This window comes from Glutamicibacter sp. AOP38-B1-38 (assembly GCF_052377485.1).
In the GTDB taxonomy this organism is placed as follows: domain Bacteria; phylum Actinomycetota; class Actinomycetes; order Actinomycetales; family Micrococcaceae; genus Glutamicibacter.
The window spans coordinates 112,518-170,188 of record NZ_JBQSWU010000003.1 but is presented as its reverse complement, the minus strand read 5'-3'; the positions used below and the strand labels follow the sequence as shown (position 1 = coordinate 170,188).

At 60.5% G+C, this 57,671-nt stretch carries 47 protein-coding genes (1 of these 47 only partly in view); 26 read left to right on the top strand and 21 right to left on the bottom strand.

Annotated elements, in window-relative coordinates; genetic code table 11:
* From ACT3TP_RS02995 to ACT3TP_RS02985, 3 genes are all read left to right on the top strand, one after another.
* A protein-coding gene (locus tag ACT3TP_RS02995; RefSeq protein WP_444615678.1) for a thioredoxin domain-containing protein crosses the window boundary here: on the top strand, positions 1 to 617 show its end. It extends 1,492 nt beyond the left edge of the window; only the last 617 of its 2,109 coding nucleotides appear in the window; the start codon falls outside the window, past its left edge; its stop codon occupies positions 615 to 617.
* 98 nt (positions 618 to 715) lie between these two features.
* Entirely contained in the window at positions 716 to 1,477 is a 762-nt protein-coding gene (locus ACT3TP_RS02990) for an isoprenyl transferase (RefSeq protein ID WP_096287719.1), read from the top strand.
* Positions 1,478 to 1,734: 257 nt separating this feature from the next.
* On the top strand, positions 1,735 to 3,048 hold the full coding sequence (locus ACT3TP_RS02985) for a PhoH family protein (RefSeq protein ID WP_444619276.1): 1,314 nt from the start codon (positions 1,735 to 1,737) through the stop codon (positions 3,046 to 3,048).
* Here the strand turns inward: ACT3TP_RS02985 and ACT3TP_RS02980 are convergent.
* Positions 3,045 to 3,839, bottom strand: a complete 795-nt coding sequence (locus ACT3TP_RS02980) for a hypothetical protein (RefSeq protein ID WP_096287715.1) — start codon at positions 3,837 to 3,839, stop codon at positions 3,045 to 3,047. The genes ACT3TP_RS02985 and ACT3TP_RS02980 overlap by 4 nt on opposite strands.
* An 84-nt stretch (positions 3,840 to 3,923) precedes the next feature.
* On the opposite strand from ACT3TP_RS02980, the gene ACT3TP_RS02975 reads away from it, so the two are divergent.
* Entirely contained in the window at positions 3,924 to 4,418 is a 495-nt protein-coding gene (locus ACT3TP_RS02975; protein WP_176484236.1) for a prepilin peptidase, read from the top strand.
* Between the two features lie 4 nt (positions 4,419 to 4,422).
* Positions 4,423 to 4,890 carry an NUDIX hydrolase gene (locus tag ACT3TP_RS02970; protein WP_444619274.1) on the top strand — a complete coding sequence of 156 codons (468 nt, stop codon included), beginning with the start codon at positions 4,423 to 4,425 and terminating at the stop codon, positions 4,888 to 4,890.
* 171 nt (positions 4,891 to 5,061) lie between these two features.
* On the opposite strand, the gene ACT3TP_RS02965 is transcribed toward ACT3TP_RS02970, so the two are convergent.
* Both ACT3TP_RS02965 and ACT3TP_RS02960 read right to left on the bottom strand, forming a co-directional pair.
* Entirely contained in the window at positions 5,062 to 6,759 is a 1,698-nt protein-coding gene (locus tag ACT3TP_RS02965) for an MDR family MFS transporter (protein WP_444619272.1), read from the bottom strand.
* A 49-nt stretch (positions 6,760 to 6,808) separates the two neighbouring features.
* Positions 6,809 to 7,405 carry a TetR/AcrR family transcriptional regulator gene (locus tag ACT3TP_RS02960; protein WP_444619270.1) on the bottom strand — a complete coding sequence of 199 codons (597 nt, stop codon included), beginning with the start codon at positions 7,403 to 7,405 and terminating at the stop codon, positions 6,809 to 6,811.
* A 170-nt stretch (positions 7,406 to 7,575) separates the two neighbouring features.
* Between ACT3TP_RS02960 and ACT3TP_RS02955 the strand changes: the two genes are divergently transcribed.
* Positions 7,576 to 8,142 carry a GNAT family N-acetyltransferase gene (locus ACT3TP_RS02955; RefSeq protein ID WP_444619268.1) on the top strand — a complete coding sequence of 189 codons (567 nt, stop codon included), beginning with the start codon at positions 7,576 to 7,578 and terminating at the stop codon, positions 8,140 to 8,142.
* Between the two features lie 98 nt (positions 8,143 to 8,240).
* Here the strand turns inward: ACT3TP_RS02955 and ACT3TP_RS02950 are convergent, their stop codons facing one another.
* Complete coding sequence (locus tag ACT3TP_RS02950) at positions 8,241 to 9,653, bottom strand: class II fumarate hydratase (RefSeq protein WP_444619266.1); 1,413 nt, start codon at positions 9,651 to 9,653, stop codon at positions 8,241 to 8,243.
* Between the two features lie 641 nt (positions 9,654 to 10,294).
* Here ACT3TP_RS02950 and ACT3TP_RS02945 point away from each other — a divergent pair.
* Positions 10,295 to 11,128: an S-layer homology domain-containing protein gene (locus ACT3TP_RS02945; RefSeq protein ID WP_444619264.1), complete on the top strand. Its 834-nt coding sequence runs from the start codon at positions 10,295 to 10,297 to the stop codon at positions 11,126 to 11,128.
* A gap of 256 nt (positions 11,129 to 11,384) precedes the next feature.
* Here ACT3TP_RS02945 and ACT3TP_RS02940 read toward each other — a convergent pair whose 3' ends face one another.
* Both ACT3TP_RS02940 and ACT3TP_RS02935 read right to left on the bottom strand, forming a co-directional pair.
* Complete coding sequence (locus ACT3TP_RS02940; RefSeq protein ID WP_444619262.1) at positions 11,385 to 12,014, bottom strand: carbonic anhydrase; 630 nt, start codon at positions 12,012 to 12,014, stop codon at positions 11,385 to 11,387.
* A gap of 63 nt (positions 12,015 to 12,077) precedes the next feature.
* Positions 12,078 to 12,725 (bottom strand): DUF4245 domain-containing protein, encoded by a 648-nt coding sequence (locus tag ACT3TP_RS02935; protein ID WP_444619260.1) that lies wholly within the window; start codon positions 12,723 to 12,725, stop codon positions 12,078 to 12,080.
* A gap of 154 nt (positions 12,726 to 12,879) precedes the next feature.
* Here ACT3TP_RS02935 and glpX point away from each other — a divergent pair, with 154 nt between their 5' ends.
* Positions 12,880 to 13,914, top strand: a complete 1,035-nt coding sequence (gene glpX / locus ACT3TP_RS02930; protein WP_096287697.1) for a class II fructose-bisphosphatase — start codon at positions 12,880 to 12,882, stop codon at positions 13,912 to 13,914.
* A 77-nt stretch (positions 13,915 to 13,991) separates the two neighbouring features.
* Here the strand turns inward: glpX and manA are convergent, their stop codons facing one another.
* From manA to ACT3TP_RS02910, 4 genes are all read right to left on the bottom strand, one after another.
* A complete protein-coding gene (manA, locus tag ACT3TP_RS02925; protein WP_444619258.1) occupies positions 13,992 to 15,200 on the bottom strand; it encodes a mannose-6-phosphate isomerase, class I in 1,209 nt (402 codons plus the stop codon).
* 85 nt (positions 15,201 to 15,285) lie between these two features.
* Entirely contained in the window at positions 15,286 to 16,908 is a 1,623-nt protein-coding gene (locus tag ACT3TP_RS02920) for an LCP family protein (protein WP_444619256.1), read from the bottom strand.
* A 17-nt stretch (positions 16,909 to 16,925) separates the two neighbouring features.
* On the bottom strand, positions 16,926 to 17,459 hold the full coding sequence (gene purE, locus ACT3TP_RS02915) for a 5-(carboxyamino)imidazole ribonucleotide mutase (protein ID WP_096287691.1): 534 nt from the start codon (positions 17,457 to 17,459) through the stop codon (positions 16,926 to 16,928).
* Between the two features lie 55 nt (positions 17,460 to 17,514).
* Positions 17,515 to 18,675 (bottom strand): 5-(carboxyamino)imidazole ribonucleotide synthase, encoded by a 1,161-nt coding sequence (locus ACT3TP_RS02910; protein WP_444619254.1) that lies wholly within the window; start codon positions 18,673 to 18,675, stop codon positions 17,515 to 17,517.
* Between the two features lie 240 nt (positions 18,676 to 18,915).
* On the opposite strand from ACT3TP_RS02910, the gene ACT3TP_RS02905 reads away from it, so the two are divergent.
* Entirely contained in the window at positions 18,916 to 19,473 is a 558-nt protein-coding gene (locus ACT3TP_RS02905; protein WP_096287687.1) for a GtrA family protein, read from the top strand.
* Here ACT3TP_RS02905 and ACT3TP_RS02900 read toward each other — a convergent pair whose 3' ends face one another.
* A complete protein-coding gene (locus tag ACT3TP_RS02900) occupies positions 19,474 to 20,199 on the bottom strand; it encodes a TIGR03089 family protein (RefSeq protein WP_096287685.1) in 726 nt (241 codons plus the stop codon).
* 282 nt (positions 20,200 to 20,481) lie between these two features.
* On the opposite strand from ACT3TP_RS02900, the gene ACT3TP_RS02895 reads away from it, so the two are divergent.
* The 3 genes from ACT3TP_RS02895 to ACT3TP_RS02885 are packed head-to-tail and all read left to right on the top strand — an operon-like array spanning position 20,482 to position 26,803.
* Positions 20,482 to 21,003, top strand: coding sequence for a WhiB family transcriptional regulator (locus tag ACT3TP_RS02895; protein ID WP_096287805.1), 522 nt, complete (start codon positions 20,482 to 20,484; stop codon positions 21,001 to 21,003).
* Positions 20,907 to 24,476, top strand: a complete 3,570-nt coding sequence (locus ACT3TP_RS02890) for a glycosyltransferase (protein ID WP_444619252.1) — start codon at positions 20,907 to 20,909, stop codon at positions 24,474 to 24,476. The genes ACT3TP_RS02895 and ACT3TP_RS02890 overlap by 97 nt, the downstream gene beginning before the upstream one ends.
* Positions 24,476 to 26,803, top strand: coding sequence for a DUF5719 family protein (locus ACT3TP_RS02885; protein WP_444619250.1), 2,328 nt, complete (start codon positions 24,476 to 24,478; stop codon positions 26,801 to 26,803). The genes ACT3TP_RS02890 and ACT3TP_RS02885 overlap by 1 nt, the downstream gene beginning before the upstream one ends.
* Before the next feature lie 5 nt (positions 26,804 to 26,808).
* Here the strand turns inward: ACT3TP_RS02885 and ACT3TP_RS02880 are convergent, their stop codons facing one another.
* The gene (locus ACT3TP_RS02880) at positions 26,809 to 27,267 is read right to left on the bottom strand and encodes a metallopeptidase family protein (RefSeq protein ID WP_444619248.1); all 459 of its coding nucleotides are present in this window, start codon (positions 27,265 to 27,267) and stop codon (positions 26,809 to 26,811) included.
* A gap of 89 nt (positions 27,268 to 27,356) precedes the next feature.
* Here ACT3TP_RS02880 and ACT3TP_RS02875 point away from each other — a divergent pair, with 89 nt between their 5' ends.
* Both ACT3TP_RS02875 and ACT3TP_RS02870 read left to right on the top strand, forming a co-directional pair.
* On the top strand, positions 27,357 to 27,725 hold the full coding sequence (locus tag ACT3TP_RS02875) for a DUF3499 domain-containing protein (RefSeq protein WP_096287677.1): 369 nt from the start codon (positions 27,357 to 27,359) through the stop codon (positions 27,723 to 27,725).
* Between the two features lie 264 nt (positions 27,726 to 27,989).
* The gene (locus ACT3TP_RS02870; RefSeq protein ID WP_444619246.1) at positions 27,990 to 29,540 is read left to right on the top strand and encodes a TIGR01906 family membrane protein; all 1,551 of its coding nucleotides are present in this window, start codon (positions 27,990 to 27,992) and stop codon (positions 29,538 to 29,540) included.
* Positions 29,541 to 29,628: 88 nt separating this feature from the next.
* Here ACT3TP_RS02870 and ACT3TP_RS02865 read toward each other — a convergent pair whose 3' ends face one another.
* Together ACT3TP_RS02865 and ACT3TP_RS02860 are read right to left on the bottom strand one after the other, a co-directional pair.
* Complete coding sequence (locus ACT3TP_RS02865; protein WP_444619244.1) at positions 29,629 to 31,470, bottom strand: AMP-dependent synthetase/ligase; 1,842 nt, start codon at positions 31,468 to 31,470, stop codon at positions 29,629 to 29,631.
* A gap of 70 nt (positions 31,471 to 31,540) precedes the next feature.
* Positions 31,541 to 33,151, bottom strand: a complete 1,611-nt coding sequence (locus ACT3TP_RS02860) for a dolichyl-phosphate-mannose--protein mannosyltransferase (RefSeq protein WP_444619242.1) — start codon at positions 33,149 to 33,151, stop codon at positions 31,541 to 31,543.
* Positions 33,152 to 33,218: 67 nt separating this feature from the next.
* On the opposite strand from ACT3TP_RS02860, the gene rsmI reads away from it, so the two are divergent.
* The gene (gene rsmI, locus ACT3TP_RS02855; RefSeq protein WP_444619240.1) at positions 33,219 to 34,079 is read left to right on the top strand and encodes a 16S rRNA (cytidine(1402)-2'-O)-methyltransferase; all 861 of its coding nucleotides are present in this window, start codon (positions 33,219 to 33,221) and stop codon (positions 34,077 to 34,079) included.
* A gap of 138 nt (positions 34,080 to 34,217) precedes the next feature.
* Positions 34,218 to 35,705, top strand: coding sequence for an NAD-dependent succinate-semialdehyde dehydrogenase (locus ACT3TP_RS02850; RefSeq protein ID WP_444619238.1), 1,488 nt, complete (start codon positions 34,218 to 34,220; stop codon positions 35,703 to 35,705).
* A 98-nt stretch (positions 35,706 to 35,803) separates the two neighbouring features.
* Here ACT3TP_RS02850 and ACT3TP_RS02845 read toward each other — a convergent pair whose 3' ends face one another.
* The 3 genes from ACT3TP_RS02845 to ACT3TP_RS02835 are packed head-to-tail and all read right to left on the bottom strand — an operon-like array spanning position 35,804 to position 40,434.
* On the bottom strand, positions 35,804 to 38,212 hold the full coding sequence (locus ACT3TP_RS02845; protein WP_444619236.1) for a transglutaminase family protein: 2,409 nt from the start codon (positions 38,210 to 38,212) through the stop codon (positions 35,804 to 35,806).
* Entirely contained in the window at positions 38,209 to 39,531 is a 1,323-nt protein-coding gene (locus ACT3TP_RS02840; RefSeq protein WP_444619234.1) for a DUF58 domain-containing protein, read from the bottom strand. Before ACT3TP_RS02840 ends, ACT3TP_RS02845 begins: the two co-directional genes overlap by 4 nt.
* Positions 39,532 to 39,543: 12 nt before the next feature.
* Complete coding sequence (locus tag ACT3TP_RS02835; RefSeq protein ID WP_258134085.1) at positions 39,544 to 40,434, bottom strand: AAA family ATPase; 891 nt, start codon at positions 40,432 to 40,434, stop codon at positions 39,544 to 39,546.
* Positions 40,435 to 40,709: 275 nt separating this feature from the next.
* Here ACT3TP_RS02835 and ACT3TP_RS02830 point away from each other — a divergent pair, with 275 nt between their 5' ends.
* From ACT3TP_RS02830 to ACT3TP_RS02790, 9 genes are all read left to right on the top strand, one after another.
* On the top strand, positions 40,710 to 41,657 hold the full coding sequence (locus ACT3TP_RS02830) for a TatD family hydrolase (protein WP_444619231.1): 948 nt from the start codon (positions 40,710 to 40,712) through the stop codon (positions 41,655 to 41,657).
* Positions 41,658 to 41,928: 271 nt separating this feature from the next.
* A complete protein-coding gene (locus ACT3TP_RS02825) occupies positions 41,929 to 43,104 on the top strand; it encodes a resuscitation-promoting factor (protein WP_181148602.1) in 1,176 nt (391 codons plus the stop codon).
* Between the two features lie 99 nt (positions 43,105 to 43,203).
* Entirely contained in the window at positions 43,204 to 44,085 is an 882-nt protein-coding gene (gene rsmA, locus ACT3TP_RS02820) for a 16S rRNA (adenine(1518)-N(6)/adenine(1519)-N(6))-dimethyltransferase RsmA (RefSeq protein ID WP_444619229.1), read from the top strand.
* 2 nt (positions 44,086 to 44,087) lie between these two features.
* Entirely contained in the window at positions 44,088 to 45,020 is a 933-nt protein-coding gene (locus ACT3TP_RS02815) for a 4-(cytidine 5'-diphospho)-2-C-methyl-D-erythritol kinase (protein ID WP_105553881.1), read from the top strand.
* 101 nt (positions 45,021 to 45,121) lie between these two features.
* The gene (locus ACT3TP_RS02810; RefSeq protein ID WP_444619227.1) at positions 45,122 to 46,492 is read left to right on the top strand and encodes an NAD(P)/FAD-dependent oxidoreductase; all 1,371 of its coding nucleotides are present in this window, start codon (positions 45,122 to 45,124) and stop codon (positions 46,490 to 46,492) included.
* Positions 46,493 to 46,696: 204 nt separating this feature from the next.
* Positions 46,697 to 47,869, top strand: coding sequence for a GAF domain-containing protein (locus ACT3TP_RS02805; RefSeq protein ID WP_444619225.1), 1,173 nt, complete (start codon positions 46,697 to 46,699; stop codon positions 47,867 to 47,869).
* A gap of 116 nt (positions 47,870 to 47,985) precedes the next feature.
* Entirely contained in the window at positions 47,986 to 49,782 is a 1,797-nt protein-coding gene (locus tag ACT3TP_RS02800; RefSeq protein ID WP_444619223.1) for an NAD(P)-binding domain-containing protein, read from the top strand.
* Positions 49,783 to 50,997: 1,215 nt separating this feature from the next.
* Positions 50,998 to 51,225, top strand: coding sequence for a heavy-metal-associated domain-containing protein (locus ACT3TP_RS02795; RefSeq protein WP_444619221.1), 228 nt, complete (start codon positions 50,998 to 51,000; stop codon positions 51,223 to 51,225).
* Between the two features lie 70 nt (positions 51,226 to 51,295).
* Complete coding sequence (locus tag ACT3TP_RS02790) at positions 51,296 to 53,587, top strand: heavy metal translocating P-type ATPase (RefSeq protein WP_444619218.1); 2,292 nt, start codon at positions 51,296 to 51,298, stop codon at positions 53,585 to 53,587.
* Between the two features lie 126 nt (positions 53,588 to 53,713).
* Here the strand turns inward: ACT3TP_RS02790 and ACT3TP_RS02785 are convergent, their stop codons facing one another.
* The 3 genes from ACT3TP_RS02785 to ACT3TP_RS02775 are packed head-to-tail and all read right to left on the bottom strand — an operon-like array spanning position 53,714 to position 55,700.
* Positions 53,714 to 54,061: a DsrE family protein gene (locus ACT3TP_RS02785; RefSeq protein WP_444619216.1), complete on the bottom strand. Its 348-nt coding sequence runs from the start codon at positions 54,059 to 54,061 to the stop codon at positions 53,714 to 53,716.
* Positions 54,058 to 54,930 carry a cytochrome c biogenesis CcdA family protein gene (locus tag ACT3TP_RS02780; protein ID WP_444619214.1) on the bottom strand — a complete coding sequence of 291 codons (873 nt, stop codon included), beginning with the start codon at positions 54,928 to 54,930 and terminating at the stop codon, positions 54,058 to 54,060. Before ACT3TP_RS02780 ends, ACT3TP_RS02785 begins: the two co-directional genes overlap by 4 nt.
* Positions 54,930 to 55,700, bottom strand: a complete 771-nt coding sequence (locus tag ACT3TP_RS02775) for a thioredoxin domain-containing protein (RefSeq protein ID WP_444619212.1) — start codon at positions 55,698 to 55,700, stop codon at positions 54,930 to 54,932. Before ACT3TP_RS02775 ends, ACT3TP_RS02780 begins: the two co-directional genes overlap by 1 nt.
* A 718-nt stretch (positions 55,701 to 56,418) precedes the next feature.
* Between ACT3TP_RS02775 and ACT3TP_RS02770 the strand changes: the two genes are divergently transcribed.
* Positions 56,419 to 56,829: a BlaI/MecI/CopY family transcriptional regulator gene (locus ACT3TP_RS02770; protein ID WP_176484231.1), complete on the top strand. Its 411-nt coding sequence runs from the start codon at positions 56,419 to 56,421 to the stop codon at positions 56,827 to 56,829.
* Positions 56,830 to 56,902: 73 nt separating this feature from the next.
* On the opposite strand, the gene ACT3TP_RS02765 is transcribed toward ACT3TP_RS02770, so the two are convergent.
* Positions 56,903 to 57,160 carry a metal-sensitive transcriptional regulator gene (locus ACT3TP_RS02765; protein ID WP_444619210.1) on the bottom strand — a complete coding sequence of 86 codons (258 nt, stop codon included), beginning with the start codon at positions 57,158 to 57,160 and terminating at the stop codon, positions 56,903 to 56,905.
* Positions 57,161 to 57,671: the final 511 nt, after the last annotated feature.

Here is a 57,671-nt window from a genome sequence, read left to right as displayed (position 1 = left end):
AGGACTATGCTGCCCTCGCCCTGGGGTTTCTGGCGCTGGGCCAAAGCCCTAAGCGTGCCACATGGCAAGAGCGCGCCGGGGTGCTGCTTGAGCGTGCTGCGAGCTTCCTCGATCCCGAAACCGGGATCCCACGAGATACCGTCAGCCTAGATGCACGGCTGAGCAAGCAGCGCGCAAATATCGCACCGGTCACGGTACTCGATGATGCCATCCCCGCCGCCGGGGCGCTCTACGCCAAGGCCATGGCGCGCCAGGCGCTGCAGAGCATGGCGGACGGGAGCTTCGATGCGCTGGGCGCCGACCGGCTTGAGCAGGCAGGCAAGCTCAGTGCGCACGCTTCGGCGCTCGCCGGCGAAGCGCCCACCCAGGTGGCAACCGCGCTAGAGGTGCAAGCGGTGCTCGACGCGACGGTGCATTATGTGAATTTCACCGGAGGCAGCAACGCGGAACGCGTGAGATTACGGGCGCTTTGCAAGGGACTGGGGATCGAAGCCAGGAGCGCCGGCGAAGCGTCCAAGGACGTGCAGAGCCTGCAAATCCAGCCCTGCAGGCTCCAATTGTGCAACCTTCCGGTGACCGGAGTAGACGCATTCTTGCGGATGCTGCGTGGTCAATAACCCTTGAGCCGGCCCGGTTGGATGCACCGGGCACGCGGCGAAACACGATAGATTTAGTTAGAAGAATTCTTTGATTGTGTGCGAAAGCGAGGAACCAGGTGCGATTTCCCTCTCTGGTGTACCGTTTCTACGAACGGCGCCTAGCGAAGTCGTTGCCCAGTGACAAGCTTCCGCACCACATTGGGGTGATGGTTGACGGTAATCGCCGGTGGGCAAAGCTTGCCGGAAGCCCGACCCTTGCCGGCCATCAGGCCGGAGCAGACAAGATCCTTGAATTCCTTGAATGGTGCGAGGACCTGGGAATCAAGGTCGTCACCCTCTACATGCTCTCCACCGACAATCTGAACCGCGAACCCAGCGAACTGCGCGACCTGCTCAAGGTCATCGGCAACACCCTGGATCGGCTGGGGGAGACTAACCAGGTCAAGGTGCAGCAAGTCGGTGCGCTGGATCTGTTGCCCGAAGAACTTGCCACGAAGCTATCGGCCCTGGAAACGATCACGGCACACCGCACCGGGGTGCACGTGAATGTCGCTATCGGCTATGGCGGCCGGCGGGAAATTATCGACGCGATCAAGTCATTGCTGCACGATGCAGCGGAGCACGGACGTTCGCTGGAATCGGTAAGCGAGTCGCTATGCATCGATGAGCTGGAGTCATACCTGTACACCAAGGGGCAGCCGGATCCCGACCTGGTGATACGCACCAGCGGTGAACAACGGCTCAGCGGATTCTTGACCTGGCAGAGTGCCTACTCCGAGTTTTATTTCTGCGAAGCGTTGTGGCCGGACTTCAGGCGCGTCGATTTCCTCCGCGCACTACGCGACTTCGCAGACCGCCAGCGCCGGTTCGGCGCTTAATAGCCCAGTGAAATGCCAAGTATCTAGCGTTCAAAAAAATGATACTTGCGCTTAACCTACTGGAGCCCTTTGCGGTCTATGGTGAGAATATGGCGGGATGACACAGTCCCGGCTGACCGAAAGGTTCCTCACTAGATGACCAGATGCGGCGTTTCCCCGGAGCAATTCGTGGGTCACCCTCGGCATCCGGTGGCGGAACTTCCCACTGAAGCGTGGGGAGATTCCCCCACGCCGGATTCGAGAATGGGTGCGCTGCTATGACCCGAACTACCGACTCGGTTGTCCGAACTTACGTCATCGACACCTCGGTGTTGCTGTCGGACCCGAAAGCGATGTTCCACTTCGAGGAACACCATGTGGTGATCCCGTTGACAGTCATTACCGAGCTGGAACACAAGCGCAAGGACCCTGACCTGGGCTTCTTCGCCCGCCAAGCGTTGCGCCTGCTCGACGAGCTGATCGCCAGCCATGGCGGCTTGGCGGATGCGGTTCCGGTTTCCGATGCCGGAGGTACCTTGCGCATCGAGCTGAATAACATCGCCTCCGAGGTGCTTCCCTTGGGGATGCGCTCGGCAGACAACGACACCCGCATCCTGGCGGTAGCCAAGCACCTGCTCGACCAAGGCCAGGACGTGGCCTTGGTGACCAAGGACCTGCCGATGCGCATCAAGGCTTCGGCCATCGGCATCCACGCCGAGGTGTACCGCAACGAGCTGATCGCTTCCTCCGAATGGAGCGGGGTGGAATCACTGGAGCTCGATGAATCGAAGATGGCAAGGCTCTACGACACCGAGCGGCTCACCGATTTTCCCGAGGCGAAAGATTCTCCGGTGAACACCGGCTACGTGATTACCTCGCCGCGTGGCAGCGCGCTGGCCCGCAAGGTCTCGGCCGACACGGTCAAGCTGGTGCGCGGGGACCAGCAGGCCTTCGGGCTGCATGGGCGCAGCGCCGAACAACGCATCGCCCTGGATTTGTTGATGGATCCGAATGTCGGAATCGTTTCGATGGGCGGCAGCGCAGGCACCGGCAAGTCCGCGCTGGCCTTGTGCGCGGGGATGGAAGCGGTGCTCGAACGCCGGGAACACCGCAAGATCACCGTGTTTCGACCGCTCTATGCGGTGGGCGGCCAGGAACTTGGCTATCTGCCGGGCTCCGAGGGAGAGAAGATGGGGCCGTGGGCTCAGGCGGTCTTCGATACCCTGGGCTCCATCGTGTCCAAGAACGTGATCGACGAGGTTCTCGAGCGGGGGATGCTCGAAGTCTTGCCGCTGACCCACATCCGCGGGCGTTCGCTGCATGACTCCTTTGTGATCGTGGACGAGGCGCAGTCCTTGGAGCGCAACGTGCTGCTTACGGTGCTCTCGCGTATCGGACAGAACTCGAAGGTGGTGCTCACCCACGACGTGGCCCAGCGCGACAACCTTCACGTGGGACGCCATGACGGTGTCGCCGCGGTGGTCGAGCAGCTCAAGGGGCATGCGCTCTTCGGGCACGTGACGCTGATGCGTTCGGAGCGCTCGGCGATCGCGGCGCTGGTCACCGAGATGCTCGAGGGGCCGCTGGTCTAGCGCTGTGCGCGCACCGTCCACGGGATGTGTGCGCGCACATCAGTCATGGTGGGTGTGGCTACGGTGAACAGCGAGTCGATGTAGTACTCGTTCTTCGCCAACACCGCGATGCGCAGCGGCGGTTCGCTCCCATCCAGCAGCCGGCGCTCGACGCAGATTCCGGTATCCAAATCCAAGACAAGCAGCGCAGCAGTTCCGGCTGGGACCAAGGTAAATGAGTCGCTACTGGGCTGGTAGCTGTGGCCTGCGGTGAGCACCGCGGAGAGTTGCGCGCGACCGTGCTCGCTGCGTGTGGGAGCCAGCTCGTGGATGTATGTGGGATGTTCGAAGGCGAGGTCCAATGATGCCGGCTCGGTACCGGCCAGCTCAAAGGGGTCGAGCATGCTCGCCAAGAAATCCAAGGGCAAGAGGTCCTGGTAGCCGTCGATGTCCGGCCGCCGGGCGATCAGGTGGTCATTGGTGTAGACCGGATAGGTGAGCGAGGCCGGAAGCTTCCAGGAGGACTCGGTCGCGGCCACGTAGTCGCGGCCCCGGTCCGCGGTGAACAATTCGCGCTGGTAGCGCAAGGTATCGGATTCGTCGCTGATGGCGATAGCCTCACGGCCGCGCAGGATCATGCCCAGCGTGCCCGATAGCGAGTGCTGGGCGAAGGCCGGCGGGACATCGAGTTCCAGCCGCAGCGAGGTGCTCAGCCAGGGAGCCGAGCGGGCCAGTGCACGGAAGCGCCGGCGCGCCGCGGAATCGGGTGCCGGATGTTCGGGGAACAACTGCGGTGCTGCTGGCTGGGTCATAATTCAAGTGTAGAAGCGCTCAAGTTATTCACAACCCCACAAGCACCACTAGAGTCCAAGTCCCTGCCCGCTTATGCTCTAACCATGATCGGTATTTGGCAGGAATCGGTGGGTGCGGCGTTGCTGCTCATGCTGTTCTGCGCCTGCTTTCTGGGCTTCGGGGTGTCGCTGGCGGTGGCCGATGTGAAAAGCCACCGGTTGCCGAACCGCTGGCTGCTGCGTTGGGCCGCGGCCAGTGCGCTGCTCTTGCTGGGGCTCAGCGCGGTGCGGGCAGCCTACATGCCTTTGCTCTGGGCGCTGCTCGGCGCCGTCATTCTGGGCGGGGCCTACTTGGTGCTCGCGCTGGTCTCGCGCGGGTCAATGGGCATGGGCGACGTGAAGTTGGCCGCGGTGCTCGGCTTGAACCTCGGCTACTTCTCGCTGCCCGCGTTATTCGTGGGCAGCGTATTTGCCTTTGTGCTCGCCAGCCTGGTGGTGCTGGCGGGAATTATCGCGCGGAAGCTCACTGCCAAGTCGGCGGTGGCCTTCGGCCCGTTCATGATCCTCGGTGCGGCCCTGGCCCTGCTTATGACACGATAGGCCCATGGCAACTCCGGAATTCATCACCGAACTGCGTACCCATATCGGCCATGACATGCTCTGGCTCAGCGGGGTGAAGGTCGTCGTGCTGGACGGAACTAAGGTCTTGCTGGTTCGCCGGGCGGATAACGGGCTGTGGACCCTGCCGGCAGGTATTATCGAACCCGGCGAGGAAGCCTCGCACACCGCGGTGCGCGAGGTCCACGAAGAGACCGGCATCGACTGCGAGCTGACCCACTTGCTGGGCATCGGTGTCACCGCGCCGGCAACCTATCCGAATGGTGACCACGCCCAGTATCTGGATGTGGTCTTCCGGGCGAGCCACGTCGGCGGCACGGCGCAAATAAATGATGATGAAAACGTGGAGGTCGGCTACTTTGAACTCGATGACCGCCCACGGCTGCCGCCGCTGCATGAGCGGGCCATCGACTGGGCGCTGAATCCGCGTCCCGGAGGGTATTTCGCGGTCTAGAGCACGGTGTAGTGTGCGATTTCCTGGGAGCGCATAAGTCGTTTGCCTGCCCATCGCTTAGTAAAAAGAAGACTTTGGAAAACGACAACGCCCCGCACCTGCGATTCCTCATCGCCCAGCAGGCTGGGGAAAGGAATCGCAGGTGCGGGGCGGCACCTAGCACGAGGCTAGCTACACCCTAGGGCGTTCGTCGCTTTTCGGTCCGGTAGCTGCATCCTGCTCCGGCTCACCTTGCGGAGGGTGATTCATCAACCTTGCCTGTCGTTCTGCGTCTTCAAGTAGCTTGGCTTCCTCGCCACCAATCGCCTCGCCACGTGCCACCATGCCAGCGGTGTCCGAGAGTGGAACCTGCTTGAGCAGCAATGCCAAGACGAAGGCGATGAGAATGAAGGGGATCAAGTACCAGAACACCGGTGCCAACGAATCGGCATAGGCGGTCACGATCCCATCGCGCATTCCTTCGGGCAGCTTGGCCAGGGTCTGCGGGTCCAGCGTCGCGGTCGCATTGCCGGCGTCCGCGGCGCTCGCCCCGGATGCGGTGAACACCTCGGTGAGCTTTTCGGAGAGGCGATTGGTGAACATGGCACCGAAGATCGCCACACCCAAAGAGGCGCCGACTTCACGGAAGTAGTTGTTTGTCGAGGTGGCGGTGCCGACCATAATCGGGTCCACCGCATTCTGCACCACAAGCACAACCACCTGCATGATCAGGCCAAGACCGGCGCCGAAGACGAACAGGTATACGCAGATCAGCCACAACGGGGTGCTGGCGCTCAGCGAGGTGAACGCGAGCATGGCCAGCGCGGTAACGAGCGCACCGGCGATCGGATAGCCCTTGTACTTACCGGACTTCGAGATGGCGATACCGGACCAAATACTAGTACCCATCATGCCGACCATCATCGGGACCATGAGCAAGCCGGAGACTGCGGCGGAGGTTCCCGAAGACATCTGCAGGAAGGTTGGAACGAAGGCAATCGCCGCGAACATGCCCAGGCCCAGGGTGAATCCGATGGCGGTGGCGTTGACGAAGATCCGGTTCTTGAATAGTGAGAGCGGAATGATTGGGTCTTCTGCACGGGCTTCGACTATCACGAACAGCAAGGCGGCTGCCAGCATGCCAAGGCCCCAGCCCCAGGTTTCCAGGGCAGCCCAGCCATGGTTCTTCGATCCGCCGAAGTCGGTGAAGAAGATCAAGCAGGTGGTGGCGGTCGAGAGCAGCAGCACGCCCAGGATGTCGATTTTTTTGCTGGCCTTCTTACTCGGCAACTTCAGTGCGAACCAGGCGATCAGGAACGCACCAATGCCAATCGGGATATTGATGTAGAAAGCCCACTGCCAAGTCAGATGATCTACGAAGAATCCGCCAAGCAGCGGACCTGCGACGGCCGAGATGCCGAAGATCGCGCCCAGCGGACCCATGTATTTGCCGCGTTCGGAGGCCGGGACGATATCCGCGATGATGGCCTGCGAAAGGATCATCAGCCCGCCGCCGCCCAGGCCCTGCATGGCGCGGAAGAAGACGAACATCCAGAAGGTGCCGGCAAACGCGGCACCCACCGAGGCCAGCGTGAACAGCGCGATGGCGATCAAAAACAGGTTGCGCCGGCCGAGCACGTCACCGAATTTGCCGTAGATCGGCATCACGATGGTGGTGGCCAGCAGGTAGGCGGTGGTGATCCAGGCCTGGTGCTCGACGCCGCCGAGCTGCCCCACGATGGTTGGCATGGCGGTGGAAACAATGGTCTGGTCGAGGGAGGAGAGCATCATTCCGGCGATCAGCGCGGAGAAGATGATCCAGATACGCCGTTGCGTCAGGAGCAGCGGCGCCGGTTCCGGGTTTTTCCGGGACTCGGTGGTCGTTGACATGCGTGGGTCCTTGCGAGGTATATGGCTGGTTGGTGTGTCTGGCGTCCGGTTAAGAACGAGTCAAGGGCTGGCAATACAATTCCCGAGCCATACCGATGACTATGAGGAATTCTTCTGCCAGCGTTCGTTCGCTGTCCGACTCCAAGAAGCGGTCGATGGCTTTGAAGGTGGCGAACTGCAACGAATGAACAAGTAGTGCAAGACCTGGATGATCCGCATCGACGCCTTCACGTTGGGCGATGAGCTTCATGAAATCGGCTTGACGCTCGGGGCCAACCTGCATCATGCGTTCGAGCAATTCGGGTTCGCGGTGCACGGCGGCAAAGAAACCCTGAGTACTGTGGATAGCTTGTTCGTCGCGGTCTAGCTGTTCAATGATCAGGGCGACGAGATCCGCCTGCAAAGTGGGGGAGAGTCCAATGATCCCCGTCGGCCGGGCGGCAAGAAAACGATCTAAGGCACCCTCAGGAACCCCGTCATCGGCGTGCCCGAAGACCGCATCGATTTTTGTTGCGAAGTAGTTGAAAAAGGTGCGACGCGAGATGCCCACTGCTGCGCAGAGTTGATCCACGGTGAACCCGGCAAAGCCATGTTCGGCGGTGAGCTCGCGTGCATGCTGGGTGATCGACAGACGCGTTTTTTGCATGCGTGCGCTGAGACCGGCAGGTGCTGCGGCCGGTTTAGAATCCTTCGTTGCACTTTTGTTCACAAGATGCAGTTTTGCACTCAAGTCGACCTCAGTGCAACTTAAGTAATTGGGAACACTAGACTGGCAACGGTGGCAGCAGACAGCCAGCGCGTATTAAGCTCGGGTTTATGACATTGCTACAGTTGCTCGAACCGAGCGCTCAATTGCACGAATCATGGCTTGCGAGCAACCGGGAGTGGAATGGCGAGGACCAGCAGGGCGCCTCGGTATTCTTTGCCGAAAAGTTTGATTGGAATTTGGAGAAGCCCGAGGATTTTGCCAGATGGGTGACACTGCTAAGCGAACTGAGCGACGACTCAATCCTCCCGCCGCAAGGTTTCGTCAACCAGAGCACGCTCTGGCTGGAGCGAGATGGCCAATACCTCGGTGCGGTCAGCCTGCGCCATGAATTGATCAACGAAGCACTCAAGCAGGTCGGCGGGCATATAGGCTACGGTCTGCGCCCCAGTGCACGCGGAGCCGGACTAGCTAAACGGGCGCTGGCCGAAATGCTCGATATTTCTCGCCGACGTGGCCTCAAAGAGGTGCTACTTACCTGCGCTGACTCGAATATTGCTTCGGTGCGGACCATCGAGGCCTGCGGCGGGATCCTAGAACGGGTATGCCCGGTAGAGGAGATCGCCGAACCCTTCGGACTTCACGAGCCGCAACGCCGTTACTGGATCAAGCTCTAAGCTCATTTCCTCGAAGAGCGCACTCAGGCGGCCACCAGATGTTCTGGTGGCCGCCTGAGCGATGCGCTAGATCGCCACGAAGTCCGTGGCGCTGGCTCTTAGTATTTGCCCGTCATCGTGGAAACATCCAGCAACTCATCAAGCTGAGCTTCGGTGACTTCGCCACGCTCCACGAAACCCAGCGCCACGGTTGCTTCGCGGACCGTCAGGCCCTCAGCGACCGCTTTCTTGGCGATCTTCGCAGCATTTTCGTAGCCGATGAGCTTGTTCAGCGGCGTTGCGATCGAGGGGGAGGCCTCGGCGAGGAAACGCGCACGTTCCACATTCGCGGTAATTCCATCGATCATCTTCTCGGCCATCACCGTCGAGACGTTGGCCAGCAAGCGAATGGACTCAAGCAGGTTCGAAGCCATCACCGGGATGCCGACGTTGAGCTCGAAGGCGCCGTTGGTGCCGGCCCAAGCGATCGCGGTGTCATTGCCGATGACCTGCGCTGCAACCTGAATGGCCGCCTCGGAGATCACCGGGTTGACCTTGCCTGGCATGATCGAGGAGCCGGGCTGCAGATCTGGAATCGCGATCTCGCCCAAGCCCGTGTTCGGACCCGAGCCCATCCAACGCAGGTCGTTGGCGATCTTGATGATCGAGATCGCAATGGTGCGCAAGGCGGCAGAACCCTCGACCAGGCCATCGCGGTTTGCTTGGGCCTCGAAGTGGTTGCGCGCCTCGGTAATCGGCAGGCCGGTGTCTTCACGCAGGAATTCCAGGACGCGCTGCGGGAAGCCATCTGGGGTATTGATGCCGGTGCCCACCGCGGTGCCGCCCAGCGGGACCTCTGCCACGCGCGGCAGGGCGGCCTCGACGCGTTCGATGCCGTAGCGGATCTGTGCCGCGTATCCGCCGAACTCCTGGCCCAGGGTGACCGGGGTGGCGTCCATCAGGTGGGTGCGCCCGGACTTCACGACGTCCTTGAACTCGGACTTCTTTGCCTCCAGCGAAGTGGCAAGCGTTGCCAAGGCCGGAAGCAGTTCGTTGACCAGCGCGTTGGTGGCCGCTACGTGCACCGAAGTGGGGAAGACATCATTGGAAGACTGCGAGGCATTGACGTGGTCGTTCGGGTGGACTTCCGTTTCGCTTCCCGACTCCTTCAGCGCGCGTGTCGCCAATTCGGCCAGCACCTCGTTGGTGTTCATATTCGAGCTGGTGCCGGAACCGGTCTGGAAGACGTCGATCGGGAAGTGCGCATCAAATTTTCCGGTGGCGACCTGGTCCGCGGCCGCTACGATTGCGTTTGCGCGTTCGGTGTCCAGCACCTGCAAGGCTTCATTGGCGCGTGCGGCGGCCTTCTTGACCTGCGCGAGCGCCTTGATGTGGGCAGACTCCAGCGTCTTGCCCGAGATCGGGAAGTTCTCTACAGCACGCTGGGTCTGGGCGCGGTACAGGGCCTGGGCCGGGACTCGGACCTCGCCCATGGTGTCATGTTCAATTCGGAATTCTTCGCTGTTGCTCATGAGGCTCACCATACGCCTGGAACGTGTGCCGGAACAGGGATCTGCCTCAAAGATCACAGTCATCAGTGAGGTTAACGAAAACCGGGAATAAGCTCGGGATTAAATGAAGTGACCCGCGGAAAATCCGCGGGTCACTTCGATTATTTCAGGCCCATATTGGAGACAAGCTGCGCTTCTCCATCGAGATCAACGTCTGTGAGTCCCAGAACCCAAACGCAGTCCGCGTTGGTACTGTGATCTTCGTATTCAGCGATTCAAACCGCCTGGTCGCCAACCTTTGATCAATAGAAATCACAATCCGTTACGTATGCTTTACGGTCCTTTGCTGCAGCTTCACAAGCCTCGGAATCCTGCTGAAATGGCCTAGCATTTATCTGATTACATACATCGATTTGACTCAACCGTTTCGGTGTAATTCCATGTAAACGTCTACGATTCAGATCCAGAGCAGCCTCTCCCACTCCAAGGAGTTCCCATTGAGCCCCGCAATATCCCGTCGATCACTACTCATTGGTGCGACAGTACTACCGCTTACCGCACTGGCCGCAAAACCTGCGACGGCCGCAACTTCCGACAGAACAGCAGGGTTCGGTGCCCTGGTCAAGCAAGTCGGTATGGACGCAGACACGTGGTGGCCAGCTATGGAGTATTCAGCAAAGATCTACGAGAACGGCATCGCTGTGACCCGCCGGGGGCTCACCATGTCACGGAAGTCAAAGCTCGGCCTGGCCAAACTATGGCATCCAGGGTTGGGATTCCCTACCGAAGACGTTCGCGTGCTTGAGAACGGTTCCTATGGTCAGGAGTTCCAAGGAGTCACAACTTGGTGGGAAGGAGGGGATTTCCTGGGATCGCAGACGACTCACCCATCATCTGAGTGGGAGACCAAGTCATTCAAGGATGTGCCGGAAACCCACGATTTCTACCGGGAGATCGAGATCCTTTCCAAATGGGGCGTGACCGAAGGGTGGCCTGATGGCACTTTCCGCCCGCAGGCCCCGATCCTGCGGGATGCGTTCGCTGCCTTCTGTTACCGTATGAAGGGTCGCCCGGCCTACACGCCGCCGGCAACATCGCCCTTCAAGGACGTACCCACGAATAATATCTTCTACAAGGAGATCTGCTGGGCCGAGTCGCAGGGGATCGTTAACGGCTGGTCGAATGGCACCTACAAGCCGTTCGAGCCAATCAAGCGTGATGCCATTGCCGCGATGCTGTATCGGATGGCACCCTCTTCGGCTTATTCGTTCACCCCGCCGGAGTCCCTCGGGTTCGTGGACGTTCCGAAGTCCACCATCTTCTATCGGGAGATCGAGTGGATGCGCTCTACCGGCATCTCGACCGGGTGGGAGAAAGACACCTTCGTCTGGGACATTCGCGACTGGACACGGGAGTACCGGCCACTAAACACGGCTACTCGGGCGGAGGCAGCCGCGTTCTTCGTGAGGTGGAACGATTGCTTCGGGAACCTGTAGACGACCGGCCCGCAAGACGCTAGTCCGGCACAGTGTAAGTAGAAGCGGCCGGCGCCCGCAATAGCTGGACTACCTCGGCAGCATGAATGAACCACGCAGCACTCTCTCTGACCGAAGAATGGGTGTGAATCCTCCCCGGGGTGCTAGCTACAGTTGAGAGGTCGGCCAGCAGCCGCCCCGCCGATATAACCTTCGGCTGGCTGCCATCAAGCCGACTAATCTAAGTGACCCGCGGAAAATCCGAGGGTCACTTCGATTATTTCAGGCCCATATTGGAGACCAGCTGCGCTTCGCCTTCGGCTAGCTTGTAGGCAACGCCGGCCACTGCGGTACGTCCTTCGGCGATTGCGGTTTCGATGATGCTTGACAGGTCAACCAACCTGGCGGTGGTCTGCTTGACGTGCTCGACGACGGTGCCGTTGACATCGGTAATGTTGGCGCTTTCGGCGGCGAAGACCGAAGGGATGATGTGTTCGACTAGGTCGCGCACGAAGCCCTTGGGCATAATGCCCGATTCCTTGGCCTTGATCGCGCTGGTCACGGCACCGCAGCTGTCATGTCCGAGAATCACGATCAGCGGGATGTTGAGGATGTCCACGGCGAATTCCAGCGAGCCGAGGCTTGCCGGGTCCAGCACGTGGCCGGCGGTGCGCACGACGAAAACGTCGCCCAGCCCCACGTCGAAGATGATCTCCGCAGCCAGGCGGGAGTCGGAGCAGCCGAAAATGACGGCGAAAGGTTCTTGTCCCTTCACCAGGGACTGGCGTCGGGCACCGTCCTGATTGGGGTGCTCTGTGGCGCCTTGGATGAATCGGCTGTTGCCCTCGGTGAGCTTCTTCCAAGCTTCTTGAGGGGTCAACGGCGACTGGTTGTGTTCAGAATCCATAACTGGAATTCTACGCTTGAGGTCCAGAGTTAGGTCGCACTGATGTCCACGGTGAAGCGAAAATTACGAGATCTGAGCCTCGGCCGCCTGCACAATTGCCATAATTTCTTCTTCGCCGGTGTCGCTGGAGACGATCAGCGTGGACTCTTCGCGTTCCGAAATCATGTAGGTGGTCTCGTCCTTAACTCGGACCTCCCACATCGAGCCGTCGACTATGCGTTCGTCGGTGGGGGCAGCATTATCGGTGACCAGCGCAATCCATGTGGGATTCGCGTCGGCAGTCTGGCGAACGTAGACAAAGTTCGTTTCGCTCATCACCAGTCCGAACTCCCAGTAAGAGATGTCTTGCACCTGGTTGCTCTTCCAGCGGGCGAAATTCGCGTAATCCTCGCCGGAAACCTGCGGGGCGAATACCTCGAATTCTGCAATGCCGGAAGCGTCGCTAGCCACCTTTTGCAGGTCAACCGCGTGCTGGAAATTTTCTTCCTTGGTGCCAGGGTTCAGCAGCAGCAACGGAATGAGCACCGCGACGGTGAAGCCAATGGACAGGACCATGCCCTTGAATGTCTGGTTGGCGCGCTTCGACTGCTTCTCGGTGAGTACCGGGGTGAACGGAAGATCCTCAAAGGTTGCCTTGGGGTCGTTCAGGTCGCGGCGGACCGGCTGCGCGCCGGTCTGGGCGTCATTCTGGGGAGTGTTCTCTGGCTGCACGAGTCCATTCTCCCCGATGTTCCTGTGCAAATCGAACCGAGGTGCCCAAACACACGTTGTCTGCGCTCCGGCGCGCACGACATGAATTACATGCTGAAAATCGATGGGGATATGATGGAGTTGTTTGCATAGGCGCAATGACTACGACTCAGTGATGGGATCTTTCGTGACCGAAAACAACAATTATGCCCACCTTTCTCCCCGACTGTCGGTAACCGACTCGGAGCCGGACCGCAACCTCGCCTTGGAGCTGGTGCGTGCCACGGAAGCGGCAGCCATTGCTTCATCCCCTTGGGTTGGCTTCGGTGACAAGAACGCAGCCGACGGCGCCGCAGTGGACGCCATGCGCGGCCTGCTCTCCTCCGTGAACTTCAACGGCGTGGTAGTCATCGGCGAAGGCGAAAAAGATGAAGCCCCGATGCTTTTCAACGGTGAACAGGTCGGCAATGGCTCGGGAGCCGAATGCGACGTCGCGGTAGACCCGATCGACGGCACTCGCCTGACCGCTCTGGGCCTGAACAACGCCCTGTCCGTGCTGGCCGTGGCCGACCGAGGCTCGATGTTCGACCCTTCGGCAGTGTTCTACATGGAGAAGCTGGTGACCGGCCCGGAGGCCGCGGACCTCGTTGACCTGCGTTTGCCGGTGAAGCAGAATCTGCACCTGATCGCCAAGGCCAAGGGCAAGAAGATCAGCCAGATCACCGTGACCCTGCTCGACCGCCCGCGTCACGCCGGGCTGATCGAGGAGATCCGTGCCGCTGGCGCCCGCACCAAGCTGCTGATGGACGGCGACGTCGCCGGGGCCATCGCGGCCACCCGCGAGGGCACCGGCGTGGACGCACTGATGGGCATCGGCGGCACTCCAGAGGGCATCGTCACCGCATGCGCCATCAAAGCCATGGGCGGGGTGATCCAGGGCCGGTTGTGGCCAACCGATGACGACGAGAAGCAGAAGGCCATCGACGCTGGCCACGAGCTGGGCCGCGTGCTGACCACCAACGACCTGGTCACCAGCGATAACTGCTACTTCGCAGCCACCGGCATCACCGATGGCGATTTGCTGCGCGGCGTTCGCTACAAGAACGGGCGCATCCACACCCAGTCGATCGTGACGCGTGCCAAGTCCGGCACCATCCGCTTCGTCGATGGTGAGCACCAGCAGGACAAGTGGGAAGCGTACACCCGCTAAAAATCATTAAACGAGTCGAGCCGCAGATTTCCCGAAGGGGCGATCTGCGGCTCGACTCGTTTATGGGCTAGTTGGCGCTATTTGTCCTGTGCGCTGGCGGCAAAGAGCGTGGCCGCGCCCTGGGCCGCGGACACCGCGGTCACCGGCAACTCATGGGCGGCAATGAACACCGACCCGCCACGGGAGATCTGGAGGGTCTGGGATGAGGTTTCCAGGCTGAACGCACCTGCCGTGCACAGCACCAGCGCGGCGCCGTGCAATTGCAGCTCGGTGCGAATCTGCGGTTCCGCGGTTTCCACAACCTGGAGCTGGAATTCGTCGAAGGCCGGCTGGAAGAGCTGGGAGTGCTCCGAGAGCGCAGTGCCCTGCAAGAGCGGCGCCGCGGAAGGCTCGGCGATGGTCACCTCGAGCAGTTCGGGGACATCGATGTGCTTGCTGGTCAGCCCGCCGCGCAGCACGTTGTCCGAGTTGGCCATCACCTCGATGCCAAGCCCGCGCAAGTAGGCGTGGACATTTCCGGCACCCAGGCTAATCGCTTCGCCGGGCTTCAAGAACACCAGATTCAGCAGCAAGGCGACTAATACGCCGGGGTCCGCAGGATAGATCTCGTTGATCCGCACCAGCTCGGCGAACTGCGCGTTTTCCTGCATGACCGGATCGGCGGTAATGGTCCCGCAGAGCGTAAGCACCAGATCACTGATACCGGTGCCCGAGGTGAGCACGAGATTCAGTGCCCTTCCCAGCGGGTCGGAGGACTGCAAAGCCGCGATCAGGTTTTCGGTGAGGACCGTCTCCGTGGTGGATAGCCGGGGCAGGAAGAGCCGCAAATCCGCGATGATCTCCTCCGGTACGCGAAATCCGGAGAGCGCCACGAAGTCGGTGAGCGCATAGAGCATCTCGGGCTTGTGGTTGTCGTCCTTGTAGTTGCGTTCGGCCGCGTCGCGGGGGACGCCGGAGGCATCTTCCTTGGCGAAACGTTCCCGCGCCTGCTCCAGGGTCGGGTGCACCTGGATCGACAGGGGCTGAGCGGCGGAGAGCACCTTGAATAAGAATGGCAGGCGGCCATAGCGCTCATTGACCTGCTCGCCGAGCGTATTCACCGGATCCGCCGCAATGACTTCGTGCAGCGGCTGACCGGTGTCGACGAGCATGCTCGGGCATCCGGGATGGGCGCCGAGCCACATCTCGGCCTGGGGGCTGAGCCGTGCCGGCTGGCCGAGCAACTCGGTAATATCCCGCTTCGAACCCCAGTGATAGTCCCGAATGGAATTTTTCAACTCAAACACGTTTTGCACCCTTCAACTTTCACAAACGATAGTGGTTTCAAAACGGTCGGGGGGTCTTAACCGCGGGTGAAACCTGGAATGCTGGTTAAGGCACCGAGCATTCGTCGTTGTTTGCGGCGATCTGCGCCAGGCGAGTCGTTTGGCCAATCATCTCAAGTTCCACCAGGTACTGCTCGTCGATCGGGCTGCCGTCGCGCTGCGTGAAGACTTCTTGTTCACCGTTGGACAGCTTCGGAGCGTCGTTGATGCTAGTGGATTCTTCCTCGGCGCTTTCGGATGGTTCGGCTGAACCGCCGGCCTCGGTGGTGTCCTTTGACTTGGCAGGTTCCTCGGATTTCTTGGATTCCTTGGGCTTCTCCGGAGCGTTCTGCTTTTCAATGATCTTAGTGATGCGATCATCGATCTTGCCGAAGTCAGGGTAGGTGGAGAACGAACGCTCGAAGTCCGGCGCTCCCAGGGTCAAGCGGCTGAACGGAGTGCCCGATACCTTGTCCGCCACGGACACGAAGGAGCTGAGCTGGCTGGCGGGAATGTTCGTCTCGACCAGCTGCTCTCCGGCCTGCATGATGCTGCTGAAGTTGCTCAGAATGGTCTGCGGGGTGAACTGCTTGATGATTGCCTGCTGCAGGCATTGCTGCCGCTTGATGCGGTGGTAGTCATCGGTGAAGTCACGCGAACGCGCGAACCAGAGCGCGTCCTTGCCGTTGAAGGTTTGCTCGCCCGGGGCGAACCAATGGGTATTGACCAGCGAGCCTTCCCACTTCTTGCCGTTGTGCGGGACCCAACCGCCAGAATTGATGGTGACGCCACCGAGGGCGTCAACGAAGTTTTCGAAGCCTGCCATGTCGACCATGACATAGCCTTGGACCTCGAGCCCGGTGGTCCCGGTCAAGGCATCCATGGCGGCCTGCGCGCCGACGTTCTTCACCGAATCCGGGAACCGATCCGCGTGGTTATCTACCGCGTCGCGGTAGATCGCGTTGAACAGGCACTCGTCCCCGCAGCTGTACCCGTCGGGGTAGACCTCGGCCATGGGCGTACCCTCGGCGAAGCGGGCATTCTGGAAGTTACGCGGCACCGAGATCATCAGTGACTTGCCGGTTTTGGCATCCACCGAAAGCAGAGCGATGGAGTCGGTACGCACGCCATCTCGGTTCGAGCCGGAGTCGGCGCCGAAAACCGCGATGTTGTAGCGTCCATCCACCGGGTCAAAGGCAGGACCCGCATCGAAGACCTTGACGATGGTCTCGCGTCCGGTGTTCAGGATCGAGGCACCGTAGACGAAGATGCCGCTGGTTGCGATGACCGCAGCCAAGGTGAAAATGGAGACGATTGCGCGCATTCCGGGTGCCAGCATTCGGGGCCGGATGATGAACAGCGTATTCAGGAACATGATCAGCCAGCCGACGGCCAGCACCGAAAGCACGATGATCAAGAACAACTGGAAGTTCGGGTGCGCTACCCAACCCAGGATGATCGAACGGTCAATGAAGTAGATGACTGCGAGCCCAATGAGCGCGGCCCAGCAGAGCATGGTGATCGTGACCGCGATGCGTCCCAGCTTGCGGTTACCCGCAATCAGCTGAGCGCTACCCGGGAAAATAATGGTCAAGACGACCAGTATCAGGGCGCGTTTGCTCCGGGCCGGAGAGGAAATCGTCTCCGGGTTCCTGAGCGGACTTGGAGCGCGGTGGCTGGCAGAACCCATGTACTTTGTGACTTTCCTTAGGAAGAGAAGTTCTCGTTTGCTACTTCGGCACGCAACGCGGCGCCCTTGGCATATGCAGAATCGCGCAGCGAATCTGCGAAGGCTAGCAACTTAACCTGTAACGACTTGGCAAGCTCGTCGGTTCCCGATGCCAGCATACGCACAGCTAACAGGCCGGCATTGCGGGCACCGCCAATGGAGACGGTAGCCACTGGCACGCCGGCAGGCATCTGCACGATCGACAAGAGGGAATCCATTCCATCGAGCTTGGCTAATGGTACCGGAACACCCACCACCGGAAGCGGCGTCACCGAGGCGAGCATGCCCGGCAGATGCGCGGCGCCACCGGCGCCGGCGATGATCACGCGCAGGCCACGGGTGTGGGCGCGCTGGCCGTACTCGATCATTTCGGTGGGCATACGGTGCGCCGAAACGACGTCGGCCTCGAAGGGGATGCCGAATTCGGTAAGCGCCTCGGCGGCCAGCCGCATAACCGGCCAGTCGGAGTCCGAACCCATGACGAGTCCGACAAGTGGTGCTGTTTCAGTCATTAGAATCTATGTCCTTGAAGATCGTGGCCCAAAATGAGCGGGTCTTGCTGAAAGCCTAGGCGGTCTGGGTGATGCCATCACGGATTAAGCCCGCGACCCGGTCGGCGCGTTCACGTAGTTCTTCTACGCGTTGGCCTTCCTCGGCCACCACATTAACGTGTCCGATCTTGCGTCCGGGGCGCACCGATTTTCCGTAGGCGTGTACCTTGACTTCCGGCGCGGCAGCCAACGCGGCCTGGAATGCGGAGAACAGATCCTGGTTGGCCCCGCCGAGGAAATTCTTCATCACGGTCACTCCAAGTTCGCGGGTTTCACCCAGCGGCAAGTCCAAGACTGCACGAAGGTGCTGTTCGAACTGGCTGGTGACCGAACCGTTCATGGTCCAGTGCCCGGTGTTGTGCGGGCGCATGGCAAGTTCGTTGATGACGAAACCGGCACCCCGTCCCGGGGTTTCGAAAAGCTCAGCTGCCATGACGCCGGTGACACCGAACTCTTCGGCGATGCGCATGGCAGCATTTGATGCGGTAGCCGCGGTTTCCGCCGAGATGTCTTGGGCCGGTGCAATTACCTCGTCGCAGACGCCGGCGACCTGGATGGTGTGCACTACCGGCCAGGCTTTCGTCTCGCCGGAAGGAGTGCGCGCGACCATGGCCGAAAGCTCGCGGGTGAAATCCACTTTGTCCTCGGCCAGCAGGGCTCCGTTGGCAAACCATTCTTCGGCTTCTCGGGCCTGCTCAGCGTTCTCCAGCATGCGTACGCCCTTGCCGTCGTAGCCGCCGCGCGGGGTTTTGAGCACGATCGGCCATCCGGTCTGCTCACCGAAGGCAATCAGTTCGGCTACGTTCTCCACCTTGGCCCACGCCGGGTTTGGAAGTCCGAGCTTCTCAATCGCGGCACGCATCACCAGCTTGTCTTGCGCGTGGATCAGGGCCTCTGGGCGAGGCTGGACATTGATTCCCTCATTGATGAGTGTGGTGAGGAACTCATTGGGGACATGCTCGTGATCGAAGGTCACCACGTCCTTACCCTGGGCGAAGGCGCGCAGGGTCGCTAGGTCCTTGTAGTCGCCAATGGGCGCATCGGGCACACAACGTGCCGCCGATACGTCCGGGCCTTCGGCGAGAACATGCAGTTCAAATCCGAGGTTCAGGGCCTCTGGGGCCATCATTCGGGCTAGTTGCCCGCCGCCAATCACACCAATTTTAGGGAAGCTCACCCCTCTAGGTTATCGAAATTGTTCCGGCTTCCCGTCCTCGCGGTGACTGATTACTCACCAAATCCGGGGAATTGTCAGGAAAAGCGGATAAAATAGCAAGATGTGCCCTCATGCCATTGCGTATTCGGGGCAACACTAAACCGATAACCGAGGGAACTGAACTTCCCGGGATTCTGACGATCTTTAGGTCTAGATGATTCGAAATTGGATCAGCAAGAGCGCAGATACGTCTGGAGGAAAATGTTCGAGCGCATCTCACGAAAACTAGCTGGACTCATTTCGCTGCTCTGGCGCGAAGTGGCGAAGTTCGGCGTTGTCGGTGGTATTGCGTTCATCATCGACTCCGGCATCTATGTGTGGTTGCTGCATGGACCGATGAGCGATTCGCAGGTCAAGGCCAAGATCATCGCCGGCATCGTCGCGACCTTGTTCTCGTGGGTGGCCAATCGCTTTTGGACCTTCCGCCATCGCCGCCAGGCAAATGTCGCTCGTGAACTGGTGATGTTCCTGATCATGAACGCTATCGGCCTGGGTATCGCCGCCGCCTGCGTTTGGTTCACCAAGTACGTGTTGAACCTGACCGACCCGACCAGCGTATTTATTGCCGGCTCCGTGGTTGGCCTGGTGCTGGGCACCATCTTCCGTTTCTTCGCCTACCGTTTCTGGGTCTTCGGCGCCGAGATGGATCAGGAAGAAAAGTTTGCCCACGACCATGAGCTTTTGGTCCATCACGACAAAGGTGCCGGCGCCCAGGCCGTTTCCCCGGACACCGGCACTATCCCCACTGGGAAGAGCTAATCAGCCAGTTAGGTAGTCGTGGCTGATTTTTTCGCCCTCGCGAAGCCGGTCGCTCACCTCCATGGCTTCATCGATCAATACGATCGTGTCGCCGGCCTTCCACTGCGCCACCGCGTAAGGCAATAGATCAAGAACCGGGATATCTGCGCGCACCAAGATGGTGCCGCGGGCCGGTGCCTCGGCGGCAAATAATTGTGCGCTAGACAGCTCTTGGCCGCCGGGGGTGATGAGGCTGATGCGTGAGCCGGATACCGCTGATGGGTAGAACTGGTCCCCGTAGGTGCGCACATTGGCGTTGTAGTCTTCGGCGACCGGGCCTAGATCGGCGCCGAAGGACAGCGCCATGGCTGCGGGGTTGACCGCCAGGATTTCCGCTGCGCCGGGAATGCGCTCATCCGTTGGGTTGCTGGTGATCCAAAGTTGCGCCTCGGCCGCCTGGTCATGTTCGGCGGAAACCAAGGTGGCTCCGTGATGCAGGGAGGCAAGCGCCAGGACCAGGGATTTCCAGTGCGCACTGAGATCCAAGACCACTACCGATGCTTCGTCGAGGTCGAAAGTTTCGCCCAGAAGGTTTGCGCTCTTGGCGACCCAATTGTCAAAGACCCTGCCCGACAGCTCGATCCTCTCACCGGAAGTCGAGTACCAGGTGAGCCATGGAGTGGCCGAGGCACGGCGCGGTGCGAGCAGACCTTCGGCAAAGGCTCCCTTAGCGGAGTTGAACGGCATTTTCCACCTTAAATAATTTACTGAGAATTTACCGACAATTCGCGGAAGTTGCGACTCGCCGGATTCATTGGTGTCTTTCGCGGCGTGTTGTGCCGAGAGTTTCCTGAGAACTCTCCATAGAATATCCTCCCCGCTTGACTATGACCGAGTTACACGGCTGTAATTAGATGGTGAGTTCGGCTCGTCCATCGTTTCACTATTTCGATGGAATAAATAGAGACGTATGGATCGGGAGCAAGGATGGCTCGATCTTCTCAAACCAATCGAAAGGCCAACATCAACATGACGAAGCTGGAGCAGGGGTACTCCGATTTTTCGACATCGGCTGTAGCGTCCGCCCAATACGGGGTTGAGGGTGCACCATCGGACTGGTTTGTCGATCCACAAGCTGGTGACTCCGCACGCGTTGCGGTTGCCGCTGATCTGGAGAACGCCGCAGAAGACTTCCTACGGGAGCATGCGCCAGCGGAAACCGAAGGCGGATCGACCGCAGGGTCGTGGGCTCCGGAGCTGGATGAAGACGAACAGGTTCGCGAAAGCATCAAGGCCGTTTGGCTCGGCGTCGGCGGGGAAGTCGACGAAGGCGAGCTCGGTTGGCAGGCCCGCGCATTGTGCGCGCAGACCGACCCCGAAGCATTTTTCCCAGAAAAGGGCGGTTCGACCCGCGACGCTAAGCGTGTCTGCGGTGCCTGTGTTGTACGTTCAGAATGTTTGGAATACGCGCTGAGCAACGACGAGCGCTTCGGCATCTGGGGAGGGCTCTCCGAGCGCGAACGCCGCCGACTACGGAAACGAGCAATCTAATTCGACCGCCAATTCATGTCACCGCCATCGTTGCCGCGCACGATGGCGCTGACTTTTTACCCCGAACTTTAGCCGCACTGCGAAACCAGTCCCGGCCGATTGAACGGTACCTCGGGGTCGATGCGTCATCCCAAGACGCTTCCCGCCAGGTATTAAAAGCAAATCTTCCTTCCAACGCGACCCTGCTCTCGGCCCCGGCGGGGTCGTTGGGACTTTCGGTTCAAGAAGCGGTGGATTCCCTGCCCGAAGCTCGTGCAGATCGCGACGAGTGGCTGTGGATCATCCACGACGATTCGATGCCGGCTCCCGACGCGCTAGAACAACTGACGCGTACGGTCGAAGCCTCCGAGTCCGTGACCATTGCAGGTTGCAAGATCCTGGACATTGACAATCCTCGCCGCTTGGCCGAAGTCGGGCTCAGCGTGGACCGCAAGGCGCAGCGCCTGACGATGATCGATATCGACGAAGTCGACCAGGGTCAGTACGACGGCCGAAGCGACTACTTCGCCGTATCCTCGGCAGGAATGTTCATCCGCCGCGACGTCTTTGAAGAATTAGGCGGTTTCGATCCGGCGCTGCCAGGCCGCGGCGACGACGTGGATCTATGCTGGCGCAACCGATTAGCCGGACACCGTGTGGTGGTCGTTCCCTCCGCGAAGGTCTACCATCAGGTCGACGTGGTCGACTCGCTGGCTGGACCGGGCGAAGCACGACGCTCTGAGGTCTTTCAGCGGCTGAAGTTCGCACCGACCTTGGGACTCCCATTTCTTTGGCTAGGCCTCCTTTTGGGCGGCATCGGGCACTTCCTTTTGGCTCTTTTAGCCAAGGATCCGGGCCATGGGTTCAGCCATTTGGGCTCGACCCTGCGCGGCTTGTTCTCGCCGGTGAAGTTGGTGTCCTCGCGCCGTGGGATCAAGCAAATCCGCAAGGTGCCGCGCGGCCAGGTACGCAAGCTGATGACTTCGAATAGCGCCGTGCGCGAGTACCGGCGAAACTTGTCAAACGGCACGGATGACTCGCAGGTCTACGGCGATGGCTCCGGCGCCGAGGGCATGGTGGAGCCAAGCGGCGAGAACTTCTCGGACTTTGTCCGAATTGCTCGGCCGCCGCGGACCACTGCGGTGCTGTCGCTGATTCTCGCATTGCTCATCACGACCGCGGCCTCGCTGATCGCCTGGCGTTCGCTGATCGGTGCCAACGCCCTGAGCGGCGGTTCCATGCGTCCGCTGTCGCGCACGCTGAATGAGATCGGAGCCAACGCCACCTCGTGGTGGCAGAACGCGGGCACCGGCTTCAGCGCTGCTCCAGATAACACAGACATCATGTACTGGCTCCTTTCGGTGCTCAGCTTCAACCACGCGAACCAGGCTTCGGTGATCTTGTTCCTGGCGGCCATGCCGTTGGCGGCGCTCACCGCTTGGTGGGGCGTGGGCGTAGTGAGCCGTTCGCGTGCGGTACGTTTCTTCGCCGCGGTGATCTGGGCTTTGCAGCCTGCCCTTATTTCGGCCCTGGCCAGCGGCCGGGTGGGCTCGGTACTTATCCACGTCCTACTGCCGTTGTTCTTCCTGGCCATGCTTCGTGCGCTCAACGCGCACGTGCGCCCGGAGGGCAAACCGGCACCAAGCGCGCAGTCCAAAAAGACTTCGGCCTGGACCGCTTCGGCCTGCGCGGCACTGATCCTGTGGGTAATTTCTACCGGCTCAATGCCTTTCTTCTTGGCACTTGTGGTGCTGATCTACGTTTTGGCGCTTTCGGCTCCGCGCCGGGCGCGCACGCTGTGGTGGGTTCCGCTTCCTGCAGTGGTGTGGAACTTGCCCTTGCTTTTCGAAGCACTGGGCAACCCACGGCTGCTGTTTACCGAACCTGGTGCACCGCTGGCATTCAACCCGGCGCCGCTGTGGCAGATGCTTTTGGGCTTCCCCGAGGCCTTTGACGCAATGCTCACCCCGCTTGGTTGGGGAATACTGCCTGCCGGACCGTGGGCATTGGTCGCAGGGGCTCTTGTGGGCGCACCTGTGGTGATTTTGGCGGTACTCGGCGCACTCGGGTCATCCTTTAGCCTGGACTCCACCATGCGTCGAAATTCCCGCAAACTCGTCTGGGCCGCAGCCCTGTCCTTGGTGGCCGGCTGGGGAATCGGTTTCATTTCGGTCTCCCTGGACTCGTCCAGGACGGTCAGCGCATACACCGCGCCATTTGTTTCCTTCGCGGTCTTCGCGATGCTCGCCGCCGCCGCCAACGCGCTGGCAGCATTACGCCATGAGGAGCAGCCACGCACACTTCGCCTTCCGGCGAATCGGGCAGTTTTGAGCCTGATGGCAACGCTGAGCGTGATTAGCGTGTTGGCCGCCGGTTCGGTGGCACTCGGCGCGCAACTGAATTCGCAGAATCCAGATGGCGCCATGACCGCGCTGAACGCCGCCCAGCGGGTGTCGCCCTCGCAGGAACGGACGATTCCGGCCACCGCGGCGGACGCCGGCCGCGCGGAATCCGCAGAGCGCACCTTGGTGCTGACCCCACGGGCTTCGGGCGAGATCGACAGCCAGCTGCTGACCGGGGCCGGCGAAACGCTTGACGCCATCAGCCGTTCTTCGCAGGTGTCGCAACTGAGCGGATCGCTGCTGAATCCGGCACGAAACGAGGCTTCGGCCACGGGAAGCGTGCAGCGGGAAGCCGTGGCAATGCTTTTGTCTGAATCAGCACTCGACTCCCGCGAAGCCTTGCGAGACCTGGGTGTTGGGTTTGTAGTGCTCAACGAGACCGGTGAATCAGTCTCGGCCACCGTGCGTGTGCTGGATGCTGCGACCGGCCTGGCCTCCGTGGGGCAGACCGACAACGGATGGCTGTGGCGCGTCAATTATGAAAGCTCCACGCCAAATGCGGGCGCAGGATTTGCGCGCTTGATCGACAAGTCGGACCGGGTGCAGGTACTGGCCACCAATCGCGGGCGAATTCAGGATACTGAGATACCCGCAGCCGACGGACCGCGCACTCTTGTGTTGGCGACCGCGCAGGATCCAAAACTGCGTGCCACTATCGATGGCGCGCCGTTGCGTGCGGTAGCTTACCCCCGGGATTCGGATACCCGCTGGGCGCAGGCCTATGAAGTGCCGGCCGAAGGCGGCAAGCTGACGCTGACCCACTTCGAACCATTGGCATTGCCCACGCTGATCCTCGGTAGCGTCGTATTGCTTATCGCGGTATTGCTAGCGATCCCGGTACCCAGTACCCGTCGCCTCGCTAGCTACCGAAATAGCGAATATCGTTTCCGCGCAGTCGAGGAATCGGACGACGGGCAAGACGAAGTGGCCAGCGAGCCGGCAGAACCAGCTTTCGAACCGGAACCCGAGACGAGCTCAACACCGTTGAGCCGTCGAGAGGCTCGCGAACGGACGCACGAGATCCGTGACACCTTGGCCCCGAAGCTCGGTGACCGTATTTCGGACACCGACACCGAGCAGGAGAAAAAGTAGTGAGTGATGAGAAGAAGCCCGCTTCGGATGACGCAAAAAACGAGCATGCCGGTCACCCCGCGCACGCTGCGGAACCACGCAAGGATCAAGGATCACCGGTAGCCGGCAATGCCTCCGCGGATGGCAGCGACGAGCCAGCCGCGGACGATGCAAAAAACGAGCATGCCGGTCACCCCGCGCACGCTGCGGAACCACCTAAGGATCAAGGATCACCGGTAGCCGGCAATGCGTCCGCGGACGGCAGTGGCAAGCCCGCTGCCAAACCGGTCACAGCGGACACCGGCTCCTCTGCCGAGCCGGCTAAGCCAGCGCCGCAACCGGTGGCTGCGACGAAGCCGGAATCGGCTCCGACTGTGCGGCCTTCGGCAAGCGAGCGGCCAATAAAGAGCAAGTCCGAATTGCGTGCCGAGGCCAAAGCCGAGAAGGAAGCCAAGGCAGAGGCCAAGGCAACGGCGAAGGCTACTGCGAAAGCCGAGGCGAAAGCAGCGGCCGAGGCCAAAGCCACCGCAAAGGCCGAAGCCAAGGACCGGGCAAAGGCCCAGCCGCTAGCTAAGCCGGAGCCAAAGCGTCAGGCGGAGCCGGAGGCCAAGGCTGAGCTGGAAGCCAAGGACGAGAAGATGGCTGCAGCCCTAGCACAGCCGGTTATCGCAGGCGCCGCGGAAAACAGCGAGGCCTCGGCGCCCGCAGATCCGATTGCGAGTCGACGCCGACGCAAACTAGACGACGCAAATAAGGCGGCACGTAAGGATCAGGAAGCTGCTCCGGTGCGTCGTCGTGCGGGCGCCGTGCTGCTCAGCCTGGTGGCCATCATTGCCGCCGGTGGCGTGGTCGCCGCGGCTTCGGTGCTTGCACCGCAACCGTCCAATACGGCGCTCCCCGCGGCGGTGACCAGTCTTCCGGCCGGCGATGCCCAGTCCGTCTGTGCCGGAACTCCGCAACTTCTCAAGGGCGTGGACGGTACCGATCCACAGTTCGCCGCCGGTGCAAAACAAATCTCAAGCAATATTCGCACAGCCCTGGTCTCAGACTTGGGTAAACGAATTCCCGGTGCCACACTCCGGGACCTGGGCAGTTCAGATCCGGCCCAGCTCAGCGAACGCATTCCGGATGCTGAAGCGGCGCAGTCTCTGGGTGCGGATGACGAGGGGTTGACCGGTCGTGTTGGAAAGGTAAACACCACCAACGGCCGAGACAAGGCGCAAGTCTTCTCCCTGCAACCCTTGGGCGAACTACCTTCCTGGGGTAGCGCCATGCGCAGTTTCTTGGCCAAGGATGGAGATCTCGCGGGACTGGCCGCGGCGACCTGCCAGGCTCCAGCCTCCGGCTGGCGCTTCACCGGGCTGATGACGAATACCGGTGCGACCAGCGTGCTTCACCTGTCGAACCCGACCCACACCACCGCCCAGGTCTCTATCGATCTGCGCGGTCCGGAGGGTCTGATCGACACCTCAACGCTGCAGAATGTCGTGCTTGCGCCGGGATCCTCGCGAGCGTTGGTGCTTGGCGGCTACGCCCAGAATTTGGATTCGGTGTCCGCCGATATCACCAGTCTCGGCGGAAAGATCACCGCATCAGTTCAACAGGCAGCGTTGCGCGGCCTGACACCTTCCGGGGTAGACCTAGTGGCTGCAAATGCTTCGGCAGCCAATACGCAGGTGATTCCGGGCGTTTGGCTTGGCAACAAGAATGACCGAAACGAACTAAGCAAAGATGACAAGAAACTGGTGCCGCAGCTTCATGTTTCGGCCACAGGTGCGCAGGGGGCAGGTTTCAAGGTGAAGATCTTGGGTGCCGAGGGCGAAGTCAAGGCGGATCTTGGCTCGAACCTCGCGGTAGCCTCCGACGCAACTAGCGTCATCGACCTCAACGGTCTCGAAGCGGGCGCTTACACCGTAGTCGTGGAAGCTGATGCTCCGGTGACCAGCAGTGTGCGCATGGTGCGCGGCGCGGATCCCAAGGATTCCTCGGACAACGCCTGGGCCGCCAGCTCCATGCCACTGGCGGGAAAGCAGGTTGCGCCTATTTCAGCGAACGGCACCGGTGAATTCAGCATTGCCGCGCCATCGGCCGATGCCTCTGTCGAAGCAGTTGTGGTCGACAAGGATGGGAAGCTTTCAAAGCCGACCAAACTCGAGGTGAAGACCGGGCAGAACATGGTGTTCAAACCGAAGGAAATCACCGAAGAAGCCCAAGCCGTGATCTTCTCTGCAGATGCAAACGCCTATATTGGCCAGTTGATCTTCGGGTCGGATCGTTCGCTGGCCTGGGCTGCCATGCCTCAAGCCAATGTCGGACGTGACGGTATCGTCGTCAACGTCGGCGGCTAGCAGGACTAAAAATCCGGGTTTTCCGGGAAATATTCGGGATCAACTTCGTGGGGCGAAAGCATCCACAAATTAGCGACCTCGTGCACCACACACTGGTGTACGAGGTCGACTAATTCCGTGTGGCTATGACTAGCTTGCTCCAAAGGCAGCCGATAAATGGAAATCCGGGCACGGCGCTTAGCCGTTGCCGGTCGAGCAGAGGACAGCGGCATGCGGTCTCCGGCGGCCGCGGCCTGAGTCATGACCTTGTCGCCGGGTACCGGGACGATGCGAAAATCGATGATCGCGAGTTTTTGGCCCCAGCGTTCGCCTAATCGTTGGGCGCTGGCCATCACCGCGTCATCAAAGCGTTCCGGTCGCGTGCGGAAGGCGGGCAGGTGCATTGGCATCAACGGACCACGCCGTCCGCGTCCATGACGGTTGCGGCGCGAGCGCTGCGGCGGACTCTGGGGATTATGCTCCATGGCTCCACAGTAAACGTTTGCGCGAGCGAACGTGGCCGTTCGGGCTAGATTACCGGGCTAGGACGTCTAGCACGAGTAGACTTGAAGCCGTGGAAAGTCTTCGTCTTTGCTCTCGCCCCGCGTGCCGTGAATCGGCCCGTGCAACCCTCACCTACAACTACGCCGATTCGACCGCCGTACTCGGGCCATTGGCGCAGTACCCCGAGCCGCATTGCTATGACCTGTGCGCACGGCACGCCAACCGGCTCACGGTGCCCAGCGGGTGGAACCTGCTGCGCGGCGCCCTGCCAGAGGTCATTGAAAACGAAGATGAATTGCACGCACTGATGAATGCCGTGCGTGAAGAGCGTAAACCCAAGCACTCTGTCGAAACACCTGCACCCCGTGAGGTGCGCGGCACCCGTTTCGATTCTCGTCCACGGTTGGCAGTGCTTCCGCCGGAGGCCGAAGAAATCTAAGAATTGCCACCGAGGTTATTTAGCTTCGCGTGGGATCTAGCCTCCCGCTGCACCGTGGGGTGCGCCGCAGTAGACAATTCCGCATTCCTACTAATCGGATGGGAATGGCTGGCTTTACCGTTTCCCGCACCACGGTCCTAATTTAGGTGTGGTAATGCGCGGATTGGCGCGGTCGGCTGGATAAGCTGAAACCGCGGGGCCTGTTGTGCAGGTTTCGTCTATTTATGATGGTCAGAGATCGCGCGATTTGCAGGAGGACTCCTCATGGCTGAGGCGGCGAAGAACACCCCCGGTGGTAAGGGCCCAGAAGGCCCGGACACGCCCATCGCGGCCACCAATGCTGAATCGAACGAGTCGGTCACCAAGGCCACGCTCAGCCAGCGAGCCGACGAATTGTCGGCACGCCTTGAAGAGCATAAAAAACAAGCCAAAGCTCAGCAGGACGCTCGTGCTGCAAAGGCGGCGGCCGCTGCGAAAGCAGCGTTCTTGAACCCATCAGGGGCCAAAGCAGCAGCATCCAAGCCTGCCGAGGCGAAGCCGGCAGCTTCTGAAACTTCAGATACCAAGCCCGCAGCGAATCCAACCACGGTGCAGCCGGCCACGACGCCTGCGACGGCCAAACCAGCAGCTACCAAACCCGTCGCGAATCCTGCGCCAGCCAAACCTGCGGCGACTAAGCCGGCAGCAGCCAAACCAACAGCAGCCAAGCCGGCAACAGCAGCCAAGCCGGCAGCAGCAGCCAAATCGGCCGCAGCTAAGCCAGCAGTGAGCAAGCCAGCTACGAGTGCAGCCAAGCCGAAAACCGACGAGCCGGTAGAGGACATCATTCGAGCGATTAAACTTCCGCATGAACTCGACGCGGAACAGCAGCAGCCGAAGGCCTCCACAAAAGCCGAGGTACCTGCCAAATCTGATGCGCCGCTCAACGAAGCCAAACAGACGGTGCCACCGGTCAGCGCTGCACCAAATAAAGACAACCCAGAGACTACGTCCGCCGCAGTTGCCCAGGCGCGTTCGCGTGTCTTTGGGAACTACGCTCCGGAGTCGGAGCCATCCGAGGCAGCGGTCAAACGCCGTGTGGCTCGCGAACGCGCATTAAATTCCAAGCCGCCGCTGGCCCGCACCGCACAGGTGCTGCTTGCACTCATCTTCCCGGTATTGACGCTGATCGCCGCGATTCGTCTGGTCGCCACCCCAGCGTTCTTGGCGCTGGCCTACGCCCGGCCAGGGTTCCCCAGCGACCAGTTCGGCTTCACCGATCCGGAACGCCTAACCTATGGCAGCTACGGGGTGGACTACCTGAATAACTTCGCTGGCCCGGAATTTTTATCTGGATTGAAACTTCCGACTGGCTCCAGTATGTTCACCGCCCAAGAGGTGCAGCACATGCTTGACGTGAAAAACCTGATCGGTTTGGGCTATGTCATCGGGGCCGTGCTAGCGGTATTGGCCATAATCTTCATCGTCTACCTGGCCAACCGTTACTCCGGCGGAGTGCGCCGAGCGCTCTTCTCCGGGGCAATCTTGACCCTGGTGCTAATTGCCGGAATCGCGGTCATCGCCATTACCGGGTGGAACACGTTCTTCTCCGGTTTCCACCAGTTGTTCTTCGCCGAAGGCACCTGGACTTTCAACCTCAGCGACACCCTGATCCGTCTATACCCCGAGCAGTTCTGGGTCGATTCCGCGCTTGCCATCGGGGTGTTGGTGGTTGCCACCGCGCTTGTTGCGCTCATTACCTGCTGGCCAACCGGGCGTCGCCGCGAAAGCTCACGTTTGCGCCAAGAAGCGCGAGTTTACGGCTTGAACAGCTAAGGAACTACTCGGGGCAAAGCGTCCTGGAACACTTAAACCTCGGGAACCGGGCAGTACGGATCCCGAGGTTTAATTGTTAAAAGGCCTGTCAGCGACGGTATAGCTCTTGGGCTTCGGAGGCAAAATCATCCAGGACTTGCTGGCGCTTAAGCTTTAGCGAGCTGGTCAAATGTCCGGAAGCCTCGGTGAACTCGGCAGGAAGAACCACAAATTTGCGAATCGATTCTGCCTGGGAGACAGTCTGGTTTGCGGCGTCAATATAACTTTGCACCTCGGAGCGCACCTTGTCGTGCAGCGCCGCCTCGCCAAGCGTCAGCTGGCCCACATCGCGGGCCTTGGACCACAATGCCAGCTCTTCGGCATCTAGGGTGACCAAAGCCGCGATAAACGGTTTGTTCTCACCGACCACAACGCATTGGTCCACTATCCGGCCGGCCCGGACCATTTCCTCCAACGGACCGGGGGAGACGTTTTTGCCCCCGGCGGTGACGATAAGTTCCTTCTTGCGCCCGGTGACCAATAGATGACCGGCGTCATCAAGGCGACCGGTATCTCCGGATTTGAAGTACCCGTCTTCGGTGAATGCCCCGGCACTGGCTTCGTCGTTGTGGTGGTATCCGGCGAATACACCGATGCCTTTGACAAGGATTTCTCCGTCATCAGCGATCCTGACGCTGGTGCCGGGAAGCGGGCGGCCCACGGTCCCCACGCGATTGTTATGCGCCTGATTCACCGTGGCGGGTGCAGTGGTTTCGGTAAGTCCGTAGCCTTCGACCAGCTGGATGCCGGCGCCACGGAAGAAATGCGCCAGATCCTGGTTAAGCGCGCTGGCCCCGGAGATCGCGTAACCGCACTGGCCACCGAAGACCGCGCGGAGTTTGGGATAAAGTACCTTATCGAAAAATAGGTGGCGGGCTCGTAACGCCAGTGGCATCCGCACCTTTTCGCCGCGGGATTTCGCATCCCGGATCTTGGAGACCGCAATGGCGGTCAGCTCGGCGCTGTGGAACAGCTCGGCCTTGCCGGACTGCTCCGCCCTATTCAGTGCTGTGGTGCGGATCTTTTCAAAAACGCGAGGGACGGCCAGCAGAAACCCCGGCTTGACGGCGTTCAGGTCCTCCATCAACGTTGCCGTCGAATTGCTATGGGCAATGATGGCGCCACCGTGAATGCAGACTTGTTGGACCGCACGGGCCAAGACGTGCGCCAGGGGCAGGAACATCAACGTGCGGCGGCGTTCACCGAGCACCTCGGCCATGTGCTCGGCGAGGTTGTAGGCGACCATGGCGAAGTTCGCGTGGGTGATGTTGCAGCCCTTGGGCCGTCCGGTAGTGCCCGAGGTATAGACGAGGGTGGCCGTGGTTTCCAAGTTCAGGCTCGCGCAGGCGATGCTGATTTCCTGTTCGGCGATCTGTGCTTCGCCGACAAGAATTTGCTGCAGGCCTGCAGCGGGAATCGCTTCCGGATCCGAGGTATGTGCTCCCTCAAAAAGGTGGATGGCGACGGATTCTCCGAGCTGGGCTGCGGCCCGGCGAACGTTGGCGCGTAGCTCGTGGTCCTCGGCGAAGACGACTCGTGCGCCGGAATCGCGCAAGATCCATTCGATTTGGTAGGGGCTTGAGGTCTCATAAATAGGTATTGAAATTCCGCCGGCGAACCAGATGGCTTCTTCCGCCAGCGCCCACTCATAACGAGTACGAGAGATGATGGCGACCCGGTCGCCGGGTCGCAGCCCGTCAATGATCAGCCGGGAGGCTAGCCGCTTTACATCACGGAGGAAATCCTGGGCGCTGACGTCTCGCCACCCGGAGGGTCGTTGGACCATGAACAAGGTGTCGTTTGGCGAGCAGGCAACCCGGTCCAGCAGCAGTGTGGTTGCGTTTACCTGGGGATCGAGGTCGTGCAGGAGCTCGACGTGCAGTTCGTGCATGGAATTCCTTTGAAATCGTTCGGGGTCAGGTGGAGCAGCCCATGGTGCAGTGGCTCCTGCGCACGGGAGTTTATCCCCAGCTAGGGATCCACACGTGCATGCGATAGTACTCATCCGAGGTCAGTTCTCCGGACCATACGGACCAGAAAAATGCCGAGACCACGAGGAGCAGCGCTACGAAGAGAGCCACGATCACGACCCGTGATCGGTAGGCCGCATCAGAGCGCGGTTCGCGGGGGATGAACCTGCCAATCATATAGGTCAATGCGAGAACCATGAACGGGACCAAGGGCAGCGTGTAGAAGAAGAACATGGTGCGCTCGGGGTACATCAGCCAAGGAAGGAACCCTGCAGCAACGCTTGAAAGCAGTGCTCCGGCGCGCCAATCGCGCGCTCCAAGCCACCAGAACACCAGCAAGATCATGCTCAACGTGCAGGCCCACCACATCACTGGGTTCGGCATGTCCATGATCACTTCGGTGCAGCGATCCAGCGTGCAACCGTTCTGCCCGTTGTCGTAGCCTTCGAAGTACATCAGCACCGGGCGTCCGGAGAAGAGCCAGGTCCATGGGGACGAAGCCCAGCCGTGTTCCGAATCCAGCCCGGTGTGGAAGTTGTAGCTCGCCTGGTGATAGTGCCACAAGCTGCGCAAGGTCTCAGGCAGCCAGGAGACTCCCTCGCCGGGATTGTCTACGGCCCACTGCCGGTAGCGTCCGCCGGCGGTGCTCAGCCAGCCGGTCCATGTGGCAAGGTAGGTCAGGAACACCACCGGAATCATGGTGAAAAACGAATAGATGCCGTCGCGCACGAACGCGGCCGACTGCCAGCGCTGGATTCCAACGGTGCGCCGTGCGCCGAAGTCCCAGAGCACCGCCATCAGGCAGAACACCGCAACGAAGGTCAGCGCAGACCATTTGATGCCAACCGCGCAGCCGAGCATGATCGCTGCGGTGAGCCGCCAGGGACGCCACCAGAGTACGGGGCCGAAAATGAGCAGGAACTCGTTGGGTCTGTTCCCGGCGGGCACCGAAAGTTTTCTGGCGAGTTGAGTTCGTCCGTGGATCCGATCCTTGAGCAGCGCATAGAAGGCGGCCAAGACGAAGAACATCAAGAAGATATCCAGCAGCGCGGTGCGCGACATGACGATTGAATGACCGTCGATGGCGATCAAAAGGCCGGCGATACCCGCCAGCAGATGCGACCCGAAGAGCAGGCGGGCGCACAGCGTGGTCAGCAGAACCGCGAGCGTACCGAACAGGGCTGTAGCAAAACGCCAGCCGAAACCGTCGAATTCGCCAAAGAGCATCATCCCGAAAGCGATGAGCCATTTGCCCAGCGGCGGGTGCACCACGAAGGAGGCGGTGTCCTTCAGCTGCGGATCGCCGGCAACGAATTGGTCGTTTGATTCGTCGACCCATTCCATCTCGTAGCCGAAGTGCAAGAGCGAATAGGCGTCTTTGACGTAGTAGGTCTCGTCAAAGATCAACATATTCGGATGCGCCAGGTGCACAAAGCGCAGCAGGCCACCGATAACGGTCACTACCAGCGGAACAATCCACATCAATGCACCAGAGGGTGCCGCAACCGGCAATAACCTTTGTTTGAGGTTCTCAAAGGTGAAGGCAACGCGCGCGGAACGCACGTGCCCGGTATCTGGGGTCTTTGCTGCAGTGGTGCTCATCGTTGTTCATGCTACCGGCGTAACCCTGAGAATGTGTGCTTTTGGTACTTCGCGTAGGCTAAAGGGTGTGCAGAACTCAGATAATGAGGGCGTAATCGTCCTGGGCGCCACCCCAATTGGCAACTTGTCCGATGCTTCGCCGCGGCTCCGCGAAATCATCGAAAGCGCCGACGTGATCGCCGCCGAGGACACCCGCAACTTCCATCACCTAGCTCATGCCTTGGGAATTAAACCCGCCGGGCGGGTGATGAGCCTGCATGAACACAATGAGGCCCATAAGCTCGGCGAAGTGATCGAACTGGCTCGCGAAGGAGCCACCGTGCTGGTCGTCTCGGATGCCGGAATGCCTGCGGTCTCTGACCCGGGCTACCCCTTGGTGGCAGCCGCGATGGAAGCAGGCATCCGGGTCACCGCGGTGCCTGGACCTTCGGCGGTGCTGACCGCCCTGGCGCTATCGGGACTGCCCACCGGACGTTTCACCTTCGAGGGATTCTTGCCGCGCAAGGCTGGTGAACGGCGCAAGCGACTGGGCGCGCTACTGCACGAAGAGCGCACCATGGTGTTCTTCGAAGCCCCGCACCGGGTCGCTGACTTCTTGGCCTCGGCGATCGAAGCCTTCGGCGCACAGCGCCAGGCGGCGGTGGCCCGAGAGCTGACCAAGAAATTCGAAGAGGTCCGCCGCGATGAGCTCGGTGCGCTCAAGGCATGGGCAGATGAAGGTCTCCGCGGTGAGATTGTCGTGGTGATCTCCGGTGCTTCGGCCCCGGACACGGCCTCCATTGAGGATCTGCTTCCCAAGGTCTCCACGCTGGTTGCGGACGGGATGCGCATGAAACAGGCGGTGGCCGAGGTCGCCGAAGCCGCCGGGGCGAAGAAGCGGGACCTGTACGAAGCGGTTCTGGCGGAACGTCACGAAGCGAAAAAATAGCCGAAATCGCTTAGGCTGAATGCACAATGAAACAACGAGTTTGTAGTGCACCAGGCGATTTACAGTCGTTCGAAACCAGCACTAGCGTTGTGATCAACGAAGATTCCTTTCATTTACGACTTTCAGGAGAACCGCGTTATGTCGATTACCGCTGAACGCGAAGCAGAACTGCTCGCCAAAGTACCCACCGGACTGCTTATCAATGGTGAATGGCGAGATGCCTCAGATGGTGGCACCTTCGACGTACTTGACCCAGCCACCGGTGAAAAGCTGGCAACGCTGGCCAGCGCCACCAGCGAAGACGCGATGGCGGCCTTGGATGCAGCCGACGCGGTCCAGGCCGAATGGGCGCTGACCGCTCCACGCGAACGCGCCGAAATCCTGCGCCGCGGCTTTGACTTGGTCACCGCGCGCGCCGACGATTTTGCGTTGCTGATGAGCCTGGAAATGGGCAAGCCACTGGCCGAGGCCCGCGGCGAAGTTACCTATGGTGCCGAGTTCTTGCGTTGGTTCTCCGAAGAGACCGTGCGCCACTACGGCCGCTACGTCACTACCCCGGAGGGCAAGAACAAGGTTCTGGTCCACCACAAGCCGGTGGGTCCGTGCCTGCTGATCACCCCATGGAACTTCCCGCTGGCGATGGCCACCCGCAAGGTCGGCCCGGCAATCGCCGCGGGTTGCACCATGGTGCTCAAGCCCGCGAAGCTCACCCCGCTGACTTCCCAGCTATTCGCCGCCACCATGATGGAAGCCGGACTGCCGGCAGGCGTGCTGAACGTGGTTTCGGGATCCTCGGCATCGAAGATCTCCGGCCCGCTGATGCAAGATGACCGTCTGCGCAAGGTCTCCTTCACCGGTTCCACCCCGGTCGGCAAGCAGCTGATGAAGGATGCCGCAGACAAGGTGCTGCGCACCTCGATGGAATTGGGCGGCAACGCACCATTCCTCGTCTTCGAAGACGCTGACCTGGACGCAGCCGTCGAAGGCGCCATGGCCGCGAAGATGCGCAATATGGGCGAAGCCTGCACCGCAGCGAACCGCTTCCTGGTACATGAAGATGTGGCCGAGGAGTTCATCGCGAAGTTCTCGGAAGCGATGAAGGCGCTGAAGACCGGACGCGGAACCGACCCATCGTCCACCGTTGGCCCGTTGGTCGAGGAGAAGGCTCGCGAGGAGGTCCACGCGCTGGTGACCGACGCCGTTGCACAGGGCGCCACGGCAGTCACCGGCGGTGCTCCGGTAGCGGGTCCAGGCTACTTCTACCAGCCCACCGTGTTGGCTAACGTTGCCAACGACGCGAAGATCCTTACCCAGGAGATCTTCGGCCCGGTCGCCCCGGTGACCACCTTCAAGGATGAGGCGCACGCGATTCGCCTTGCCAATGCCAGCGAGTACGGACTGGCTTCCTACATCTACTCTCGTGACTTCAACCGGATGTTCCGCGTTTCCGAGCAGATCGAGTTCGGTCTGGTCGGCTTCAATGCCGGGGTCATCTCCAACGCTGCCGCACCCTTCGGTGGCGTGAAGCAGTCGGGTCTGGGCCGTGAAGGCGGCGCCGAGGGGCTCGGGGAATACACCACCGTGCAGTACATCGGCATTGCCGACCCATACGCACCGGTTAGGTAATTTCGGTAGTCCACGGCCGCTAGCATTTGGCGGACGGTAGCTGCCCGTGAAGCCCAACGCCTTTCAGGTGTTGGGCTTCAGGCAGTTAATCCCGCAGATTAGTGTGCGTTGGTGAACCGATTTGCCTCGCGCAGTTGCCGCTCGCGCAGGGAAGCCGGGAAGCAGAAGCAGAGCACGCGTTGCGTGCCGTGCAGCTCGCGGCGCAGCTGGGCAGCGAGCTGTTCCAGCGCGGCTACCAGGTCGGCGCCTTGTTCCCCATCCGGGTGGCGATGAGCGTAGAAGCTTGCCTGAATTCCTTCACGAAGCCTCGTCAAGGGCGCTGCAAGCTGCTGGTGGTTCTCGGTCAAGCGCAGAGTGTAGTCGCTGACCGATTCCTGTTCACCGGCGGGGCTGCCGATGTCCGCACCCAACGCACGCAGCTCATCCCATAATGCCTGGGCGCTCCCGGCACCGCCGGCAAGAACTTGTTCGATTCTGCGCCGACGCAATCGAGCGCGCTGCCAGGGGAGAACCGCCAGTAGCAAGGCGAGCACCAAGACTCCAAGCACGATCATCCAGCCATAGTCTTCGGCCTGCACGGTATTTTGTTGCGGCACGTTGGCGGTTGCGCTTTCCTCGGCCTCCGGGTCATCGAGTTCCGGGGCACCGGAAGGATTCAGTTCCTCGGGCACCTCTTGCGGCGTTTCGTTGGACGTTGCCCCCGGGGCGTAGTCAGGTGCCTGACCTTGGCCGGGGGTCGGTTCAAAAGGAACCCAGCCGATCCCCGGGAGGAACAATTCGGGCCAGGCATGGGCTTGTTGGCCGGTTACCTCATATTCGGTGAATTCAACTTCCGGAGGCACATTGCGCCCGATCCCGTTGCCTTCGGCAAGGTCAGCAGCATTAAACGTCTCACCGGTTGGCTCGCCGGGGGCATAGCCGACCACGATGCGCGAAGGGATCCCGGACGCTCGTGCCAGCAGGGTCATCGTGGAAGCGAAATGTACGCAGTAACCTTGACGGCGATCCAGGAACGCCTTAATTACCTGCCGGTTAGCTCCGTCATAGCCTTCGCGGAGCGGCGTGCGTTCGGAATATCCGAAAGCAGCCGAACGCAGGAAATCCTGAATGGCGACGGCCTTATCGAAGTCGTTCGCCGGGGGGCCCTGCGCGCCGTAGGCTTCGGCGAGCGTCTGGCGCAGCAATTGGTCGAATTCGCCGTCGAGGTCCTCGGGCATAGAAAGATTTACATTCGCTATTTCATTCGTCAGCTCGCCGCCAAAGTAACCAAGATTGCGCGCCATCTCCGCGCTCAAATTCATTTGCGTGTGTCCCACGGTGACTTGGCCTGTTTCGGCCATGGCATCCCCGCTGAGCCGAGCCACGGAGGTCTGCTTGGTCCAGTTCCAGGAACCATTGATGCCGGTGATATAAAAACTGCGGTCTGGCAGCGGCAGACTAGGGCTGCTGACCTGCCCATCCCAAGTCAATTGGGTGAGCTCGGGGGTTCCGTTGAAAATGTCGGCATCGGTGTCCATCGCGGTGTCCCCAAAATACGCGGATTGGAGCAAATCTTCGCTCGGTTCCCAGCGGGTGGCGCTCAGATCTTCGATAATCGAGGTACGCAGATATACCGGTTCAGCAGAACTGGTGAGATAGCTAAAAGCGACGCTTCCATTGTTCGCTCTCAGATCTCGGCCCAGATTGAGCAGCGGGTCAACGTTGCTGGCTAAGAGGTCGCCGGAAGGCCGAGTGCCTTCGGGGAGCATGCCATTGCGAAAGCCCGGCATGAACAGGCCGCTGAGAATCATCGCGAGGGCGCAGGCGGCAGCGGTGACGGCGAGGATTCCCACCTGTCGTCTCGCTGGTAATCCCGCGCCTGTAGGTTCGGAACGGAAAATATAGGGGAGCAGTGCGAAATAACCAAGTATTGCCAGCGTCATCAGCACGAGATAGCCGATGCCCGCCCCTTCTTGTTTGAACAGCGACGCGATCACCGGGGCGAAGCACAATGGCATGATCACCAGTGGCGCTAGGCGCTTGAATGATGCGAGAACCTCGACCACGAGGCTCAGCACCACCGCGAGCAAAAGCAGAACGAACTCGACATATCGTGAGTAGGCCACCGGGGGCACCTGGGTGGAGAACTGTATGGCGGCCTCGGAGGCTAGCGCACCGAACCAATCGATGAGCCTCATGGAGGGGGGATTGGCGCGCATCGTTTGGTGCCCCAGGACCGCGCCAACCGCCACAAGCAAGGCAACAGGCAATGCAGCCCAGTGCCAGCCACGGATGCCGCGCAATACCCCGGCGCTGCCATGGATGAAGACCACTGGCCAGATCAAGGCTCCGAACCACGCCCCGCCTTGGACGACTCCGCTGAGCGAGGCGAAACCAGCGAGCAGGGCAAGGCTCAGAGCTGCAGCCGCTAGCAATCGCGCGTACAGGTGATGCGTCCTGGGTTTTTTGGGCCCAGCGCCCGACGCGCTGGAGTTCGGAGCTGGCCGCTGGGTCACTGCGGCGCTCATGGCCGTGACCACAACTCGTTGATGTTGGTGTTTGCCGCCAAGAAATGCACTTTCCACCCAGTCTCGGCCAGGTGTTGCTGCACCTCGTGGTAGCGCTCCGGATGGGAGACCAGCAGGAACAGTTCGACATGGCGCACCGAACGCGCCAGAGTTGCCAGCCACGCGGCCTGATTGGTTCGGAGCTCACCGAGGATCATGATGACCGGTTCGTCGCGAAAGCCCAGCAGCAGCTTGCGCAATCCCTCTCCGAGAATTTCAGGTCCCTCGGCGGCGTTAGTTGGTGCGCGCAGCGACATCTCGGCGCTCGCGGCATGAAAGTCTTCAAATCCGGCCTGGGCGGAAGCCCCAGACAGCGAGACGCTGCCGGCCTTGAGCAACTGTTCTCCCGAAAGTTCTCTAAAGAGCAATTGATAACCGTTGGCGGCGTAGCGTTGGCCGATACTGCAGGCCAGGGAGAGCGCCATTTCAAAACGTCGGCTGCTTTGGATCGGAGGGCCGTCGCCCTGCGGGATCCCCAGACGCAGGTCCGCGCCGTTAATATGCCAGTGCTCATAGGTGCGGTCAAAGACCAACAATGCCTGGGCAGTAGCAACATGGTTTTCTTGACGCACCATGAGCTTGCCCTGCCGTGCGGTGGCTTTCCAGTGAACCTGTCGGATCGAGTCGCCTTGTTGGTAATCACGGGTGGCCACGTCATAGTAGTCGGCGGTGGTGCTTCGGGAGAACCGTGCATCACCGGTCAGCATCTTGTCTCCGAGCGAAGCGAAGCGTTCCAGCGGGTGAATTTCGGCGCAAACGGGGACGGGCAAGGCATCTCCCGAATCGACCATGCCGTCCACTAGGCCTAAGGGGTCAGAAAGAATTTGCTTTGCCGGGCCCACCAAATGGATTCCGCGGGTGCGGAAGATGAGCTCGTACACGGTCTCTCCGGGACCGGTGAATTCGGGGCCCGGCCCAAACTCGGGTGGAAGCGATTCCTTGACCTTCGCATTCTCCGCACAGGACAGCTGCAACCTGGTGATGTCACCGACCACCGGATTTGCGGTGAGCAGTTTGCGGGTCAGTTTGGATTTATTGCGTAGCCGCAATACCAGCAACCAACTGACCAAGGCCACTGTCAGCAGTCCGATGCCCAAAGCCATCATCTCGTGGCGGCCCAGGATGTAGGCCAGGAAAATCAGCAGGGCTCCGCTGCACAAGGTTGCCCAGCCGCGCACGGTGAACAGGTCAAGTTGGAACCGGCGTAGCGTTGCGGGCGTCGAATCCGTGCGTGTCCACGACAGAGCATCGCGCGAGTCGAACCGCTGCATTTTTTCCATGGCGTGCCTTGCCTATCCGACTGGTGTGGCGGAAACAAGCTCCTGGATCAAAGCAGCGGGTTCCACGCCTTCGGATAATGCCCTGCGGGTCAGGATCAGCCGGTGCGAGAGCAGCATCTCGGCTACTCCACGCACATCTTCGGGCAATACATGATCCCGTCCGTTAATAGCCGCATGGGATTTTGCGGCGCGGACCCATTGCACGAGCGCACGAGGCGAAGCGCCCAACGAGATATGCGGATGGTCGCGGGTGGCCCGACCCAAATCAACGACGTAGCCACTCAACCGATCGGTAACGGTCACCTGCCTCACTTGTTCGATCATTTGCCGCAGTTGTTCGAGCTCAAGCACTGAGCGCAGCGAGTCAAGCGGTTCGGCTACATGGTGGCTGGTGAGCATGGAAATTTCTGCTTCGCGGTGTGGGTAGCCCATCGAAATTCGACCCATGAACCTGTCCCGTTGTGCCTCTGGCAGCGCGAACGTACCTTCCGAATCTATGGGGTTCTGTGTGGCAACGACCATAAATGGCCTCTGCAATGGGTGGGTAATCGAGTCCACGGTGACCTGCTGCTCTTCCATGCACTCAAGCAGGGCGGACTGGGTCTTCGCGTTTGCCCGGTTGATCTCATCCGCGATCACGATATTTGCAAAGATTGGGCCGGGATGGAACGTGAACTCATGATCTTGCGGGGAGAACACCGAGACGCCGGTAACGTCGCTGGGCAGCAGATCCGGTGTGAACTGGATTCGGTGCACGGATCCGTTGACGCTGCGGGCCAATGACTTGGCGAGCATGGTTTTGCCGACTCCGGGAACGTCTTCGAGCAGCAGATGCCCTTGCGCGAGGAGCACCACAATGGTGTTGGTAATTGCTTCGGGCTTACCCGCGATTACTGTCTGCACAGCATCGAACATCCGTTGGTAATTCGACCTAAACGTCGAATCTACCAAGGGGAGTGTTGGGTGGGCACTCATGCGCATTCTCCTGGCTGGGCAACTTATCGTGCCGAGGTCATCTTTGACACGCTAAGCAATTCCCGTAGCTTGTGTTCACATCATATGGGGTTCTTTTCTCCACGAATAGCTTCTAAATACCTTGATTCTTTCCCTGTGTACCGGTGGTGGAAGAATTAGACCCAAGAACTGACAATATTTATGACGAAAGGTCCGGTGCGCAGATGAGCGAATCCGATTTCTCACGGATTCCCGAGGGGTACCGTCCGGCAGAAGAATCGAATTCTTCGCCTACCGGGGAACGCGCCCGCTCGGCAAAGACAGAAAAGAACGGAAGCAAACGAAATACCCGTTACCCGGAGGCACCCGCCCCGCTGCCGGTACCGGTGATCGACAACCATACGCATCTGGATTTTCGCGATGGTTCGGTGAATGCCAGTGTGCAGCAGGCCCTCAGCGCGGCCGCAGCGGTCGGGGTGGAGGGGCTGATCCAGGTTGGCTGCGACGTGGAATCGTCAAAATTCGCCGTGCAGGCGGCCAAGGACTTTCCAAACATCTTGGCTGCGATCGCTATCCACCCCAATGATGCCGCACGCCTAGCGGAGCATGGCGAACTTGAGGCCGCGATTGAGCAGATCGAGGAGTTGGCGGCAAACGAGCGGGTGCGGGCCATCGGTGAGACCGGGCTGGATTACTTCCGAACGGGCGAAGCGGGGCATCATGCGCAGGAAAAGTCCTTCCGCGAGCATTTGCGGATCGCCGTGGAACATGGAAAAGCAGTCCAAATCCACGACCGTGACGCACATCATGATGTGGTTCGGATCTTGAACGATGCGCCGTTGCCCGAGCGCGTGGTTTTCCATTGCTTTTCCGGCGACGCCGAGCTGGCGCGGATCTGCAATGCCAACGGCTGGTGCATGTCATTTTCGGGGACCGTGACCTTCAAGAATTCAACGGATCTCCAGCAGGCCTTGCGCCTAGCAGACCCGCAGTTGTTGCTTGTCGAAACGGATGCGCCGTTCCTGACGCCACATCCTTTCCGGGGGCGGCCAAATGCGAGCTACATGATCCCCCATACCGTCCGCTTTATGGCTGAAACCAGGGGTGCTGAACTAGCTCAATTGTGCGAGCAGCTAGCCGCGAATACGGGTGCGGTGTACGGCGCATTGTAGTCCTGCCGGGTGTGGTTTCCGACATATAAAGGTTGCGCCAATTATTACAATTCGGTTACGGTTATTGGAAAGCGTTGAGTTGCGAGCGCGCCCTGAGCCGGTCGCAACCTAGTGCGTTGCCGTATTTCCGTAGGGGACTAGATCCTCCGTGGATCGGGTGACGCGCAAACTGAATTTTATACTGGCGGCCTGGCCGCCACGGTTGAGCAAGACTTACCGGGAGTATCTTCCTGGCGTTCGACCTACAAACGATGGGGATCTCACTACCGTGATGCACTTGCTCAAAAAAAGCTGGGTCAAATATCTGGCCCAGGCCGTGGCTGTTGCCGTGGTCATTGCCGGAGCTGTTTTTTATATTTCCGGCCAGAAGTCCGTGACCGTGGCCATTGATGGCGATGAGCAGATCTTCACCACCCGCGCAGCAACCGTGCAGGATGCCCTTGAGCAGGAAGGCATCAGCGTTTACGAGCGTGACGAGTTGAGCGTGGCCGCAGATTCGGAGCTTTCCGATGAGCAGCGCATCGAGATCAGCCGCAACAAGTCGGTACAGGTCAGCATCGATGGCACCGACCGAGTAGTGCACACCACCGGCATGACCGTGGCGGATGTCATGGACGAACTGAAGCTGGATGAGAAGTCGGAAGTATCCCTCGGCGAAGATATCGAGCTCGTCAGCCTCAGCGACGAAATCGAGATCATCACCCCTAAAAATGTGACTCTGCTTGTCGACGAGAAGAAGCAGAAGATTTCGACCACCGCGCAGACCGTCAAGGAACTGCTTGCCGAGCAGAAGGTCAAGCTCGACAAGGACGACGAGGTCAACGTTCAAGTAGGTAAAGACACCGACAAGGACGCGAAGACCAGCACCAAGATCGAGGACGACACCAAGATCGAGGTCATCGTCGTTTCGGTGAAGACTTGGGATGAAAAGCGAGAGATCGGTTTTGATACCGAGAAGGTCAAGGATTCGAAGCTCGAAAAGGGCAAGACCAAGGTCAAAACCGAGGGCAAAAAGGGCGAGCGTGAACTAACGCTTCGCCAGGAAACCCGCAACGGTAAAAAGGGCGAGGAAGAAGTTCTGAAGTCCAAGGTCACCAAGGAGCCAGTCGCAGAGGTTATTCGAGTCGGAACCAAGAAGCCTGAATCAAGCTCGGATTCCAAGAGCTCGGACTCCAAGACCAAGGCTCCAACCGGTAGCATCTCCTCTACCTGGGCGGCTCTGGCCAAGTGCGAGTCCGGTGGCAACTGGTCGATCAACACCGGTAACGGCTACTACGGTGGACTCCAGTTCTCCGCTTCGTCATGGCGCGGAGCCGGCGGAACGAAGTACGCGCCGCTGCCACACCAGGCCAGCCCTCAGGAACAGATTGCTACCGCTGAGAAGCTGCGTGCCAACGGCGGATGGGGCCACTGGCCACACTGCTCGTCCAAGCTCGGGCTGCGCTAAGCAGCAGAAAACTTTTGACGCGACGCGTCCACCCCATTCGGGTGGGCGCGTCGCGTCGCGTCAGCAGTCCTTGCGCGCTGAACTAGAATTGTAGGTGTGATGTCTAAGGAATCTTTGCCACTGCTTGGGGCTACCGAAATCCGTCGACTGGCCGAGGAGCTTGGGATACGTCCCACGAAGACCCTCGGGCAGAACTTTGTCATTGACGGAAACACCATCCGCAGGATTGTGGCCACCGCAAATGTCTCCCCGGAGGAGACCGTGCTCGAGGTCGGACCGGGCCTCGGCTCGCTGACCCTCGGAATCATGGATGCCGCGGCAAAGGTGGTCGCCGTAGAGATCGACCCGCCGCTTGCGAAGCGGTTGCCGCAGACCATGGCCGAACTCCGTCCGGGCCGAGAAGAGGACCTGACGGTGATCCTCAGCGATGCCATGAAGATCACCGAGCTTCCGGGCAATCCCACCGCCCTTGTCGCAAATCTCCCATATAACGTTGCAGTGCCCGTGGTGCTGCACCTGATGGAGCATTTCGAATCCATCACCCATGGCCTGGTGATGGTGCAGGACGAGGTCGCCGACCGGATGTGTGCGACACCGGGAAATAAGATCTACGGTGTCCCCTCGGTCAAGGGCGCCTGGTACGGCACCATGCGCAAGGCCGGCGTCATTGGCATGAACGTCTTTTGGCCGGCCCCCAAGATCCATTCCGGCCTGGTGGCTTTCACTCGCGACAAGGATCGCAGCGACGCACCAGACCGCAAGGAAGTCTTTGCCATCATTGACGCAGCCTTTGCCCAACGCCGCAAGACGCTGCGCGCTGCCCTGTCCGGGTGGGCCGGATCCGGCGCTCGCGCCGAGCAGATCCTGCACGCTGCAGGCATCGACCCGAAGGAGCGCGGGGAGAAGCTGGACGTAGACGGATTCATCTCGATTGCTCGTGCGGCTCACACGGTGCCGGCGCTCGTGCAGACCGAAGACTAACGATGGCCAAGCAACGCGTCATCGCCACCGCGCCGGGAAAAATTAACTGCTATTTCCGGGTGGGACCACCGCGTGAGGACGGCTACCATGAGGTCGCCAGCCTGTATGTCGCGGTATCCCTGCTGGAGCAAATCGAAGCCACCCTGCGTGCAGACGGTGAACTGCAGCTGAGCCTGGAACCGGGCTCGCCGGTAGTTGCCGATCCGGAAAATTTCCCGCTGGGCCAAAATAACCTCGTGTGGAAAGCCGCCGAGCTTCTCCGCGAGCATACCGGTTGCACCTTGGGTGCAAACCTCCACATCACCAAGCGTGTACCGATTGCCGGCGGGATGGGCGGCGGTTCCGCGGATGCCGCGGCTGCTCTCGTTGCCTGCAACGAGCTGTGGGGGACCGGACTGGACCGTGAAGAGCTTGGCAGGCTTGGCGCCCGGCTCGGCGCCGATGTGCCTTTTGCGCTCATGGGCGGTGCGGCCATCGGCCTGGGCATCGGCGACAAACTCGCCCCCTTGCTGACCCGTGCCAAGACGCAGTGGGTATTGATCCCTGCCAGTTTTGGCTTATCGACCCCTCGCGTCTATTCGATGCTCGACCGGCTGCGCGCCGGCCAGTGTGTTGAGGTTCCACAAGAGATCGATCCACAGGTCATTAAAGCGCTGATGGAATCGGATACCGAAGCGCTGTCGCAGCTTCTGGTCAATGACCTGACGCAGGCATCCTTGGCCTTGGCTCCGGAACTTGGAACCGTGCGGGACCTCGCCGAAGGCGCCGGCGCGCTGCGGGCCATGGTGTCCGGGTCGGGACCGACCTTGGCCCTGCTGGTGCGCGATGCCGAACACGCCGAGCAGGTGATGACGCAGCTCGGAGACGAGGTGGGAGTCGCCACCATGATGGTCAGTGCTCCGGCACCGGGCGCGCATGTGGAGCTTTCCGAATAGCTTCTTGAACCCTTGCCAGGGTGGGTGCCGTGACTCTACAGTGATTTCGGAACCATAAAGTGAGCGTGGTTCATTTATTCGTTGCGGAACGAAGGAATCACATGATCAATGGCCACGTATCTCATTGGTGGGAACGCCTTGGATTACCCACCTCGCGGGAAACTCTGCGCGGATCCCATGCATTTGACGTTGCCATTGTGGGTGCCGGTTTTACCGGTCTGTGGGCCGCCTACTATTTGAAGCAAGCAGCGCCTAGCCTGCGCATCGCTATCCTGGAGCAGCGCCATATCGGGTATGGGGCGTCCGGACGCAATGGCGGCTGGCTGACCAACACCATTACCGGTGGACGCGAACAATATCTGAAATCCCACGGCCGGCAAGCGGTCGACGACTTTCAGCTGGCCATGAATCAAACCATCGACGAAGTGGTGCGGTTCTGCGCCGCGGAGAACATCGACGCGGACATTCTGCAGGGCGGCGAATTCGAGGTTGCGTACAATCCGGCCCAAGAGGCACGATTGCGCGCCTTCGTGACCGCCGAGCAGTCTTGGGAGCACAGCACGGTGCAGCTGCTGGAAAGCTCCGAAGCTGCACAGCAGATCAACGTCGCGGGCACACTTGCCGCCGCCTGGCACCCGCATGCCGCCCGGATCCAACCGGCAAAACTGGTCAGTGGGCTGGCACAGGCAGTCGAATCTCTCGGAGTAGAAATCTTCGAGAGCACCAGAGTCACCGAGATCAGTTCTCACCGACTGGATTTTGCTGGTGGCACCGTCACCGCGGACTTCATCATTCGTGCGACCGAGGGCTTTACCGCCGGAATTAAAGGCCATAAGCGCTTGTGGCTGCCGATGAATTCTTCGATGATTGCCACCGAGCCGCTGGATGCATCTTTCTGGGATGAGGTGAACTGGAAGAACGGCGAAGTGCTTGGCGATTTTGCCCACGTGTACATGTACGCCCAGCGCACCGCCGATGATCGGATCGCCATTGGAGGTCGCGGAGTTCCCTACAAATTCGGGTCGCGTACCGACCTTGATGGGATGACTCCCGCGGTGACGGTCAACGGACTCCAAGAAATTTTGCAACGGCTATTCCCGCAAGCCAAGCAAGCGGCGATCGCTCATGCCTGGTCCGGGGTGCTCGGGGTTCCGCGAGATTGGGCCGCCACCGTCGGTATGGATCCGCGCACTGGAATCGGCTGGGCCGGGGGATATGTGGGGACCGGCGTGGCTACCACCAACCTTGCCGGTCGAACCCTGCGCGATCTGGTCTTAGGCCAGAATACCGCGCTGACCAATTTGCCCTGGGTCAACCACAAGGTGCGGCAGTGGGAACCCGAACCGCTTCGTTGGATGGCCACCACGGGGCTCTATGCTGCCTATGGGATGGCGGACCGGGCCGAATCCAAGGGTGGGACGAAGACCTCCGCCATAGCGCACCTGGCGGATCTGGTGACGGGGAAGAGATAGGCGAGTTGCCTGGCTGCTGCGGAGTGCAGCGCAAGCATCGTAGATGCCGCAACCAAGGCGGTCGCCGAATTCACGGCAGCACACAGGCCAACTCGCACCTGCTCGCGGGCCTTCCCCAGTTCCTTCGACGATTCGGGGAAAGTCTCAGCGATTTTAAGCGGCGAAAGCTTCCCATCCACTAGCGAAGCATGGCATTCTCAGTAAATGACTGTGGAGCACGGTGGGTCCCAGACGCTGTTCCAAGCGGCCCTGACAGCTGGGGAAGACCCAGCCAATAAAGCACGGGGCCTCAAAGCCTTGCATCAGAGCTGGGCCGAAGGCACGCGCATTCCATCGCTGGTTCGACCCGTGGTGGCGCGTTCCTGGTCGCGCGCCGGAGCGCAGTACAAGGACATTGTTCCTCTGGACCTTGCAACTGTCCGCGAGCGGCGGGAATCCAATGAGGAATTAAACGGACTCATTGAGCTGTTCAAGGACCGGCTCCTGTCGCTGGCCACTCAGGCTGGAAACCAATTGGTGATCTCCGATAGCCAGGGGTACGTGCTTTGGGTCTTGGGACCTTCGATGATCCGCCGGAGAAGCGATGATATCGGCTTTGTCGCGGGGGCCAGATGGCGGGAAGGGGACGTCGGCACCAACGGCATCGGCGCCGCCATGGCCGAGCGGACACCGGTGCAAATTTTTGGTCCGGAGCATGCGCGCGAAGAACAGCATTCCTGGGTCTGCACCTCGGCGCCGGTCAGCAACCCTGCCACGTCATCCTTGGTCGGCGCCATCACCTTGGCCGGATCATTTCGCACCGCTCACCCGCACTCGCTGGCGCTGGTTTCATCGGTCGCCCACGAAGCGGAATTACTGCTGCGAGGTGAGCATGCCCTGAAAATGCAACGTCTGGAACTGGCGGCAACGCTGCCGGCGGGCGCATACCTGCTGGTTGATCCCCAGGGTTCTGTGGCGTCCGCTCGGGGATACAACATCAGCGGCAGAATCTCCTTGCCGCCAGCCTTGGAAGAGGGGCGCAACTGGATCCTTGGCATCGGTGCGGTGGAAGCGCGCAGAACTGCCGGCGGCTGGCTCCTGCAACGAGCCGATGAGCAGGTGACGCTGGAGCTCTGCGCCGGGGGCATCCAGGAAGCGCTGGTGCACATGCCAAGCGGAACGACCCGCATTGGGCTCAGTGCCAAGCACTGGCAAATCCTGGAGCTACTGGCGAACTGCCCCGCGGGAGCCACCGCGGGGCAGCTCCAGGACCTGTGGCCTGCGCACACGCCCAACGTGACTATTCGAGCCGAAATCTCCCGGCTGCGTGCAAAGCTGCGTGGCCTGATAGCCTCCCGGCCCTATCGGCTGATGGTTCCGGTGTACCGCCAAACTTGATCCCCAGAGGCATGCAACCTATTGCAACGCTTCCATTTTGTGACCCGTGTCATAGCCTTGCTTCAGGGCGGCAGAGCAAGCCGCATCATTTCCCGGACTCCCGATGAATTGACGTGATGACAATGGCAAACAACGATCCACTGGCGCAGGCTCAAGAATGGTGCCGCACGCTGGAGCAGACCTTGGCTGCAGGCGATGTGCAAGGGGCCGCGGAGCTCTTCGGCGAGGAATGCTATTGGCGGGACCTCACCGCATTGACCTGGAACCTGCATACCAGCGAAGGGCGCGAAGACATCGCGAAAATGCTGCTCGGCGTCGAGCGCGGGGCATGGCCGCGAAACCTGAAGGTGACCAGCGCACAGGATGCCGATGGAGTTGTCGAGGCCTGGTACACCTTCGAGAACGATGCCATAGACGGGCTCGGGCTCTTCCGCCTGCGCGACGGCCGGTGCTGGACCCTGCTGAGCACGGCCCAGGAACTGCGCGAATATCCCGAACCTGCCGGGGCCAGGCGCGAACTCGGGGCCGAGCACGGCTCGGCGATGAGCAAGGAGAACTGGCTGGACCGCCGCGAAGCCCAGCGGCAAACACTGGGAATCACCGAGCAGCCGTACACTCTGATCATCGGTGGCGGCCAGGGCGGCATCGGATTGGCCGCACGGCTCAAACGCATGGGTGTCCCGGCCCTGGTCATCGACAAGCATCCGAGGCCGGGGGACCAGTGGCGCTCGCGCTACCACTCGCTGGCCCTGCATGACCCGGTCTGGTACGACCATATGCCGTACATCGAATTTCCCGACCACTGGCCGGTGTTCACTCCCAAGGACAAGATGGGCGACTGGCTGGAAAGCTATACCAAGCTCATGGAACTGGACTACTGGTCCCTGACCGAAGCGACCAGCGCGAAGCAAGACCCGGACGGCGAAGGCTGGATCGTCGAAGTCGAACGCGACGGGGTGCCGCTCACCCTGCGCCCCACCCAATTGGTCCTGGCCACCGGAATGTCTGGAATCCCCAACGTTCCCCGCTACCCGGGTGCCGAGAGCTTCGGCGGGGAACAGAATCATTCCTCGAAGCACCCAGGCGGTGAACGCTATGCAGGGAAAAATGTCGTGGTGATCGGTGCGAACAATTCGGCCCACGATATTTGCGCAGATTTGGTCCAGAACGGTGCCAAGCCCACCATGGTGCAGCGTTCCAGCACCCACATCGTGCGTTCGGAATCCTTGATGAATACCGTGCTGGGGCCGCTGTATTCCGAACAGGCCTTGGCCGCAGGCATCGATCACCACAAGGCGGACCTGATCTTTGCTTCCATCCCGTACAAGGTCCTGCCGGATTTCCAGCGGCCCGCGTTCGACAAGGTCCGCGAACAGGATGCAGAGTTCTACAAGTCCTTGGAGGACGTGGGCTTCGACCTCGACTTCGGCGATGACGACTCGGGGCTGTTCCTCAAGTATCTGCGCCGCGGCTCGGGCTACTACATCAACATCGGCGCGAGCGAGCTGGTGGCCGATGGCTCAATTGCCTTGGCCCAGGGCGAGGTCTCGCACTTGACCGAGCACAGCGTGATCCTGGCCGATGGAACCGAGCTGCCCGCCGACGCGGTGGTCTACGCAACAGGCTATGGGTCGATGAACGGCTGGGCCGCCCACCTGATCTCCCAAGAGGTCGCCGATGCGGTGGGTAAATGCTGGGGCTTGGGCTCTGAAACCACTAAGGATCCAGGTCCCTGGCAAGGCGAACTGCGAAATATGTGGAAGCCAACCAAGGTCAAGAATCTCTGGTTCCACGGCGGGAACTTGCACCAGTCCAGGCACTACTCGAAATATCTGGGCTTGCAGCTCAAGGCCCGTTTCGAGGGGCTGCCCACACCCGTCTACGCGCTCGCCGAAACCTATCATCAAGCCTGATCAACTAGCTGTTCAAGGTTGACTTGTGAGCTGGGCCCGGAGGATCTTTGAACGCCGAAGATCCTCCGGGCCCAACTGCGCTTTCGCCGAATCGTTGATCTCGTGCCCGGTGTTTAGAAGTTCTGGAAGGGGGAGCCGTCCGCAAGCTTTCCGCAGTGGATGAGCTTTATGCAATTTGATCTCCGTGCTCAACCCACCCCGGAGTGAATTTCCGGATATGCCGATTCAGATTTTTCGCGGCGCTGGACCTGCCGCGCTCGCTCGCCTGTCGATAAGCGATCAGGATCCAATCCTTCGCCAGATTCGGCCCTGATCCGCGGGCCGGCGTGGAATGAGTGTTGATCCGCAGCGGCGAGACGAGCCACCACTTCACGAAAAAAGCATTGTGAGCTGAATGATGATCCCTTCGCGAGTGCGGAAATCGCCCCGGATTGGATCCGGCCAATCTGCTGAGCAAAGCCTAGAAGGCCTGGCGCCAGATCCGCGGCGCGTCTTCGCTGCATTCCATTCGGATCAGCAAGAGCGGTGTTGTTCGCGCAAGGGCCTGGATTCGGGATTTCTCCTCGATGCAGAGCCTCAGGGAGCCCTCGGGTGGAGTCATATACACCCCGATGACAGCGGTGGCTTTTCCTGCAAGGTACGCGGTCGGTGGAGTATTTGCAGGTTCCGCTGCACCCTGGTTGCGCGCCGTCAGCTATCTGGCCCCGGCGGTGAGGGCGGCATCCTCTATAAGTTCAGGGCCGCGCTTCCCGCGGATGCCGCGAAGTCCTGCCTGCCTTGAGTGCAATGGCTAGTTTTCGGAAATCGGCGGTATCCCCTGGGTGGTGCTTCGCGCCCCGATTTCTCACTCTGCAATCCTGGGGTCTGGGCAATTGTGCATGAAGCATCTACCCGGACACTGGACAATCAATGAATTCATGACGCAGTTCGTTGGATCCAGTGTCTTTGAATTTAACTGAAAATATACCCTATGGGGGTACTTGACTCGATACCCTCTAGGGGTATATTGTCAAGGTATGGAAAACGCAATGGCCGTTGTTGAGGCTCATGCAAAATCATGGAGATGCCTGCAAGGCCAGCCGTTTGCCCAGATGACTTTTCGAGAACCGAGAGATCCCGCGAGAAGAGGAACTCATGAGCAACGAATCAAGCTGCTGCGGATGCAGCTCGAGCGATGAAGAAGCAAATAGCAATACAACAAACACGGAGGACATCATGAGCAGCAACATCACCTTGAAGATTGAAGGCATGACCTGCGGGCACTGTGTTTCGTCAGTGACCGAGGAACTCCAAGAGATCCCTGGTGTCAGCAATGTCGAGGTTGACCTCGTCGTCGGTGGAGCCTCTACGGCTACCATCGCCACCAACAAACCAGTCGAGAACTCGATTCTCGAAGCGGCCGTCGCCGAAGCGGGCTACAAGCTCGTTTCCGCGGAAGCCTAAATACCGGCCCCGAGACGGGGCGCGAATAGCTATATGTGCCCGTCTCCGGGAGTGAGAAAGAAGTGGAATCATGAGTAACGACACCGCATTCCCCACCAATCAACGCATCGTCGAGTTGGATATTCAGGGAATGACCTGTGCTTCCTGCGTGGGTCGAGTCGAACGCAAACTGGGGAAGCTGGAAGGCGTGGAAGCGCTGGTGAATCTTCCGCTGGAGTCCGCTCGCGTGACGGTTCCGGAAGGCGTAACGGACGAAGAGCTGATCTCGACCGTCGAATCCGCCGGCTACAAGGCCAACCTCAAGGTGGATCAATACGCAGAGCAGACAGCCCGTTCGCAGACCGAAACCGCGCAAACCTCCACTGCAGCAGCATCGCTTGAGCCGCCGCGCAGGAACAAGCCCGCCGCGCAGGCCGGCCAGGACCTGAAGACACGCCTCATTGTCGGCGCGATCTTCACCGTGCCGCTGTTCATTATTTCCATGATCCCCGGCGCTCAATTCCCGCATTGGGGGTGGGTTGCGCTGGCGCTTGCCACCCCGGTGACGTTCTGGTCAGCCTGGCCGTTCCACCGTGCCGCTGCCATCAACGCGCGCCATCTGTCCTCCACCATGGACACCCTGGTCTCTATCGGTGTACTTGCCGCTTACTTCTACTCGCTGTGGCAGCTGATTGCGGATCCGAATATCACGGCCCACGTCGGCATGGCCATGAGCGAGCATGCGCTGTACTTCGAGACCGCGGGTGTCGTGGCGACCTTCCTGCTGCTCGGCCGCTGGTTGGAAGCCCGCGCCAAGGTCCGGGCCGGCGACGCGCTTAAGACCTTGCTGGATCTAGGCGCCAAGGAAGCCACGGTGATCCGCGACGGAGTCGAAACCAAGGTTTCAGCGGCCGAGTTGATTCCCGGTGATGAGTTCATTGTGCGCCCCGGCGAGAAAATTGCCACCGACGGCTTTGTCGTCTCGGGACACTCGGCGGTGGATACCGCGTTGGTTACCGGAGAATCGGTGCCCGTGGAAGTCGGCCCGGATGACACCGTTACCGGTGCGACTATCAATACCTCGGGCGTACTGGTTGTTCGCGCTACCCGCGTTGGCAAGGACACCACGCTGGCTCAGATGGGACGCCTGGTATCCCAGGCGCAGACGGGCAAGGCGCCGATCGCTCGACTTGCAGACCGCATCTCCGCGGTCTTCGTGCCGATTGTGCTGGTCATTGCGCTGTCCACCTTCGTTCTCTGGCTGTTGCTCACCGGTGATATGGGCTCGGCCGTCGCTGCCGCGGTAGCGGTGCTGGTCATTGCTTGCCCTTGTGCCTTAGGCCTGGCGACTCCTATTGGATTGCTGGTGGGTACCGGACGCGGGGCCCAGCTGGGCATCTTGATCCGTGGACCGCAAGTCCTGGAAGACACCCGCAAGGTTGACACCGTGCTGCTGGACAAGACCGGCACCGTGACCGAGGGCAACCTTGCGGTCACCTCTACAACGCCGGCGTCGGGATTTGACGAAGAAGCGCTGCTGGCACTGGCCGGCGCCGCCGAGTCGGGGTCCGAGCACCCGATTGCCCAAGCAATTGTCGAAGCGGCGCGTGCCAAGGCTTCCTTGGCCGTAGCTACCGGGTTCGTCTCCGCCGCCGGTGGCGGCGTGCGAGCAACGGTGGGCGCGCACACCGTGGTGGCAGGCCGGGAAAGCTGGCTGAAGGAAAATGGGATTGAGCTCACCGATCGGCAACGCGCGGATCTGGCCGCCGCGCAGAGCAGCGGCGCGACCTCGATCATGGTCGGCGTGGATGGAGCCTTCGCCGGATTCGTCAACCTGACCGACACCATCAAGGAGTCCTCGGCCGCAGCCATTGCAAGGCTCAAGGACCTTGGGTTGCGCCCGGTATTGCTCACCGGGGATAACAAGGCGGTAGCGCAGCAAGTTGCCGCCAAGGTCGGTATTGCGCCGGAAGACGTGTTCGCGGATGTCTTCCCCGAAGGCAAAGCCCAGGCCGTGCGCCAGCTGCAGGAGCAGGGCAGGGTCGTGGCAATGGTCGGTGACGGCGTCAATGACGCTCCGGCGCTGGCTCAGGCGGACCTCGGCATCGCGATGGGTTCCGGTACGGATGTGGCCATTGAAGCGGCCGATGTCACCATCATGGGCAATGACGTCGAGCAGGTTGCGCAAGCTATCGAGCTTTCCCGCAAGACACTGGGAACTATCAAGATGAACCTGTTCTGGGCGTTTCTCTACAACACCGCCGGTATTCCGGTGGCAGCCCTGGGATTCTTGAATCCCATGATTGCAGGTGCCGCCATGGCCGCCAGCTCGGTGCTGGTCGTCGCGAACTCGCTGCGGCTGCGTGGGTTCGGGCGAACGTAACGAGCAAGCTAGGCTTCTGCCCTAATCCAGTGACATGAATGCCGGTGTTCCTCCACTAACGGAGGAACGCCGGCATTCTGTGTCCGATGAGGTAAGCAATGGATTCCCAAAATCGGTGTTGCCGCACTAAACACGGATGTACGCGGCACCGTCCATTTGAGCGGTGGCCAGGCGCGCCACCGCGGCGCTGACAATTCGCACGCCGGCTGCCAGCCCTTCGCCGTCAACTGCGGCCGAGCGCAGGCTGTTGGCACAGGCACTCACGATGAACCCGGCATCCACTAGCGAAACCACCTCTTGGGCCAGCTCGCTCCCGGTGGCCAGGAGCGCTACCTGCGGGCCTTGGACCACAAGCTCGATGGTCCAATCGGGGAGCTCGGCCCGGGCGTTGCGGGCGATGCGCGCAGCCATCTCCAGATTGGGCAGCGGGGCGTCGCCGGTTCCGGCAAGATGGAGCAGAAGATGATGGTTCATGGTGTTCCCTTCGTGGAAGTGGACTGCGCCGCCCGAGCGGTAGCCGATGCCGATAGGCGGCGGCGAGCTTCTGCAAGCCACCAGGCGAAGAAACCGGCCGCGGCCAGAGCGATCCAGATCCATGTTGGTATGGCCGCGTCGATGTTCGCGGCAGTTGAAGAAATTGCCTCGAGGATGTCGTGCGGCAGCAGCTCGCCGGCGGTGGCCAAGCCGCCGGTCAGAAGCATCGCCACACCGACGAGCAAGGTGACTGTTCCGGCGATCAGGGTATTGCTGTGCAAGTGCAACCGGCCGAGCCGAAGCTGGCGGCCGCGCATCCACCTCCAGCGCATCCCGCCGTACTTCTTGATGGCCCACGCCAGAGCGATGATGGGCAGTACCGTGCCAGCGCCGTACACGGAAAGCAGCAGGCCTCCGGCCAGCGGGCTGCCCGAGGTGAGGACCAAGGTCAGGATTGCGCCAAGGACCGGTCCGGTGCAAAAACCTGCGACACCGGCAACGGTACCCAAGAGCGCTGCACCCCATAGCGAGCCCGGAGCACGCGGCTGGCGTACTCGTGGCGGAAAGAATCGGGCGGCGTCAAAGCCGCCGCCAAATATCTGCAGCAGTCCGAAGGCCACTATCACCCATGCTGCGATGACAATGAGCAGTCCGCGGTCAATGGCAAGGGCTCCGCCGAGCCACCCCATGCCCAGGCCAAGTGGTACCAGCGTGGCTAGCGTGCCGGCAAGAAAGGCCAAGCCGATGGCACCAAGCCGCCGGGTGGAAGTCGCCGCATGGGCAAAGAACGCCGGCAGAAGCATTGCATTGCAAGGGCTGAACAGGCCGAGCAGCCCACCGACAAAGGCAAATAGGATTCCGGCCTCCACTACGGTTGCTCGGCTTCGGCCTTGGCGAGTTCTGCCTCGATTGCCGCCTCGAAGTTGGCCAGTGGCTGGGAGCCGACGAAGGGTGTCCGGTTGATGAGGAATGACGGTGTGCTCAGTACCCCTAGGGACTGGGCTTCTGCAATATTGCGCTGCACCGCGTCCTTGACCTGGCTGCTGCCCATATCGGTGACGAGTTTATCGCCCTCCATCCCCAGATCTTCGGCGATCGCAATCAGGGACTCATCGGTGAAGTCTTTTGCCGCGGAGATGTTCCCGCCTTGGGACATGCGATGGTGGAAATCGATATAGCCGCCTTGCAGTGCGGCTGCCTGGCCCGCCTGGGCGGCCGTCAGCGAGGCCTCGCCGAAGATGTCCAGATCTCGCCACTCGATCCGCAGCTGCCCGTTGTCTACGTATTTCTCGGTGAGTTCCGGCAGGGTGCTATCGGTCCACTTGGCGCAGAACGGGCATTGGAAATCTGAGTAGGCCACCATGACGACGGGGGCATCGACCGACCCCACAGCAGTTGGATCCTTTGGATCCAGGCGAGAGACGTCGGGAAAGGCCGGCGGTGCCGCGGGCGTAGCGGACGTTTCTTGGGTGCTCTCGGCTATCGCCGAAGGTGCCTGCGTCGATTCTGGATCTTTGCCCGATATCTGGGACCAAATCAGCAAGGCGGCGACGATGACGATCGGAATGGGGAGGAGCCAAAACCACGGAAGACGTTTCCCCTTGGCTGTCCTCGAAGCGGTCTCATTCGTGCTCGTCATCTGTATTTCCTTCCCTGCCTACGGCCGTCAATCCTGACTACTACGTTGATTAGTAACACTACGATGAGGCATAGTAATAAACAAATGCGGGCGGAGCGACCGCCTGCACTCGGTAAGGAGCTAGGTTGCCAGCGAACGAATGGGTGAAGGGATTTATCAGTCGGATTCCCTTGTCGGGACAGGCCTTGCGCCTATGGGGGACTCGGCAGTGGCTGACGGCAATCGCTGCCACCGTGGCGATAGGAGTGCTTTTGGGGCTCGCAACAGTCTTGATTCCCAACGGCATCTTCACCCGCGAGATCCCCGCAACCCTATGGAATTACCCAGTGTGGATCGCCATCTCGGGACTTTCGGGACTTCTCTTGGCAAGCTACGTCAAGAATTCAACTGAAATGAATTCAAGTGGTTCCGCACAGAGTCAGTATCCGGCAACCCGGTCCGCCGAACAACGGCAGGGAAGAGAAGGGAAAGCCACTTCTCGGCTGGGGCTCACCGGCGGGGTTCTGGCTTGGTTCGCCGTGGGCTGCCCGGTCTGCAATAAAATCGCCCTCTTGGCTTTGGGATACTCCGGAGCAATTACGTACTTTGCTCCGTTGCAGCCATGGCTGGCAGGCATTGCAGTGGCATCAACGCTGGTCGCCTTGGTTTTCCGGCTTTCTGGCCAAGTTCAGTGTGCTGTACCTGCGCGTCCACGCGCACCAATTGGAGGTCTTGCTCGATGACCAGCGACTCTGTGCAGCCGACCTTGCCCTTCAGCGTGGAGCACGCCCCGCAGCTCGGACCCCTGGAGCGCCGGGTGATGAACATTTTATGGCGCAGCGGCCAACCGCACACCGCGCGAACCGTACTCGAAATAATGGATGCGGAAGAGGAAGCCACACCTGCTTACACTACGGTCGCCACCGTGCTTGGGCACCTCTTCGACAAGGGAATGCTCGCGCGCACGCTGACCGGGAGAGTCTGGACCTACGAGGCCACGCTGACCGGTTGCCAGTTTTCTGCGGCGCATATGGTCCGTTCGTTAACGGAGACCAATAATAAGGAGAACTGCCTCGCGCGGTTCGTGGGCTTGCTTGATGGGGCGGACCGCGCACTCCTGGCGGCGCTGCTGGATGATGCCCGGGACTAGACGACCGGACTTGTGACTTCATGCAAGATGGGGAATCGCTTCGTAGTCTCCAGGGCAGCCTCCGGCTTCTGGCCTAGGCCAGTGAGAGGAATAATTTCTCCATGTCGGCTCGGTCTAATTCCGGATCTTCGGATTGCAGGCACTGCTCCAGTCCGGTGGCGATGATGGAGAATCCTGCGCGGTCAATCGCCTTGGAAGCGGCAGAAAGCTGCGTGACCACTGCGCGGCAATCGCTTCCCTCTTCCAGCATGCGAATCACAGCATTGAGCTGGCCCTGTGCCCGCTTGAGCCTGTTGATTGCGGGCTTCATGGTTTCGGCTTCAAGCTGCATGGTGGGATCCTTCGGGGTCGTAGTTCAGTTCAGTCTATACCCCTAGGGGTTTCCTTGCCGTGGTTGAGCCCATGCTTTTCAATACCCCCTAGGGTATGTGCAATACTGGATATGCTCGCGGGGACACCGCTAAAGTGCCACTAAGTTTAGGAAGTGTAAGCATGTGCCGTGCCGTCAATTGTCGTCAATGCCATAAAACAACATGGGCCGGCTGCGGCCAGCATGTCCAGCAGGTCATGGCTCATGTTCCGCAAAAAGAGCGCTGCAGTTGCGACCCGAATGCGCCCAAGAAAACTCGCACGGGCGGTGGTTTTTTCTCACGTCTTTTTAGGCGCTAGATCAGGGGGAGCGGGGTTCGGAACTGCAACGCATGGTTCCGGCCGCCGCTTCTGGCTTTCCGGGCGCGTTTGACCTCCGCGCATAGCGGCTTGATATTTGCATCTGTGGAATTGTCGCAAAATTCGATGCAAAAGTTCCCGGGGTGGTTATCGCGAGCAGCGTGCGCAGGCTG

Bases quoted from the DNA above. Each gene is read 5' to 3' on its own strand.
- ACT3TP_RS02970 (WP_444619274.1), top strand. From the start codon at position 4,423: ATGGCAACTCCGGAATTCATCACCGAACTGCGTACCCATATCGGCCAT.
- glpX (WP_096287697.1), top strand. From the start codon at position 12,880: ATGGGATCTTTCGTGACCGAAAACAACAATTATGCCCACCTTTCTCCC.
- ACT3TP_RS02850 (WP_444619238.1), top strand. From the start codon at position 34,218: ATGTCGATTACCGCTGAACGCGAAGCAGAACTGCTCGCCAAAGTACCC.
- ACT3TP_RS02860 (WP_444619242.1), bottom strand. From the start codon at position 33,151: ATGAGCACCACTGCAGCAAAGACCCCAGATACCGGGCACGTGCGTTCC.
- ACT3TP_RS02950 (WP_444619266.1), bottom strand. From the start codon at position 9,653: ATGAGCAACAGCGAAGAATTCCGAATTGAACATGACACCATGGGCGAG.
- rsmA (WP_444619229.1), top strand. From the start codon at position 43,204: ATGTCTAAGGAATCTTTGCCACTGCTTGGGGCTACCGAAATCCGTCGA.
- ACT3TP_RS02785 (WP_444619216.1), bottom strand. From the start codon at position 54,061: ATGAACCATCATCTTCTGCTCCATCTTGCCGGAACCGGCGACGCCCCG.
- ACT3TP_RS02980 (WP_096287715.1), bottom strand. From the start codon at position 3,839: ATGACCCAGCCAGCAGCACCGCAGTTGTTCCCCGAACATCCGGCACCC.
- ACT3TP_RS02920 (WP_444619256.1), bottom strand. From the start codon at position 16,908: ATGGGTTCTGCCAGCCACCGCGCTCCAAGTCCGCTCAGGAACCCGGAG.
- ACT3TP_RS02825 (WP_181148602.1), top strand. From the start codon at position 41,929: ATGCACTTGCTCAAAAAAAGCTGGGTCAAATATCTGGCCCAGGCCGTG.
- ACT3TP_RS02945 (WP_444619264.1), top strand. From the start codon at position 10,295: ATGGAGTATTCAGCAAAGATCTACGAGAACGGCATCGCTGTGACCCGC.
- ACT3TP_RS02775 (WP_444619212.1), bottom strand. From the start codon at position 55,700: ATGACGAGCACGAATGAGACCGCTTCGAGGACAGCCAAGGGGAAACGT.
- ACT3TP_RS02975 (WP_176484236.1), top strand. From the start codon at position 3,924: ATGATCGGTATTTGGCAGGAATCGGTGGGTGCGGCGTTGCTGCTCATG.
- ACT3TP_RS02815 (WP_105553881.1), top strand. From the start codon at position 44,088: ATGGCCAAGCAACGCGTCATCGCCACCGCGCCGGGAAAAATTAACTGC.
- ACT3TP_RS02960 (WP_444619270.1), bottom strand. From the start codon at position 7,405: ATGCAAAAAACGCGTCTGTCGATCACCCAGCATGCACGCGAGCTCACC.
- ACT3TP_RS02965 (WP_444619272.1), bottom strand. From the start codon at position 6,759: ATGTCAACGACCACCGAGTCCCGGAAAAACCCGGAACCGGCGCCGCTG.
- ACT3TP_RS02795 (WP_444619221.1), top strand. From the start codon at position 50,998: ATGAGCAGCAACATCACCTTGAAGATTGAAGGCATGACCTGCGGGCAC.
- ACT3TP_RS02790 (WP_444619218.1), top strand. From the start codon at position 51,296: ATGAGTAACGACACCGCATTCCCCACCAATCAACGCATCGTCGAGTTG.
- ACT3TP_RS02895 (WP_096287805.1), top strand. From the start codon at position 20,482: ATGACGAAGCTGGAGCAGGGGTACTCCGATTTTTCGACATCGGCTGTA.
- purE (WP_096287691.1), bottom strand. From the start codon at position 17,459: ATGACTGAAACAGCACCACTTGTCGGACTCGTCATGGGTTCGGACTCC.
- ACT3TP_RS02830 (WP_444619231.1), top strand. From the start codon at position 40,710: ATGAGCGAATCCGATTTCTCACGGATTCCCGAGGGGTACCGTCCGGCA.
- ACT3TP_RS02890 (WP_444619252.1), top strand. From the start codon at position 20,907: ATGTTTGGAATACGCGCTGAGCAACGACGAGCGCTTCGGCATCTGGGG.
- ACT3TP_RS02905 (WP_096287687.1), top strand. From the start codon at position 18,916: ATGTTCGAGCGCATCTCACGAAAACTAGCTGGACTCATTTCGCTGCTC.
- ACT3TP_RS02845 (WP_444619236.1), bottom strand. From the start codon at position 38,212: ATGAGCGCCGCAGTGACCCAGCGGCCAGCTCCGAACTCCAGCGCGTCG.
- ACT3TP_RS02870 (WP_444619246.1), top strand. From the start codon at position 27,990: ATGGCTGAGGCGGCGAAGAACACCCCCGGTGGTAAGGGCCCAGAAGGC.
- ACT3TP_RS02900 (WP_096287685.1), bottom strand. From the start codon at position 20,199: ATGCCGTTCAACTCCGCTAAGGGAGCCTTTGCCGAAGGTCTGCTCGCA.
- ACT3TP_RS02770 (WP_176484231.1), top strand. From the start codon at position 56,419: ATGACCAGCGACTCTGTGCAGCCGACCTTGCCCTTCAGCGTGGAGCAC.
- ACT3TP_RS02940 (WP_444619262.1), bottom strand. From the start codon at position 12,014: ATGGATTCTGAACACAACCAGTCGCCGTTGACCCCTCAAGAAGCTTGG.
- ACT3TP_RS02985 (WP_444619276.1), top strand. From the start codon at position 1,735: ATGACCCGAACTACCGACTCGGTTGTCCGAACTTACGTCATCGACACC.
- ACT3TP_RS02800 (WP_444619223.1), top strand. From the start codon at position 47,986: ATGACAATGGCAAACAACGATCCACTGGCGCAGGCTCAAGAATGGTGC.
- ACT3TP_RS02805 (WP_444619225.1), top strand. From the start codon at position 46,697: ATGACTGTGGAGCACGGTGGGTCCCAGACGCTGTTCCAAGCGGCCCTG.
- ACT3TP_RS02840 (WP_444619234.1), bottom strand. From the start codon at position 39,531: ATGGAAAAAATGCAGCGGTTCGACTCGCGCGATGCTCTGTCGTGGACA.
- ACT3TP_RS02955 (WP_444619268.1), top strand. From the start codon at position 7,576: ATGACATTGCTACAGTTGCTCGAACCGAGCGCTCAATTGCACGAATCA.
- ACT3TP_RS02865 (WP_444619244.1), bottom strand. From the start codon at position 31,470: ATGCACGAACTGCACGTCGAGCTCCTGCACGACCTCGATCCCCAGGTA.
- ACT3TP_RS02810 (WP_444619227.1), top strand. From the start codon at position 45,122: ATGATCAATGGCCACGTATCTCATTGGTGGGAACGCCTTGGATTACCC.
- ACT3TP_RS02880 (WP_444619248.1), bottom strand. From the start codon at position 27,267: ATGGAGCATAATCCCCAGAGTCCGCCGCAGCGCTCGCGCCGCAACCGT.
- ACT3TP_RS02765 (WP_444619210.1), bottom strand. From the start codon at position 57,160: ATGCAGCTTGAAGCCGAAACCATGAAGCCCGCAATCAACAGGCTCAAG.